This is a genomic window from Streptomyces sp. NPDC046821, from assembly GCF_040645335.1.
Classification (GTDB): Bacteria; Actinomycetota; Actinomycetes; order Streptomycetales; family Streptomycetaceae; genus Streptomyces.
This window is the reverse complement of sequence record NZ_JBEYYB010000004.1, coordinates 398226-455896: the sequence shown is the minus strand read 5'-3', so window position 1 is coordinate 455896 and position 57671 is coordinate 398226. Positions and strand designations below refer to the sequence as shown.

Sequence of the window (57671 nt, the reverse complement as noted above, 5' to 3'; positions counted from 1 at the left end):
GCGAGCTCCACCGAGTTGACCGCGAGTTCACCGTGGAGGGCCGCGACGCCCACGCCGGTCACCAGTTCCACGCCACCGCGGTGGTGGAGTCCCGCGCACACGGCGGCCATCTCGGGGCCGAGCTGCGGCAGGAGCGGCAGCGGCGCCGCCTCGACGACGGTCACGTCGTGGCCCATCCCGGCGCACGACGACGCCGTCTCGGCGCCGATGAAGCCGCCGCCGATCACGACCACGCGCTTCGGGCCCTCGATCAGCGCGGCACGCAGGGAGCGGGCGTCGTCCAGGGTGCGGAGGGTGTGCACGCCCATGAGCGCGGGGCCCGGCAGCCGGCGGGCGCTCGCTCCCGTGGCGATGACGACGCCGTCCGTGGAGACCGTGCGGCCGTCCTCCAGGAGGACGGTGCGACCGCGCGAGTCGAGCCCGCGGGCCCGCACGCCGAACATCCACTCGGCGCCGAGTTCCAGCGTCTCGTCGACATCGGAGAGGGCGAGCTGGTCCTCGCCGGCCTTGCCGGTGAGGAAGTCCTTGGAGAGGGGAGGGCGGTCGTAGGGCCGGTGGGTCTCCTCGCCGACGATGACCAGGCGTCCGTCGAATCCCTGGGCGCGCAGCTCGCGGGCGGCGTACAGGCCGGAGAGCGAGGCGCCCACCACGGTGACAGTCTTCATGCCCGACTCACTCCTCGTTCCGTTGACGGTGCTCATGCGGCGGTACCTTCCTCGGCGGCCGGGTGGACGTGGACCATGCCGTCTTCGACGGTCACCCGGTGGGTCCGTACGGGGCGTCGGGCGGGCAGGCAGGTCGGCTGCCCGTTACGGAGATCGAATGAAGCCTCGTGAAGCGGGCATTCGACCAGACAGCCCTCCAGATAACCCTCGGACAGGGATGCGTCCTGGTGGGTGCAGGTGTCGTCGATGGCGTACAGCTCACCGTCTGCGTTGAAGACGGCGATGGGCGGTGCGGTGTCGATGCGGACGGATCCGCCTTCGGGGAGGTCTTCAATGCGGCAGACGGGAATCACGGGCCCCCCTTGGTCCAGGACTGTCTGACGAAGGACTGTTCGGTAACATGCGTTTCGCATGGCGCACGAGGAAGCGCTATACGCAACAGAATCCGGTCGAGAGCCCATCGCGTCAAGGGCTTCACGAAGAAGCGACCCGACGAAGGGTCGCCAGGTGGTGAGAGTTGAGTGATGACCCGCAAGAAGTCGCAGGCTGAAGCAGGTACGGCAGCGGAAAGACCATCGAAGGGCGCGGCCGGCGCCGTCCAGTCCGTGGACCGCGCGGTGAGCGTTCTGGAGATCCTCGCCCGGCACGGCGAGGCGGGCGTCACGGAGATCGCCGACGAGCTGGACGTCCACAAGTCGACGGCGTTCCGGCTCCTCGGCGTACTGGAGAACCGGGGCCTCGTAGGGCAGGCGAAGGACCGGGGGAAGTACTACCTGGGAGCGGGTGTGCTGCGCCTCGCGGGGGCGGCGGCAGTACGGCTCGACATCTCCCAGGAGGGCGTGCCCGTCTGCCGGGAGCTGGCCGACGAGCTGGGCGAGACGGTCAACATCGCGATCCTCGACGACGACGTCGCCGTGAACATCATGCAGGCGCGCGGCTCCGCGTCCGTGACCGCGCAGAACTGGCTGGGCAGGCGCACTCCGCTGCACGCCACGTCGAGCGGCAAGGTGCTGCTCGCACACCTTCAGCCGACGCTGCGCGAGGGACTGCTCGCCCGGCAGCTGGCCCGTTTCACGCCGCACACGGCGACCGGCGCGGTGGCACTGAGGGCCGAGCTGGAGGCCGTACTGGAGCAGGGGTTCGCGGTGGCCGTCGAGGAGCTGGAAATCGGCCTCGCCGCGGTGGCGGCGCCCGTGTTCGCGCACGACGGAAAGGTCATCGGCGCGATCAGCACGTCGGGCCCCGTCTACCGGCTCACCGAGGAGCACCTTCCGGAGCTGGCCAAGCGCACGGTCGCCGCCTCGAACGAGCTGTCGCGGCGGATGGGATACGGGTTCTAGCCGTAGTTCGCACAGCGCGCTTACTGAACGCGGGGTCAGGGAAACCTGGCCCCGCGTTCTTTGTGTGCCGGTGAGGCTTCGCGGCGGCGGTTCGTTTTGCCAAGCCTTCACCTCAACCCCTTGACGGCGCCTTCATGGCGTTTCCAAGATGTCTCTCATCGCGCAACCCATCGTGCATTGCGCAACAGCGAAGGAGTTTGGTCGTGCCCCATGAGGTCCGCGCCGTCGTCGCCGTGAAGAAGGGTGCACCCGTCGAGGTGCAGACCATCGTCGTCCCCGATCCCGGACCGGGCGAGGTCCTGGTCAAGGTGCAGGCCTGCGGGGTCTGCCACACCGATCTGCACTACCGGGAAGGCGCCATCAACGACGACTTCCCGTTCCTGCTCGGCCACGAGGCGGCCGGCACCGTCGAGGCGGTCGGCGACGGCGTCACCGACCTCACCCCGGGCGACTACGTCGTGCTCGCCTGGCGCGCCCCCTGCGGCAACTGCCGTTCCTGCCGACGCGGTCGCCCCTGGTACTGCTTCGACTCGCGCAACGCGACGCAGCCGATGACACTCCTGGACGGCACCCCGCTCAGCCCCGCGCTCGGCATCGGCGCCTTCGCCGAGAAGACGCTGGTCGCGGCAGGTCAGGCGGTCAAGGTCGACCCGGCGGCCCGCCCCGAGGCAGCCGGCCTGATCGGCTGCGGCGTGATGGCCGGCTACGGCGCGGCCGTGAACACGGGCAACGTCCAGAACGGCGACACGGTCGCCGTCATCGGCTGCGGCGGCGTCGGCAACGCGGCCATCGCGGGCGCCTGCCTCAACGGCGCGCGCCGCGTCATCGCCGTCGACATCGACGACAAGAAGCTCGACCAGGCGGAGAAGTTCGGCGCCACGCACACGGTCAACTCCCGTGGCACGGACCCGATCGAGGCCGTACGCGCCCTCACCGACGGGTTCGGCGTCGACATCGCCATCGACGCGGTCGGCCGCCCGGAGACGTACAAGCAGGCCTTCTACATGCGTGACCACGCGGGCATGTTGGTGCAGGTCGGCGTGCCGGACCCGCAGATGCAGGTGGAGATCCCGCTCATCGACCTGTTCTCGCGCGGCGGTTCCATCAAGTCGTCCTGGTACGGGGACTGCCTGCCGAGCCGGGACTTCCCGGTCCTGATCGACCAGTACCTGTACGGGCTGCTCGACCTGAACGCGTTCGTCACCGAGACGATCTCCCTCGACCAGGTGGAGGAGGCGTTCGCGAAGATGCACCGCGGTGAGGTGCTGCGTTCGGTGGTGGTCCTGTGAGCTCCGGGGTCCGCGCCGAACGTGTCGTCACCTCCGGCACGTTCAGCCTCGACGGCGAGACCTTCGACGTCGACAACAACGTCTGGCTGATCGGCGACGACGCCGAGGTCCTGATCGTCGACGCCGCGCACGACGCGGCCGCGATCACCTCGGCCGTCGCCGGGCGCCGCGTCACCGCGATCGTCTGCACCCACGGGCACGACGACCACATCGGCGCCGCGGCCGAACTGGCCGACGCCACCGGCGCCCCGATCCTCCTGCACCCCGCCGAGCGCGAGCTGTGGGAGACGGTCCACCCGGACCGCAAGCCGGACGCGGAACTGGCCGACGGAATGCTCCTGACCGTCGCCGGCACCGACGTCCGGGTCCTGCACACCCCCGGGCACTCATGGGGCAGTTGCAGCCTCCACGTGCCCTCCCTCGACGCCGTCTTCACGGGCGACACCCTCTTCCACGGCGGCCCGGGCGCGACCGGCCGTTCGTACTCGGACGCCCCCACCATCGTGGCGTCCATCCGCGCCCGGCTGCTCACCCTGCCGGACGGCACGACGGTCCACACCGGCCACGGCCAGGACACGACCATCGCCGCCGAGCGCGCCAACACACCAGCCGCATAAGGCCATTCCATCCCCACCAGCTTGGAGGAGGGGCATGTCCAGCACGCCCGAAAAGCCCGGAACGTCCAGCCCTCGCGTCGTCGTCATCGGCGCCGGAATCGTCGGCTGCTCCCTCGCCGACGAGCTCACCGCGCGCGGCTGGACCGACGTCACCGTCCTCGAACAGGGCCCGCTGCCGGCCCCCGGCGGCTCCACCTCGCACGCACCGGGCCTGGTCTTCCAGACGGGCCCGTCCAAGACCCTCACGGCCTTCGCCCAGTACACGGTGGAGAAGTTCAACTCCCTTGAAGTGGACGGACTTCCCTGCTTCAACCCGGTGGGCGGCCTGGAGCTGGCGACCACCCCCGAACGCTGGGCCGACCTGCACCGCAAGGCCGGTTACGCCGCGTCCTGGGGCGTCCGGGGCGAGCTGGTCGACGCCGCGCGCTGCAAGGAACTGTGGCCCCTCGTCGACGAGTCGGCGGTCCTCGGCGGCTTCCACACCCCCGACGACGGACTCGCCCGCGCGCTGCTCGCCTCCCGCGCCCAGATGGCCCGGGCGCAGGCACGCGGTGCCACCTTCCTCGACCGCCACACGGTCACCGGCATCGAGCAGGAGGACGGCAAGGTCACCGCCGTCGTCACCGACCGCGGCACCTTCCCCGCCGACCACGTCGTGTCCGCGGCCGGCTTCTGGGGCCCGGTCATCGGCCGGATGGCCGGAGTCGACGTACCGCTCCTGCCCCTGGCGCACCAGTACGCGAAGACCAAGCCCATGGCGGAGCTCGAAGGGGTCAACGACCCCCGCACGGAAGCCTCGAAGCCGATCCTCCGCTTCCAGGACCGTGACCTGTACTTCCGTGAGCACACCGACCGCATCGGCATCGGCAGCTACGCCCACAAGCCGCTCCCCGTCGACCCGTTCGCGGTCCTCGACTACGACGCGGCCCGCGCGAACGAGCTGGACATGCCGTCCTCCCTCCCCTTCACCGAGGAGGACTGGGAGCCCAGCTGGGAGGACTGCCGCTGGCTGATCCCCGCCCTGAAGGACACGGAGATCGAGGCGGGCTTCAACGGCGTCTTCTCGTTCACCCCCGACGGGATGCCCGTGCTCGGCGAGTCCCGTGCGCTGCGCGGCTTCTGGCTGGCCGAGGCCGTCTGGGTCACGCACTCCGCGGGCGTCGCGAAGGCCGTCGCCGAGTGGATGGTCGACGGACAGCCGTCCATCGACATCCACGAGTGCGACCTCACCCGCTTCGAAGACGCCCAGCGCTCCCCCGCCTACGTCCGCGAGCGCGGATCGCAGCAGTTCGCCGAGGTCTACGACGTCCTGCACCCGCTCCAGCCTGCGGAGCAGCCGCGTCCCCTGCGCGTCAGCCCGTTCTACGCCCGCCAGCAGGAACTCGGCGCGTACTTCCTGGAGGGCGGCGGCTGGGAGCGTCCGCACTGGTACGAGGCGAACGCGGATCTGCCCACCGGTGACCTGCCCGAGCGCGACGCGTGGTCGGCCGCCTACTGGTCGCCCATCGCGGCGGCCGAGGCGAAGGCCACCCGCGAGAAGGTCGCGCTCTACGACATGACGCCGCTGCGCCGCCTCGAGGTCACGGGCCCCGGCGCCCTGGACTTCCTCCAGCGCATGACGTCGAACAACCTCGCCAAGAAGCCGGGCGCGGTCACGTACACGCTGCTTCTGAACGAGCGCGGCGGAATCCGTTCCGACCTGACCGTCGCCCGTCTCGCGCCGGACCTGTTCCAGATCGGCGCCAACTCGCCCGCCGACCTCGACTGGCTCACGCGGCACGCGCCGGCCGAAGGCGTGCAGATCCGGGACATCACCTCCGGCACCTGCTGCATCGGCGTCTGGGGTCCGCTGGCCCGCGATCTCGTCCAGCCGCTCACCCGGGACGATTTCAGCCACGAGGGCTTCGGCTACTTCCGCGCCAAGCAGACCTACCTCGGCCACGTCCCCGTCACAGCGATGCGCCTGAGCTACGTCGGTGAACTGGGCTGGGAGCTGTACACCACCGCCGACATGGGGCTCCGCCTCTGGGACACGCTGTGGGAGGCGGGCCGCGAGCACGGGGTCATCGCCGCCGGACGCTCGGCGTTCAACAGCCTGCGCCTGGAGAAGGGGTACCGCTCCTGGGGCCACGACATGACCGAGGAGCACGACCCGTACGAGTCGGGCGTCGGTTTCGCGGTGCGCATGGACCGCGGTGACTTCCTCGGCAAGGCGGCGCTGGAAGCGAAGGGGGACCCGGCGCGCAAGCTGACGCCGCTCCTCCTGGACGACCCGGCGTCCGTCGTCCTCGGCAAGGAGCCCGTCCACGTCGACGGCGCCCCGGCCGGCTACGTCACCAGCGCCTCCTACGGCTACACGCTGGGCCGTTGTGTCGCGTACGCGTGGCTGCCGCCGCTGGCCGCCGGGACCGGTGTGCACATCGAGTACTTCGGCGAGAAGGTCCCCGCGACCGTCGCCGAGGAGCCGCTCTTCGACCCGAAGATGACCCGCATCCGCCGCTAGTCACCCGGAGGTTACCGACCATGTCTCCCACCTATGACGTGATCGTGATCGGCCTCGGCGGCATGGGCAGCGCCGCCGCCCACCACCTGTCCGCGCGCGGGGCCCGTGTGCTCGGCCTGGAGAAGTTCGGCCCCGTCCACAGCCACGGCTCCAGCCACGGCGGTTCGCGCATCATCCGGCAGTCCTACTTCGAGGACCCGGCGTACGTGCCGCTGCTGCTGCGCTCGTACGAGCTGTACGCGGACCTTGAGCGGGCCACCGGGCGCGAGGTCACCACGCTGTGCGGCGGGGTGATGCTCGGCCGGCCCGACTCCCGTACCGTCTCGGGCTCCCTGCTGTCGGCCCTGGAGTGGGACCTGCCGCACGAGATGCTCGGCGCCCGCGACATCCGCCGCCGCTTCCCGACGCTCACGCCGAAGGACGACGAGGTGGCGCTCTACGAGGAGCGGGCCGGTCTGGTCCGCCCCGAGCACACGGTCGCCGCCCATCTCCAGCTCGCGACCCGTCAGGAGGCCGACCTCCACTTCGAGGAGCCGATGACGCGCTGGGAGCCGTACAAGGACGGCGTGCGGGTGCACACGGCCGAGAACACGTACACGGCAAGCCAGTTGGTGATCTGCCCCGGCGCGTGGGCGCCGGACCTGCTCACCGATCTGGGGGTGCCGTTCACCATCGAGCGGCAGGTCATGTACTGGTTCCAGCCGACCACGGGGACCGCTCCGTTCCGCTCGGACAACCACCCGGTGTACATCTGGGAGGACGCGGCCGGCGTCCAGACCTACGGCTTCCCGTCCATCGACGGGCCCGACATGGGCGCGAAGGTCGCCTTCTTCCGCAAGGGCGTCGAGTGCACCCCGGACACCATCGACCGGACCGTGCACGACCACGAGGTCAGGGCCATGGCGGACCACCTGGCGGGCCAGATCCCCAGCCTGCCGGGCACCTTCCTCAAGGCCGCGACCTGCATGTACTCGAACACGCCGGACGAGCACTTCGTGATCGCCCGGCACCCGGCCCACCCCGAGAACGTCACCGTGGCCTGCGGGTTCTCCGGCCACGGCTTCAAGTTCGTGCCCGTCGTCGGCGAGATCGTCGCCGACCTCGCGCTCACCGGCACCACCGATCACCCCATCGAGCTCTTCGACCCCAGCCGCCTCGCCGCCGCGCCCGCCTGAGGAGTACGCACGTGACGACGACCCCCGTCTCCCCCAGCCTGATGGCCACTCTGCCCGGCCATTTCTACACCGATCCGGAGATCTTCCGGCAGGAGCAGGAACGCATCTTCGAGCAGATGTGGTTCTGTGCCGTGCGCTCCGCGGACCTCGACAAGCCCGGCGCGTTCCGCACCGTCCAGGTCGGCCGCGAGAGCGTCCTCATCACCCGCTCCCGCACCGGCGAGCTGAGGGCCTTCCTCAACGTCTGCCGCCACCGGGGCGCCCGCCTGTGCACCGAGGAGTCCGGCGAGGTCCGCCGCAACCTCCAGTGCCCGTACCACGCGTGGACCTACGACCTCGACGGCAAGCTCATCGCGGCGCCGAACCTGGTGCAGATGCCGGACGTCGACCGCACCGAGTACGGCCTGGTCAAGGTGGCCCTGCGCGAGTGGCTCGGCTACGCCTGGGTGTCCCTGGCCGACACGCCGCCCTCCTTCGAGGAGACCGTGATCGGCGCCGCCGTCGAGCGGCTCGGCGACACCGCGTCCATCGAGCGCTACGGCACCGAGAAGCTGGCGCTCGGCAAGCGCATCACGTACGACGTGAAGTCCAACTGGAAGCTGATCGTCGAGAACTTCATGGAGTGCTACCACTGCGCGACGATCCACCCCGAACTGACCGACGTGCTACCGGAGTTCGCGGACGGCTACGCGGCCCAGTACTACGTGGGCCACGGCGCCGAGTTCGGTGACGAGGTCAAGGGCTTCACCGTCGACGGCAGCGAGGGCTTCGGCCGGCTGCCCGAGGTCGCCGAGGACCAGGACCGCCGCTACTACGCGATCACCGTGAAGCCGACCGTCTTCATCAACCTCGTGCCCGACCACGTCATCCTGCACCGGATGTTCCCGATGGCCGAGGACCGCACGATCGTCGAGTGCGACTGGCTGTACGCACCCGACGTCATCGAGTCCGGCGCGGACGTCACGAAGTCCGTGGAGCTGTTCCACCGGGTCAACGCCCAGGACTTCGAGGCCTGCGAGCGGACCCAGCCGGCGATGAACTCCCGCGCCTACCGCCGGGGCGGCGTACTCGTGCCGACCGAGCACCACATCGGCATCTTCCACGAATGGCTGACCGAACAACTGGGTGGTAACCGTGCCTGACCTGTACATCGGCGGTGTCTGGACCACCGCCCGGGACGAGCGGACCCGTGAGATCCGGTGCCCCGCGGACGGCTCGCTCGTCGCCGTGGTCGACGAGGCGGGTGCCAAGGACACCGCCGACGCGATCGCGGCCGCCCGGCACGCCTTCGACAAGGGGCCGTGGCCCCGGATGACGGCGGCCGAGCACGGCGACCTGCTGCTTCGGGTGGCCGACCTGCTCGAACGCGACAAGGACGCGCTGGCCCGCGCCGAGTCCCTGGACACCGGCAAGCGGCTCGTCGAGAGCGCGTACGACATCGACGACATCGCGAACTGCTTCCGCTACTTCGGGCGGCTCGCGGCGGCCGACACGGGCCGCGTCGTCGAGACGGGCACCGAGGACACGGACAGCCGGGTCGTGTACGAGCCGGTCGGGGTGTGCGCCCTGATCACGCCGTGGAACTACCCGCTGCTGCAGACCGCCTGGAAGGTCGCCCCCGCGCTCGCGGCCGGCAACACCTTCGTCCTCAAGCCGAGCGAGCTGACCCCGCACACGGCGATCCACCTGATGCGCCTGCTCGAAGAGGCGGGGCTGCCTCCGGGCGTCGCCAACCTGGTGCTCGGCGCGGGCCCGGACGCGGGCGCTCCGCTCGGCGACCACCCGGACGTCGACCTGGTGTCGTTCACCGGTGGCCTGCAGACGGGACGCGGTCTGATGGCCGCCGCGGCGGGCTCGGTGAAGAAGGTGGCGCTCGAACTCGGCGGCAAGAACCCGAACGTCGTGTTCGCCGACGCCGACTTCGAGACGGCCGTCGACATGGCGCTCACCGCGATCTTCCTGCACTCGGGCCAGGTCTGCTCGGCCGGCGCCCGCCTCCTCGTGGAGGACTCGCTGCACGACCGGTTCGTCGACGAGGTCGTGCGGCGGGCCGAACTCATCAGGCTGGGCGGCCCGTTCGACGAGAGCGCGCAGACGGGACCGCTGATCTCGGCGCAGCACCGCGCCAAGGTCGAGGCGTACGTCGCGCGGGGCGTCGAGGAGGGGGCGGTGCTGCGCTGCGGCGGCGCCCGGCCCGACGGGGCGGCGTACGAGAACGGCTTCTACTACCTGCCGACCGTTCTCGACGAGTGCAGCAGCGGCATGTCCGTCGTGCAGGACGAGTCCTTCGGCCCGGTCCTGACCGTCGAGCGGTTCACCACCGAGGACGAGGCGGTCCGGCTCGCGAACGACTCGATCTACGGGCTCGCGGGCGCCGTCTGGACGACCGACGAGGGGAAGGCGGCGCGCGTCGCGGCCGGTCTCCGGCTCGGCACGGTGTGGATCAACGACTACCACCCGTACGTCCCGCAGGCCGAATGGGGCGGCTACAAGCAGTCGGGCTTCGGCCGCGAGCTGGGCCCGGCGGGCCTCGCCGAGTACCGCGAGACCAAGCACATCTGGCGCAACACGCGGCCCGTGCCGCAGGGCTGGTTCGACCAGCCCGAGGCGTCCCCGGCCGAGGGAGACGCATCATGAGCCAGAAGCAGGGCGAGAGCGCGGCGCAGGGCGTCGACGACGCGGAACTCGCGGAGTTCGGCTACAAGCCGGAGCTCAAGCGCACCCTGGGCAGTTTCCACACCTTCGCCGCCGGCATCAGCTACATCTCCATCCTGACCGGCACCTTCCAGCTCTTCTACTTCGGTTTCGCCAGCGGCGGGCCCGCGTACTGGTGGTCCTGGCCGATGGTGTTCTGCGGCCAGTTCATGGTCGCCCTGTGCTTCGCCGAGCTGGCGGCCCGCTATCCCGTCGCGGGGTCGGTCTACAACTGGGCGAAGAAGGTGGGCAACCCGCACGTCGGCTGGCTCGCCGGCTGGATGATGCTGCTGGCCTCGATCGTGTCCATCGCGGCCGTGGCGCTCGCCTACCAGCTCACGCTGCCGCAGATCTCGAAGGCGTTCCAGTTCGTCGGGGACGGCACGGGCCAGTACGACGTCGCGACGAACGCCGTCATCCTGGCCGGCGTACTGATCCTGTTCACGACGCTCGTCAACGCCTTCGGCGTGAAGCTGATGGCGACCATCAACACGGCCGGTGTCTTCCTCGAACTGATCGCGACGGTCGCCCTGATCGTGCTGTTCGCGGTGCACGTCGTACGCGGCCCGCAGGTCGTGACGCACACGGCGGGCACGGGCCACGGCCAGCCCTTCGGCTACATGGGCGCGTTCCTCGTGGCGTCGCTGGCCTCCGCGTACGTCATGTACGGCTTCGACACGGCGGCCTCGCTCGGTGAGGAGTCGCTCGACCCGTGCCGCAACGCGCCGCGCGCCATCATCCGCGCGATCTTCGCCTCGTTCGTCCTCGGCGGTCTGATCCTGCTGCTCGCCCTGATGAGCGTGTCGAGCCTGACCGGCAAGAAGCTGAAGACGGACGGCCTGCAGTACGTCGTCCTCGACGTGCTCGGCCCGACGGCCGGCAAGGCGATGCTGTGGTGCGTCCTGATCGCGGTCACGGTGTGCGCGCTCGCCGTGCACACGGCGGCGATCCGACTCGCCTTCGCGATGTCGCGTGACAACAACCTCCCGGCGTCGTCGGTCCTCGGCCAGGTCAGCCCGCGCTTCAAGACGCCGGTCGCCCCCGCCATCGTCATCGGTGTCCTGGCGCTCGGGATCCTGGTGGTCAACATCCGCCAGCCGCAGATCTTCACCGTGGTCACCAGCATCGGCATCATCATGATCTACCTCGCCTATCTGCTGGTCACCGTGCCGATGCTGATCGCGCGGCTGCGCGGCAAGTGGCAGCCCGCCACCGAGGGCAAGTTCTCGCTCGGCCGCTGGGGACTGCCCGTCAACATCCTCGCCGTGCTGTGGGGCGGCCTGATGACGCTCAACCTGATCTGGCCGCGCTCGGCCGTCTACAACGCCACCGCCCCCTACCACTGGTACCTGCGCTGGGGCGCCGTCCTGTTCATCGGAGTGATCGCGGGCGGCGGCTTCGCCTACTACTGGTTCGTCCAGCGGCACCGCACCGGTGTCCTCGCCGAACACGCGGCCGAGGCCGCCCCGCCCGGAGAGTCCGTCGCCCTGGAGGAGGTCCCCACCCCATGAATCACCCCGTCAACTCTGATGTCTTCGACTACGTCGTCGTCGGCGGCGGCACCGCGGGAAACGTGGTCGCGGCGCGCCTGTCCGAGGACCCGAACGTCACCGTGTGCGTCCTGGAGGCCGGACCGAGCGACGTCGGTGACGACAACGTCCTCCAGCTCGACCGCTGGATGGGCCTGCTGGAATCCGGCTACGACTGGGACTACCCCATCGAACCGCAGGCCAGCGGCAACAGCTTCATGCGGCACGCGCGTGCCAAGGTGCTCGGCGGCTGTTCGTCCCACAACTCGTGCATCGCGTTCTGGGCGCCTGCCGAGGACCTGAACGACTGGGCGGCGGCGGGCTGCAAGGGCTGGGGCGCGGAGGACGTGTTCCCGCTGTACAAGCGGCTGGAGAACAACGACGCGCCGGGCGACCACCACGGCCGCAGCGGCCCGGTGAAGCTGCGCAGCATCAAGGGCGACGACCCGTGCGGCACCGCCCTGCTCGCGGCGTGCGCCGAGGCGGGCATCCCGACGACGCCTTTCAACACGGGCAGCACGGTGATACGCGGAGCCCACTGGTTCCAGATCAACTCCGACGAGAACAACATCCGCCAGTCCTCGTCCGTCGCCTACCTGCACCCGATCATGGGCAAGCGCCAGAACCTGTCGGTGCGGACGGGCATACGGGCCAAGAAGCTCGTGTTCGAGGGCCGGCGCTGCGTGGGTGCCGAGTACATCGACCCCGACCTCATCCACACCCGGACGGTGCGCGCGCGCCGTGAGGTGATCGTCTCCTGCGGGTCCATCGACACCCCGAAGCTCCTCATGCTGTCGGGCATCGGCCCGGCCGCGCATCTGCGCGAGGTCGGCGTGGACGTACTCGTCGACTCCCCCGGCGTCGGCGAGAACCTCCAGGACCACCCCGAGGGCGTGATCATGTGGGAGGCCAAGCAGCCCATGCCCACCACGTCCAACCAGTGGTGGGAGGCCGGCATCTTCTACGACACCGAGCCGGGCCTCGACCGGCCCGACCTGATGTTCCACTACGGCTCCGTGCCCTTCGACATGAACACCACGCGCCACGGCTATCCGACGACGGAGAACGCCTTCTGCCTCACGCCCAACGTGACCCGCGCGAAGTCACGCGGCACCGTCCGGCTGCGCACCCGTGACTACCGGGACAAGCCGATGGTCGACCCGCGGTACTTCACGCACGAGCACGACGCGCGCGTGATGACGTACGGGCTCAAGCTGGCGCGGCGCATCGCCGAGCAGCCAGCGCTCAGCGGCTGGGCGGGCGCCGAGCTGGCTCCGGGACCCGATGTCCGTACCGACGACGAGTTGCTGGACTACATCCACAAGACCCACAACACCGTCTACCACCCGGCCTGCACGGTGAAGATGGGTGCCGACGACGACGTCTCGGCCCCGCTCGACGCGCGGCTGCGCGTGAAGGGGACCGAGGGCCTGCGGGTCTGCGACGGCTCCGTCATGCCGGACCTCGTCACCGTCAACCCGTGCATCACCACGATGATGATCGGCGAGAAGCTGGCCGACATGCTGCGGGCTGACGCGTAGGTCTTGATGAAGGTCTAACTCGGCTGGTTCGCGGGGCGCTTGTACATGCGTGTCGCCGTGATCTCTCCGTGCACGGTCTCCTGGGCCGGGTCCTGCTGCGGCAGGCCCGGCCTCAGGTGTTCCTCGACGCTGATGTACTTCAGCCCGGCACGGAGGTCCGCGTCGTTCCGCAGGCGGATCACCAGCGGGAACTCGGCGAGCGCCGTCGTGTCGAACAGGCCGGTGGTGTACAGGAGTTGGACGCCGAGCGCGTCGGACACGGCCCGCTGGAGTTCGAGCAGATACGTCGCGTTGGCGCGGCCGATCGGGTTGTCGAGGAACAGCGTGCCGGCGTGCCGGTGCTTGTCGCGGCCCCGGTCGTTCGAGCGCAGCGCGGCCATCGTGCAGTACAGGGCGATGGCCGCGGTGAGCAGCTGGCCGCCGGAGAACACGTCGCCCATCTGTCCGACGGGCACCCGCTCGGCGCGCAGCACGGCGTCGGGCTTGAGGATCTCGACGGCGATGCCCTTGGGCTGGAGCGCGGCGGCGACACCGCGCAGCAGCAGGGACATGCCGTCGCGCCGCAGGTCCGAGTTCTTCTTGACGGCGGCGCGGGTCGCCTCGTCGACGACCTCGCCGAGGCGCTCCACGAGAGTCGCCTGGTCGGGCTCCTCGAAGCGGATGCGTACGAACTCCTGGCCCGACCACTCGCCGAGCCCTTCGGGGAGGCGGGACAGGCGCTGGGCGGACCGCAGCGTGGCGAGCGCCGACTCGACGAGGCCGCGCAGCCGGTCCGTGATCGAGTCGCGGTTGCGCTCCAGCTGCTCCAGTTCGTCCGTCAGGACGCGCAGCCGGGGCGCGAACGCGTCGGCCCACTTCCGCGCGTGCTCCGGCAGCGCCGACGCGGGCAGCTCCCGGATCTGCTGCCGCGCGGGGGTGCGCACCTGCTCGTAGCGGGTGGCGTTCGCGTGGCGTACGAGGATGTCGCTCGCGTCGCGCACTGCGGCCTCGGCGGCGGACAGGTCGGCGGCGCAGCCGCGCAGGGAGCGGCGGGTCTCGGCTGCCGCCTGCCGGGCCTCTTCCAACGTGCCGGGGTAGGGCTCGGGCTCGTCCTGGTCGGCGTCCTGCCGGTCGGGGTGGTCGCGGAGCAGGTCCTTGAGGAGCGCGGCGGTCTCCTCGAAGCCGCCGGTCCCGTCCTCGGCGGCGCGGTGGGCGTCGAGGAGTTCGGTGTGGGCGGCGCGGGCCACGCTCAACGCCTCGGTGCGGGCTGCGAGTTCACCCGTGGCGGTGCGCAGGAGGGTCTGGGCGTGCTCGGCGCCGGACGGGACGAGGTCCTCGGGCAGCTCGGTGTGGGCGTCGCCGTCCTCGGGCGCGTGCCGCTCGGCCTCGCCGCGCAGGCGTCCCAGCTGCTCGCTCGCCGTGGAGACGCGGGCCTCCAGGAGCTGGACCAGCTCGTCGGCGCGGGCTGCGGCGGCCTGACGGGAGGGCCCGTCGGAGCCGTCGGTGGACTCCAGGAGCTGGGCGGCGCGGGTGCGGACCTTGTTGCTGAGCCGGTCGAGCTCGGCGAGAGCGGCGCTCTCGTCGCTCTCGGCGCGGGCCTGCTCGGCACGCAGGTCGGCGCCGACACCGACCTTCTCGTACACCTGGGAAGCCGCGCGGTACGCCTCGCGCAGGGCGGGCAGGGACACCTTCGGCGCCTCGGGCTGCGCCGGGTCCTCGGCGGGTACGTCGTCGGGGGCGCCGGCGATCTCGGCGCGTTCGGCGCGCAGGGCGCGGGCGGTGCGGCGGGCGTCGTCGGCGGCGCGCTGGGCGGCCCGGCGGTCCTCGTCGGCGGCGCGGGCGCGGTCCAGGCAGGTCTGGGCGCGGGCCTCGGACTCGACGGCCTCGTCGGCGAGTTCGCGCAGCTTGGCCTGCCAGCCGGCGCGCTCGCGCAGGCGGAACGCGAGCCCTGCGAGGGCGTCGGCGACGCGCCGCGCGCGCTGGGCGGCGTCCTGCCGCTCGTCGCGTACGCGGGTCGCCTCGGTCGCCGTCTCGTCCGCCTCGGCGCGGACGGTGCGGGCCTCGGCGAGTTCGGCCTCGGTCTCGTCGGCGAAGGCGCGTGCTTCCTGTGCCGCCGTGGCGAGTTCGGCGAGGCGTCCGGCGGGGCAGCCGGTGCGCCAGGACCCGATGCGGGCGGCGAGCTCGCGGTCCTTGGCGAGGCGGGCGGCGAGCGCGCGGATCTCCTCGTCGCGCTCCGTCGCGCGCGTGCGCAGCGCCTGCCGCTCCTCGTCGGCGGCGAGCTCGTCGTGCATGGCCGGGTTCGGCGGCACGAGGAAGACGCCACTGTCGGCGCTCTCCTCGTGGGGCGTCGGGGCGAGCAGGGCTGCGGCCGTGCCCACGGCGACGGCGGAACGCGGAAGGAGGGCGGCGGAGCTGAGGGCTTCGCGGGCCCGCGCGTGGGTGTCGGGGTCGGTGATCACGACGCCGTCGACGAGCTCGGGGCGGGCGGCGAGCACGCGGGCGTGGTCGGCGGGGTCGACGGCCTGGGCGAGGTAGCGCCAGCCGGGCAGGGCTGGGATGCCGTGCTCGCCGAGGAACTCGACGGTGGCGAGGACGTCGGGCCCGGGCGGCAGCAGCCCGCCGTCGCCGAGTGCGCCGAGGATGCGGGCGTCGTCGGCGGCGGCCGTGCGCAGGTCGAAGAGCTGGCGTTCGGCGGCGGTGACGCCGTCGTCGAGCAGCGCCTTGAGGTCGTCGGCCGCGCGGTCCAACTCCTCGGCGGTGAAGGGGGTTTCGGTGGCGAGGGTGGTCGTGGTGCGGGCGGTGCTGGTCGCGTCGACGGTAGCGGCGCGGGCAGTGCCGGTCGCGTTGGCCGCCGAGCCGTCGGACGGGGTGGCCGCCGTGCGGGCACCACCGGTTCCGGCGCCCTCGTTTCCGGCGCCCCGGGGTGCGGGCACGCCCGCCGACGCCCCGGCCAGCCCCAGCAGCTCCGCGACGCGCTCCTCGCGGGCGAGGACGTCGGCGGCGCGGTGCTCGGCCGCGTACGCGTTCTCGGCGGCGGTCGCGGCGTCGGCGGCGCGGGCGGCGGTGAGTTCGGCGCGGGATTCGGCGCCCGCCGCCTCGCGGGCGCGCTCGCTTGCGGTGCGGCCGGCCTCGCGGGCGGTGTCCCAGGCCGCGACGGTGGTCTTCTCCGCGTCGCTCGCGGCGAGGGCCGCGCGCGCGGGGTCGGCGTCAGGCGCGGTGTCGTCGAGCCAGCCGGCCCGTACCGCCTCGGCGGTCTCCTGCTCGACCTCGGTGAGGCGCTGGCGCAGGTGGCCGATCTCGCTGCGGGCGCGCTGCGCCTCGGTCGCGGCGACGGTCGCGTCACGGTGCGCGCTCTCGCCGGTCTCCTGGAGCGCGGCGGACCGCTCCTCGCCCTCGTTGGCCTGCTGCTCGGCGGTCTCGGCGGCGCCGTGCAGGGCCCGTACGAGGTCGGCGGCGGCCTTGGCGCGGGCGGCGAGGGCCGGGGCGGCGTCACGCTCGGCCTCGCGGATGGCGACGGCCACGCGCGCGGAGCGGTCGGCGGCCGCGCGGTGACGCAGGACGGCTTCGGCTGCCTGCCAGGCGGCGTGCAAGGTGCGCGCGTCGGCCAGCTCGCGCTTCTGTGCGGCGGCGGCCTTCTCGGCTCCGGCGAGCGCCAACGAGGCGTGCCGGTAGGCGAGTTCGGAGGCGATCAGGGCGCTGCGGGCGCGGGCCTGATCGGCCTCGCCGACGGTGTGGGCGGCGGCGGTGACCTGCTGGGCGAGGTCAGCTGCGCGGGCGCGCTCCTGGGTGGCGCGGGACGTGAGCCTGCGGGCCAGCGTGCGGGTGCGGCGCTCGGCCCCGGCGTGCACGTCACGCGCGCGTGCCCGTGCGTCCGCGGCCTCCACGATGCGCCCGAGGAGGTCGACGGAACCGGCCGTGAACTCGCGCTCGGCGATCAGCTCGGCGCGCCGCCCCAGCTTGTTGCCGAAGCCGCTCACCAGGTCTGCGAGCCCGTCCGTGTCCCGGGTGTCGGTGACGGCACGCAGGAGCAGGTCGGTGAAGTCGGAGTCCTTCTTGACGGCGAAGAGACCGGCGGCCTCGCCCTCGTCCGCGTTCATCTCCCGCTGGTAGCGGAAGAGTTCTGGGTCCAGGCCGAGGTCACCCAGGTGCTCGTTCCACCGGTCGTGGATCTCTTCCCAGTGCACTTCGAGGTGCGGGTACGCCTTGCCGGCGTCGGTGAGGGCGTCGCGGAAGCCCTTCATGGTGCGGCGCCTGCCCTGGGCGCCGGAGACGCCCTCGGCCGAGGCCCGTACGGCGGTGGACTCGGCGACGGGCAGCGAGTCGAGGCTCATGCCGGGGCCCGGACGCAGCGAGTACCAGGCCTCCGCGAACTTGCGCGGGTCGTTCGAGACCTGGCGGCCGCGCCACTCGCTGACCTTGCCGACGACGACGCACTCGCCGGTGAGGGTGTGCTGCCACTCCAGGGCCACGTGCCCGCAGTCGTCGGCGAGCAGGAACTTGCGGAGCACGCCGGAGCTGGCGCCGCCCAGCGTGTTCCGGTGGCCCGGCAGCATCACGGAGAAGATCAGCTTGAGCAGGACGGACTTGCCGCCGCCGTTCTCCAGGAAGAGCACGCCGGCGGGCGCGGGGCGGCGCGGCGGTCCGACGGGCTCGTCCTCGAAGAACTCCGCCTGCATGGGGGCGGGGTCGGGTACGGGCTCGCCGACGCCCCGCAGGTCCAGGACGGTGTCGGCGTAGCGCGCACCGGCGGGCCCGATGGAGTAGAGGCGAATCCGGGACAGCTCGTACATGGCGGCGGACTCTCGTCTTCGTAAGTCGTCGTGAAACGTGGGGGGATGGAACGTGGGGGGATGGGGGGTGCGGCGGGGTGCGGGTCAGGAGTGGAACGGGAGGCCCGCGTCGGCCACGAGCTCGCCGTCGTCCTCGTCAACGGGCGGCAGCAGGCTCGCGGAGCCGTCCGTGACGGGCACGATGCCGAGGTCGGCCAGCTCGCTCAGGGCGGCGGTTCCGGCGAGGTCACGCACCTGGAGCTGGTACCGCGCGGTGGTGCGGTAGGTGCCGCCCGAGTCGTCGCCCGTTCTCTGCAGGAACCCGGAGTCGGTGAGGAACGCGACGGCCTTGCCGATGATGCCGGTGGTGGATCCGGCGAGGCGGCGGGCGTCCTTTGTGGCGCCGGTCGAGCTGCGCCGGGCCCAGATGCGCCAGGCGGCTTCGAGGCCGGGGGCGTCGGACGCCGGGTCGGTGTTCTCGCCCTGTTCCTCGGCGCGCTCCTCCAGGCGGCGGCAGGCCTGGCGGACGAAGGCGTCCACGCCGTTGACCGTGACGCGGCCGATGTAGCCGTCGTCGGCGAGGTCCTCGGGGCGCGGGAACGCCATCGCGGCGACGGCGAGGTGGGCGAGTCCGTGCAGGAAACGGTCGCTGCCGTCGGCGGAGGCGCGGCGCGCGTAGTCGCCCATGCGGACGGCGAACACGGAGTCCTCGGCGGCGGTCACGGCCATTCCCGCGCGCGGGGAGACCTCCAGGACGACGAGGCCGAGCCCGGCGGCGACGGCGTCGGCGAGCCGCGCGAACGGCGGGTCCTCGCGGTAGCGGCGCAGCAGGTCGGCGTACTCCTGGTCGCGGGCGGGCTGGAGCTTGGGCTGGAGCCCGAACGCCACGAGCCGGGCCGCGTCGGCGGCGTCGGCCGGGGTCACAGGCGCGCCGGCCGCCTGCCCCTCGGAGGGCTCCGCCTCGCCCCACGCGGCGTGCTCTGCGGGGTGATCGGTGGTCACGGCTGGTGCTCCTTGCTCAGTGGTACGTCGGTGGGGGCGCCCGGCGGGCGCGGCGCCGCTAAGGCCGCCCGGTGCACTGCGATCGGCACTACGCGGCCTCCGTCCGGTCGGCCGCCATGCCCGCGGCGTCGAGGAGGGCCGTGCCGACGATGAGGTCGGCGCCGCCGAACTCGGGGTCGTCGAGCTCGGTGCCGTCGTCCACGGCGAACAGCAGCTTCTCCTCGCCCTGCCGGTAGGCCGTACCGACCGGCGGGCTGGCCGCGTGGACGGACAACAGGGCGACCAGGTAAGGGAGTTCGGGGTCGCGGCGGCGGGCCTCCGCGAGCAGTCCGGACAGCCGGCGCGGCGCGTCGGAGGGCAGGTCGAGCAGCTCCATGGCGCTCGCGAGCTGCTCCTCGCTGAACCGGCTGTCGTCGGGCGTCGCGATCAGGTCCGGCTCGGGCATCTCGGCGCCGAGGTGCTCCCGCTCCTGAGGCGGCGTCAGGAGCAGGTCGATCAGGTCCCCGACCCGTACGGACACGGGCGTACGCATACCGGTGCCGCGCGCGAAGAACGCGTCGGTGACGCGGCCCGCCTGCTCGACCGGCAGCGGCAGCAGGGGTGTGACGAGCTGCCCGTACAGGTCGAGGCCCGCGCGCGCGGACGGGGTGGCGAACGCCTGCCGGTCCTGCTCGGCGCGGAACAGCGGGCCGGCTTCGAGGAGGCGGGACTGGAGCTGGGTGTGGCGGCGGATGCAGTCCTTGACGATGTCCACGAGCTCGGCGGCGCGCCGCTTGTTCTCGGGGTCCTCGGACTCGTCGCGGGCCTTGCGGATGTTCGTGAGGATCGCGTTCTCGTGGCGGTAGCGGTCGGCCACGTGGTCGAGCGCTTCGGCGATCATGTCCGGGACGGCGTTCAGCCAGTCCACCGCGCGGACGTTCCGCCGGGTCGCGTCCAGGGCCCTGCGCAGGGTCTCGGAGTACTGCACGGTGCGGTAGCGGGCCTGCTCGGCGGCGAGCTGCGCGTCGGCCAGGCGGCCTCGGCTGATCAGCACCTCCAGCTTGACCTCGGCGGCGATCTGGGCGCTGGTGACGTCGGTGTCGAGGGCGCCCACCAGGACGTTGACCGCTTCGTCCGTGGTGCGGAGGTAGACGCTGCCCCCGTAGCCGGGGACCTCCTCGATCAGCTTGAAGTCGTAGTCCCTGCGGACGTACGTGCCGTCGGGGGCGAACGTGCCGTACACCGCGCGGAAGCCGCGGTCGACGCTGCCGACGTTGATCAGGTTCTCCAGGACCCAGCGGGCCACGCGCTCGTGCTCGGCCGCGGGGCGCTGCGGGGCCTGGGCGGCGACGCGCGGGATGAGCCTGGCCACTATCTGCTCGTGGTCGGCGCCCGTGTCGAAGTCCATGTTCAGTGTGACGAGGTCGATGGCGGAGAGGGCCACCTCGGCCATGCCGTACCCGGAGTACTCGCCCGCGAGATTGGCCTTGCGCACGTCGAGGTCGTGCAGCGGGGCGGTGCAGGCGAGCGCGCGGAGGCGGCGCGCGAGCCCTTCGTCGGCGGCCGGGCCCGGTGCGGGCCGCGGCCCCGCGCTGAGCTGGGGCGGAACGAAGTCCGTGCTGGCAGGCGAAGTCACGGAGCACAGACTAGGTGCTAGGTCTGACAACGGTCGAAACGGCGCAGAGCGACCGCGGCCCGCGGGGGCGGTGACGCGAGGTGTGCGGGGGTGCGCCACAGGCGGCCTCGGCGGCCGCGCAGGGGGTTCCGTTGCCGGGCTGTGCGTGAGCCGCGTGCCGTCAGGCGACCGGCAGTTCGCCCCCGGCGACCCGCCGCCCGTACACGTCGGCCAGTTCCTCGCGGGAGTCGTCGAGGTACGCGGCGAGCAGCCGCTCGGCGTCGTCGGCGCGGCCCGCCTCCAGGGCCTGGAGGATGTCGCGGTTGCGGGCGAGGTAGGGCTCGTGGAGGTGGCGCGGGTCGTCCACGACGTGGAACGCGAGGCGCAGTTCGGCGAAGACGCTGCGCATCAGCTCGTCGGTCCGCTCACTGCCCGCGAGCGCCACGAGTTCCTGGTGGAAGTGGATGTTGGCGGTGGAGACGCCCTTCCACTCCCCCGCGTCGGCGGCCCGGTACCCGTCGGCGACGGCCCCGGCTACGCCGTCGAGGTCGTACGGGGGCCGGCCCAGGCCGCGTACGACGGCGCACTGGACGAGGCGCCGGGTGAGGTAGATGTCCTCGACGTCGTCGACGGTGAGTACGCGCACGAAGACGCCCCGGTTGAGCTGGTGCACGAGCAGCCGCTCGTGGGTGAGCAGCCGGAACGCTTCGCGGAGCGTGTTGCGCGAGATGCCCAGCGCCCCGCCGATGCTGTCCTCCGAGAGGCGCGTCCCGGGGTGGAAGAACCCCTCCGCGATCCGGCTCCGGAGAATGTCCGAGACCCGCTCGGCGGTGCTGGTGCGCCCGAGGAGCGCACGGTCGTCGGCCAGGCCGTTCAGTTCACCCACGCGCGAATTCAAGCGCAGATGGGGGAACGGGACAACGCGAGCATCGGGGGATCGTTCCACGATCCTCCGATGGCCTGACCGACTCGCTCGCCATCACGCCGGATCCGGCCGGTCCGCGGTCGTCAGGGACGCGAGCGCCGAGACCACCGCGCTCGACGCCCGCAGGTCGAGGCGGGCGCTGGTGCCCCGGGCGCGGTGGCGCAGCTCGTGCGCCGAGAGGGCGAGGAGCTGGGGCAGCAGATCGGTGCAGCGCCGGGCGACCCAGCCGGTGCCTGCGGTCGCGAGCCACCACAGGCTCGCCGCGCGCGTGGGCGCGGACGTCTCGGGTTCCAGGGACGGCGGGGCGCCCCGCGCGTGCCCCTCGGCCGCGAGCAGCGCGTGGAAACGGACGGCGAGCACTCGGTGTCCACGCTCCCCGGGGTGCAGCCGGTCGGCGCTCCACATGGAACGGTCGGCGACCCACGCTTCCTCGGCCGCGTGCAGATGTACGGCGCCGTGGCGCTCGGACAGAGCGTGGACGACGGAGTTCACCGCCTGCTGACGCCTCGCGAGCGGGTGCGCGAGGAGACCGGGCAGCCCGAGCATGGCACCGGGATCGGGCAGGCAAGCCGTGAGCAGGACGACGCCCTGCTCCGCGAAAGCCGCGTACACACGGTCGAGCCGGGCGGCCACGGCGTGAAGGTCGAAGGTGCACCGCAGAGTGTCGTTGACACCGACCATGACGGAGGCGATGTCGGGCCGCAGGGCGAGGGCTACCGGCAACTGCCGCTCAAGGACATCGCACGTCTGCGCCCCACTGACGGCGAGGTTGTGGAACTCGACGGAACCGCCGTCCGGCGCGAGCCCACCGGCAAGCAACGCGGCCCACCCACGCCAGCCGTCCCCTACGGGGTCACCGACCCCCTCGGTGAGCGAGTCCCCGAGCGCAACGAACCGCAGACGGCGGCTCATACGGCACCCAGCCGGGGGACACGCAGCGGCCCGGCGTCATGCGCCTCAAGAACCCATCCGCCTCCGGGCAACACTCCGCACGCCCGCGTGCAGCCTCGACATCCCCGCGCACGAACCGCAGCCCCCCGCTCATACGGCACCCCGCCCGCCACCCAGAGCGGCGCCCCGAAAGGGCGCTGACGGCCGATCTGCGCGCCGTTCACCACGGTGACCCCAGGCCGCGCGAGCCCCGCGGCAAGCAGCTCGGCGCAACCGCATCCCCCACTCATCCGACACCCCGCCCACTCACCCGCACCGGCCCCGCCTCATGCGCCCTCAAGAACGCATCCACCGCCGCGCCCCACCCGAAGCACTCCGCACGCGCGCGTGCCGCCTCCCGGCGTTGCGCCTCCGGCCGGGCGAGCAGCCCCTCCACCGCGTCGGCGAACGCCTCCCCCGTGTCGCGGGCGACTCCCCCGGCCGGTCCCACGACCTCCGGCAGAGCCGACGACGCGCTGGCGACGACAGGTGTGCCGCAGGCCATCGACTCCAGGGCCGCGAGCCCAAACGTTTCCGCGGGCCCCGGCGCGAGACACACATCAGCCGCCGCCTGCAACGCGGCGAGCCGCCCCCGGTCCGCGACATGTCCGAGAAACGTCACCGGCAACCTCCGCGCGCGTGCCCGTTGTTCGAGCCTCGTGCGCAGCGGCCCGTCCCCGGCGACGACGAGCACCGCCGGCACCCCTCGCCCGCGCAGCACGGCAAGGGCGTCAAGTGCCGTGGTGGGCCGCTTCTCGACCGAGAGCCGTGAGCACAGGACGAGCAGCACCTCCCCCACGCGCGCGTACCGCTCCCGCACGGCGGCGTCCCGCAGGCGCGGGTGGCAGAGCTCCAGGTCGACGCCGAGCGGGGCCCGGACGACATTGCGTGCCCCGATGCGCACGAACTCTCGCTCGGCCCACTCCGTCGTACAGACCACGCGCGAATAGGCGTGCGCGGTACGGGAGTTGAGGGCGTCGGCGGCGCGCAGGGAGAGTCGTCCGGGCAGGCCCCAGGTCCGCAGGACTCCGTCGGCCGTCTCGTGGGACACCATCACGGCGGGCACGCGGGCACGCCGCGCCCACTCGCCGGTCCACCGCAGCGTCGTACGGTCGGACACCTCGATCCGGTCGGGCGCGAGGTCGTCGAGGAGGGCGGCCACGCGCCGCCGGTCCGCGAGGACGCGGTACCCGCCCGTGCCGGGCAGCGGCGTTCCCGGGAGGGTGATGACGCGTCCCTGGACGGTGTCGCGGTCGTCGGCCCGTTCGCCGGGCACGATCAGGACCGGCTCGTGTCCGGCGGTCCGGTAACCGGCGCCCAGCTCGCGCAGGGCGGTGCGCAGTCCGCCGGACGCGGGCGCGACGAAGTTGGCGAGCCGTACGATCCGCAGCGCCCCGCTCATGCCGCCACCGCCGTGCGGGCGTCGATGATCTCCCCGTAGTGGTCGAGGAGTTGGTCGCCCACGGCCGCCCAGGTCCGCCCTTCGACGGCCCGGCGCCCGGCCGCTCCGTAAGCCTGACGTCGTAGCGGGTCCTCGGCGAGCGACCACACGGCGTCGCGTACGGCGGCGGCGTCGCCGGGAGCGACCAGGAGGCCGGTGCGGCCGTGGGCGACGAGGTCGAGCGGGCCGCCGGCGGCGGGCGCGATCACGGGCACGCCGCTGGCCATGGCCTCCTGCACGGTCTGGCAGAACGTCTCGTAGGGGCCGGTGTGCGCGAAGACGTCCAACGAGGCGAAGATCCGGGCGAGTTCGTCGCCGGTGCGGCGGCCGAGGAAGACGGCGCCTGGCAGGGCCTCGCGCAGCCCGGGGGCGCTGGGGCCGTCGCCCACGACGACGAGCCGCACGCGGTCGAGGGCGCACACCCCGGCCAGCAGCTCGACCTGTTTCTCGGGGGCGAGCCGTCCCACGTAGCCGACGATCAGCTCGCCGCCCGGGGCGAGTTCGCGCCGTAGGGCGTCGTCGCGCAGGCCGGGCCGGAAGCGGACGGTGTCGACGCCGCGCGGCCACAGGCGCACCCGGGGTACGCCGTGTCCCTCCAGGTCGCGCACGGCGGCGGTGGACGGGGCGAGCGTGCGGTCGGCGGCGGCGTGGACCCCGCGGATCCGCCGCCATGCGGTGCTCTCGCCGGCCCCCATGTACGTACGCGCGTAGCCGGCGAGGTCGGTCTGGTAGACGGCGACGGCGGGGATTCTCAGGCGTGCGGCGGCGGCCATGCCGCGGGCGCCGAGGACGAACGGGCTGGCCAGATGGACGAGTTGGGCGCCGTGCGCGGCGACGGCGGCGGCCACCCGGCGGCTCGGCAGGGCGACCCTGACCTGCGGGTAACCGGGCAGCGGCATGGAGGGGACGCGGACGACGGGACAGGGGGCGTCGGTGTCGGGGCCCTGCGTGGTGGCGGGGGCGATGACGAGGGGGTCGTGGCCGCGCGCGGCGAGGTGCCGGGCGGTCTGGAGGGCGCAGTGCGCCACACCGTTGATGTCGGGGGGAAAGGACTCGGTGACGATGACGACACGCATACCGGTGTTGTCGCCGGGTGGAGCGTGGGCACGTCAACGTGGATCTTTCCTGGCGAGGAACGTCCCATGAGGATTCGCCCTCGCCACCGACGGCCAGGAGGCGGCCCGCACCCCCGCCGCCGACATCCGGGAGGCGGCCCGCACGCGCGCGCCACCTCCCGTAAAGCCGACGGTCACAAGCCGTCGGCCACAAAGCCGTCCACGACAGCACCGTCGACCACAAAGCCGTCCACCAGAGCACCGTCGGCTACAGAGCCCCCGTCACCGCACCGTCGGCCACCAAGCCATCCGGCGGTCACGAAGCCGTCGGCTGCAAAACCGTCGTCACAGCGCCGTCGCGTCCGGTCCGATCCTGCTGCGCACCGCGCTCTGCACCTCGTCCTCCTCGGCCGGGTCGGCGGCGAGTCTCCGGAGCTGGTCGACGACGCGTGCGTCGCCGGTCTCCGCGTGGCGCGCGGCGATCTCGCGGGTGGATTCCTCGCAGTCCCACAGGCATTCGACGGCGAATCCGGCGGCGAAGGAGGGATCGGTGGCGGCCAGGGCGCGGGCGGCGTGGCCGCGCAGCCGGGACGAGGCGGTCTCGCGGTAGACGTGCCGCAGGACGGGGGCGGCGCAGGCGATGCCGAGCCGTCCGGCCCCGTCGACGAGGGGCCACAGGGTGGGTGCGTCGGCGCCTTCGCCGCGCACGGCTTCGCGTAGGGCGGTGAGGACCAGTTCGGTGTCCTCGGCTCCGCCCCGGCAGGCGAGTACACGCCCGGCCGCGGCTCCCAGGGCGTCGGGCCGGGGGGCCCAGCGCCGCGCCCGCTCCAGGGCGTCGGGCGTCCGCATCCGCTCGAAGGCGTCGAGGGCGGCGTCCACGACCGCGCGCGAGGGGCTTTCCACGGCGGCCTCGATCAGGTCGAGGACGGCGGGATCGTGGGCGTCGGCGAGGTAGCGCAGGGCGGTGCTGCGGGCGCCGTCGTGGCCGGTGAGCGCGGCCGAGACGATCTCGCCCCGGTCGCCTGGCCCGGCGACTGCGGCCAGGCAGCGCGCGGCCGGCACGTACAGGACCGCTCCGCGTTCGAGCCCTTCCTGGGCCCAGTCGAGGACGGCCTGCACGCTCCAGCCGGGCCGGGGCCCGGCGGGCCGCATCTGGCGCTGCCACTGGTCGAAGGAGCCGCGCTCCTGGGCCGCGCGGACACGGGCGCCGACTGCGCCCCGGGAGTCGTCAGCCCACAGCCGCCAGGGTCGCGGCTCGTACGCGTCCCGTACGGCGGCAGCGAGTTCCGCGTCACCCTCGGGCCCTTCGGGGAATCTGGCCAGGATCGGGGCGGCGAGCGCGCGCAGCCCCGCGTCGTCGTCGCGCAGGGCCAGCTCGTCGAGCGCCCAGGCCCAGCTGGTCCCGAACGCGGCGTACCGGCGCAGCAGTTCCAGGGCGTCGTGCCTGCCGTAGGAGGCGAGGTGGCCGAGGACCGCGAGCGCGAGGCCCGTGCGTGACTCGTCCGTGTTGAGGACGTCGTCGGGGTCGAAGAGGTGGCGCTCGATCTCCCCGAGCTCTCCGTGGAGGTCGAGGTAGAGGCGCGCGTAGTAGAGGGAGCGGTTCTCCACCTGCCAGTCGTGGCGGGGATCGCTCGCCACACAGTGGTTGAGAGCCGTGAGCGCTTCGGCGCGCGGCGCCGTCAGCGCGTGCAGCGTGCCGTCGCCGCGGCCCCGCTGCAGCAGGCCGAGCAGCGTACCGCTGGGCGCTATGACCGGATCGAACATGGGAAACAGCCTCACATCAAGCGTCGACGCAACCGGGGAACCGCATTACCTGGCCGCGCGACAACACTGCGGGGCGCCCGCCGTCTTCTGCTTGCTGTAGACCATGTTCCTCTGCCTCTCGCTCTGTGGCCCGAATCGGACCGTTCACGGTCCACGCGGTGTGGCACCATCTGCCCCGCCGTCGCGTACGTGAATCACGTCGTCATGATGACCCAGCGGTTCTTCCCGCCGCGACCACATTTCCCGCTCCCCCGTTCTGCCTGCTCAGAGGCGGTGTTCAGGACGTACCGAAGAGCTCCAGGAGCTCGGCCTTGCCGAACATGCGGGCCGTGTCGACCGCCGACGGGGTCCCCGCGGCCGGGTCGGCGCCGCCGTCGAGGAGCGCCCGGATCACGTCGTTCTCGCCCTTGAAGACGGCGCCCGCGAGCGGGGTCTGGCCGCGGTCGTTGGCGCGGTCGGCGTCGGCGCCCCGCTCCAGGAGCACCCGGACCGCCGCGGCGTGGCCGTGGTAGGCGGCGAGCATCACCAGAGAGTCACCGCGGTCGTTCGTGAGGTTCGCCGGCAGGCCCGCGTCCACGTAGGCGGCGAGCTGGTCGCTCTCGCCCCTGCGTGCGAGGTCGAAGACCTTGGCCGCCAGTTCGACGACCTCGGGGTCGGGGGCTTCGCTCATCGGGACGGACCGCCTTTGTCGTGTACAGGATGTGACGGCCAGGGGGCCGTACGGGTGAATCGACAGCGTACTGCCCGGTTCCGCACATGAGCAGCGGCGGCCGAGGCAAAGATCACGAAGAGTCCCGGCGGCCCTAGGGCACACGCTCAGGCGACTCGCCGAACGCCTGCCGAACGGGTGAAATAAAGATTTTTGCACCCATTTGCACCTTTTATCGTATGGATACATGCTGTGAGCCTGGAAGAACTCATGGTGACTGTCCCCATCGACCAGGAGAACCCTCATGATCCTGTCCATGTCAGGCGTGGTGCTGCTCGGAATCATCGTCTTCCTCTTCTTCCGCAAGGACGGACTCAAGGCATCCCACGGACTGGTCTGCGCCCTCTTCGGCTTCTACCTCGCGGGCACCGCCATCGCCCCGAGCATCAAGGCCGGCGGCGAGAGCCTGGCCAGCCTGCTCGGCGGGATCAAGTTCTGACCTTCTCCACCCTCGTACGCACCTTCAGGAGACAGACGTGGCCCGGCGCCCCCTCCCCCGCATTCTGAGCAACGGCAGCGCCTCCATCGCTCGGAGCAGGGAACTCGCACGAACGGCCGCCGACGGGGCCACCGACGTACTCCATCCCCTGATCACGATCACCCGGGGCCTGCGCCGCCTGGCATCCGCCGGGCGGTGCAAGTGGGCCGAGACCCCCAAGGACCGGCGCGGACAGCTGCTGTTCCTGGTGGCGGCCGTGGTACTGGTCGTGGTGCTGATTCCGTACGGTCCGCTGCTGGCGTTCATCACCCTGATGGCAGCGGCCGCATGGCACGGCCGGGACCGCACCCCGCCGGCGCCGACCGGCCCCGACGAGTCCCAGGTCGAGCGGCTCTCGGCGCTCTACGAAGCGCTCGTCCCCTACTTCTCCGTCCCGGAGGACCCGAGTCCCCTCTTCGCCCACGGCGGCGAGTGGGAGAAGGCCTTCGAGGCTTACGAATTCGACGACACCGGGCGCGTCTCCCGGCTCGTGGTGCGCTACCCGGCGTACTTCACGGACGGCGAGGCGGAGTCCCGCGCCCGGATCGAACAGCTCCTGCACGCCAAGTCGGGCCGCGGCCGCGAGTACCGCTTCGAGTGGGACGAGGAGGGCAACCGCCTCTCGGTCACCGTCCTGCCCCCGCTGCCCACCGACATCGCCGCCCAGCGCTTCGTCACCGCGCCCGGCGAGACCGTCCTCGGCTTCACCGACAAGAGCGGCACCCGGCGGACCCTGCCCGTCACCGACAGCGCCGGACAGCGCGACGTACCGCCCGTCGTCTGGCGTACGGGCGTCCGCTCGACCGAGCCCCACCTTCTCGCCGTCGGCCACCCCGGCGGCGGGACCACCTCGCTCCTGCGGTCGATCGCCCTTCAGGCCCTCCAGCACGGTGACGTGCTCATCGTGGAGGGCAGCGGCACCGGCGAGTTCGCGTGCCTGGCCGGGCGCACCGGTGTCCTCGCCGTCGAGTGCGGGCTCGCGGGCGCGCTGACGAGCCTGGAGTGGGCGGCGCACGAGACGGAACGGCGGCTGATCGCCGCCAACCGTGCCCGCCAGGCCGGCCACCCCGTACCGGACGACACCCGGCGTCCGCTGTGGATCCTGTTCGACCGGCCCAGCGTGCTCGGTCATCTGGCCGCAGCCGACGGGCGCAAGGACCCGCAGACCCTGCTCCAGGTCCCCCTGAGGCACGGGCGCGCGGCCAACGTCACGGTGGTGGTGGCCGACCAGTTCGACGGTCTCGACGCGCTGACCGACCCGGTCTGCCAGCACACACGCGCGCGCGTGGTGCTCGGTCCGGCCACGTACGACCAGATCGAGGACGTCCTCGGCGTCGCACCCCACACGACGCCCACCCCCGACGTCCCCCCGGGGCGCGGTTACGCGCGCCTCGGCACGGGCCCCGTCCACCGCCTCCAGGTCCCGGCCACCCCCGACCCGTACGACGACGCGACGAGCGACGCGCACCGGCAGGCGGTGGTGGCGCTGCTGCCGTCGCGCACGACTCCGGCGGACGACGCGTCCACTCCGGTCGAGGCGACCGAGCACATGGAGACGATCGAGGCCATCGAATCGGTTGAGACCGTGGGCTCGGTACGAACGGCTGTCGCCGAAGGCTAGGAGGTCCTTCAGGCGATGAGCGTCCGCGGCGGTTCCGCCCCGGACGCTCCGCCTTCCCGGACCAGGCGGGCAGCCGCGGCGAGCCGCACCGCCGCCTCGTCGGCGACCGCCCCGGACACGGTGAACGGCAGCCGCACGTACCCCTCGAAAGCCCCGTCCACCCCGAAGCGCGGCCCCGAGGGGACCCGTACGCCGACGCGTTCGCCGACCTCCGCGAGGCGGGAGCCGGAGAGTCCGCCCGCCCGCACCCACAGCGTCAGTCCGCCGACCGGGACGTCGAACTCCCAGTCGGGCAGCTCCCGTTGCAGCGCGGCGACAAGGGCGGCGCTGTTCTCCCGGCCCTGGTCGCGGCGCACCTGGACGGCCTCCTCCCAACCGCCCGTGCTGAGCAGCCAGTTCACGGCCAGCTGTTCCAGGACGGGGGTGCCGAGGTCGGCGTAGGCGCGGGCGGCGACGAGGCTGCGGATCACGTCGGGCGCGGCCCGCACCCAGCCGATGCGCATACCCGCCCAGAAGGCCTTGCTCGCCGAGCCGACGGTGATGACGGTCGAGCCCGCGGGGTCGAAGGCGCAGACGCGGCGGGGCATCTTCAGGTCGCGGTCGAAGTGCAGCTCGGTCATGGTCTCGTCGACGACGAGCACGGTGCCGGCCGAGCGCGCCGCCTCGACGAGCTGACGGCGCTGGTCCTCGTCGGCCAGCGCGCCGGTGGGGTTGTGGAAGTCGGCGACGACGTAGGCGAGCCGGGGCGCGGCGTCCCGCAGGACCTGCCGCCAGCGGTCGATGTCCCAGCCCGTGAGGCCCTCGGCCATGGCGACCGGAACGAGCCGGGCGCCCGCCTCGCGCATGAGCTGGAGGATGTTGGCGTAACTGGGCGACTCGACGGCGATGCGCTCGCCGCGGCCCGCGAACAGGTGGCAGATCGCGTCGATCGCGCCCATCGCGCCTGTGGTCACCATGATCTGCTCGGGCATGGTCGGGACGCCCTGGGCGGTGTACCGCTCGGCGAGCATCTCGCGCAGGGCGGGCAGGCCGGCGGGGTAGTCGCCGTGGGTGTGCGCGTAGGGCGGGAGTTCACCGAGGGCGCCCTGGACGGCGCGGGTCAGCCAGGGTTCGGGGGCGGGCAGGGCCGCGGTGCCGAGGTCGATCATCGAGCCGAGGGCCTCGGGCGGGAGGGGTTCCAGGCCGCGCGCGGGCAGCGGGTTCCCGGCGGGGACGGCGGTCCAGCTGCCCGCTCCCCTGCGTGATTCGAGGAACCCCTCGCCGCGCAGCGCCTCGTAGGCGGCGGCGACGGTCGTCCGGCTGACCTTCAGTGAGACGGCGAGCTCGCGTTCGGCGGGCAGGCGTGCCGCGACCGGGACGCGTCCTTCGAGCACCAGGAGGCGGATGCCGTCGGCGAGAGCGCGGTAGGCGGGCGGACGGCGGCTGCCGGGTCCGGCCGGGCGCGCCTCCTGCTGGGAGGTGAGCAGCCGCGCGAGCTGGGCCGCGCCGACCGCCGATGTCCACTGAGCCATGCCGTCCAGTCCACCTTCCCCGAATTGGCCATGGTTGGCCTGGGTTCCCAAGCCACAGAGTGTCACGCGACAGTCCACAACCACCACAGGGGGCACCACTTGTCCGCGTCGTCCACGCCAACCGGCGTCGGTCTCACCCGTCGGCTTCTCCAGCTCTACGTCGGTCTGGCGCTGTACGGCGTGAGTTCCGCCCTCTTCGTCGAGGCGGGGCTCGGCCTGGAGCCGTGGGGCGTGCTCCATCAGGGTCTCGCCGAGCGGACAGGGATATCGATCGGCGTCGTGTCGATCATCGTCGGCGCCGTGGTGCTGCTCCTGTGGATCCCGATCCGGCAGCGCCCCGGTCTCGGCACCGTGTCGAACGTCTTCGTGGTCGGCCTCGCGATGGACGGGACCCTGGCCCTCGTGCCCGACGTGCACTCGCTCGTGATCCGGATCCCGCTGATGCTGGTGGCGATCGCCCTGAACGGAGCGGCTACGGGCCTCTACATCGCGGCGTCCTTCGGGCCCGGCCCGCGTGACGGCCTGATGACGGGGCTGCACCGGCTCACCGGCCGCTCGATCCGTCTGGTGCGCACGACGCTGGAAGTCGCCGTGGTCGCGACCGGCTTCCTCCTCGGAGGCACTGTCGGCGTCGGCACGGTCCTGTACGCCCTGTCGATCGGCCCGCTGGCGCAGCTGTTCCTGAGGGTGTTCGCCGCCCCCGAGCCGCCCGAGACGCCCGCCGCCATCGCGGACCCGTCACCTGAAGGGACGATACTGCCGCAGTGACCCCGCGCGTACGCCATCCGTATCTCGACCACCCCACGCCACTGGCGTTCGCCCATCGTGGCGGGACCGCCGGCGGCCTGGAGAACACGATGGCGGCGTTCCGGCGCTCCGTGGACCTCGGCTACCGCTACATCGAGACCGATGTGCACGCCACGTCCGACGGGGCGCTCGTGGCGTTCCACGACTCCACGCTCGACCGGGTCACCGACGCGGCGGGCCGGATAGCGGACCTCCCGTGGAGCGATGTGCGCCACGCGCGCGTGGCGGGCCGCGAACCGGTGCCGCTCTTCGAGGAACTCCTGGAGACCTTCCCCGGCGTCCGCTGGAACGTGGACGTGAAGGCCGAGCCCGCCCTGCTCCCGCTCCTCGACCTCATCGGCCGTACGAACGCGTGGGACCGCGTCTGCGTCGGCTCGTTCTCGGAGGCGCGGGTCGCCAGGGCCCAGGCCCTGGCGGGCCCGCGCCTGGCCACGTCGTACGGCACGCGTGGCGTGCTCGGTCTGCGGCTGCGTTCGCTCGGGCTGCCCGCGCCGCTGCGTTCCTCGGCCGTGTGCGCCCAGGTCCCCGTGGCGCAGTCGGGCATCCCCGTGGTCGACCGCCGTTTCCTTCGCGCCGCCCACGCGCGCGGGCTCCAGGTGCACGTCTGGACGGTCAATGACCGAGAACAGATGGGCGAACTCCTCGATCTCGGGGCCGATGGCATCATGACCGATCACATCGAGACGCTGCGTGACGTGTTGAAGGACCGGGGAGCCTGGACCTGAGGCGCGGGCCGCGTCCGGCCACGGGGATCACGGGGACAGCGAGGGGGCGCGGGTGGGCACGGACACCGTGCGGGCGGGTACGACGACCGACGAGGCAGAGCGGCGGCGGGAACAGCGCGGCTGGTACTTCTACGACTGGGCGTGCTCGGTCTACTCGACCAGCGTCCTCACCGTGTTCCTCGGGCCGTACCTGACGGCGGTCGCCAGATCCGCCGCCGACGCGGACGGTTTCGTGCACCCGCTGGGGATCCCGGTCCGCGCGGGCTCCTTCTTCGCGTACACGGTCTCCCTCTCGGTGATCATCGCGATCTTCGTGATGCCGCTCGCCGGGGCGGCGGCGGACCGGACAGGCCGCAAGAAGCCGCTGCTCGCCGCGTGCGCCTATCTGGGGGCCGCGGCGACCGCCGGGATGTTCTTCCTCGACGGCGACCGCTATCTGCTCGGCGGCGCCCTGCTCGTCGTCGCCAACGCCTCGCTCGCCGTGTCGATGGTGCTCTACAACTCCTACCTGCCGCAGATCTCGACCCCGGAGGAACGCGACGCCGTCTCCTCCCGAGGCTGGGCCTTCGGCTACGCGTCCGGCGCCCTCGTCCTCGTGGCGAACCTGGTCCTGTACTCCGGTCACGACTCGTTCGGCGTCAGCAAGTCGACGGCGGTACGGATCTGCCTGGCGTCGGCGGGCGCGTGGTGGGGCGCCTTCACTCTCGTACCGCTACGGCGGCTGCGGGACCGGCGTACGGCTCCCGGCACCGGCGAAACGGCCGCTGTGCCGGGCTGGCGCCAGCTGGCCGCGACGCTGCGCGACATGCGCGCCCGCCCGCTGACGCTCTCCTTCCTGCTGGCCTACCTCGTCTACAACGACGGCATCCAGACGGTCATCTCGCAGGCGTCCGTGTACGGCTCGGAGGAGCTGGGCCTCGACCAGTCGACGCTGATCGTCGCGGTGCTGCTCGTCCAGCTGCTCGCCGTGGCGGGGGCGCTCGCGATGGGGCGCCTCGCCCGGACCTACGGCGCCAGGAACACGATCCTGGGCTCGCTCATCGCCTGGACCGTGACGATCGGGGCCGGATATTTCCTGCCGTCGGGCGCGCCGGTGTGGTTCTTCGCACTCGCGGCCGGGATCGGGCTCGTCCTCGGCGGTACCCAGGCGCTCTCGCGCTCCCTGTTCTCCCATCTCGTACCGGCCGGCAAAGAGGCCGAGTACTACTCGGCGTACGAGATGAGCGACCGGGGTATGAGCTGGCTCGGGCCACTGGTTTTCGGCCTGGCGTACCAGCTGACCGGGAGTTACAGGGCGGCCATCGTGTCCTTGGTGGTGTTCTTCGCGCTCGGGTTCGTCCTGCTTGCCCGGGTTCCGGTGCGGCAGGCGGTGCACGACGCGGGAAATCCGGTACCGACCCGGATTTAGCGCCGAAGGCCAAAGGCCGGTAGTGTACGCGTTTGGCCTGCCAGGCGTACCGTTACTGCACGGCAAGAATGTAAAGCCATGGGTGACATCTGCTTGACAGATGTGACAAACCGGGCGCCGGTGGGTACAACAAGGGGCGGCTACGACGGCGACGCATGACCGGACACGGGAATCTTTACCGCCGACCGGACGTTGACCGGATGACGACGACAGCGACACCTGTCCTGTGGGCGACAAGCCCGGGAGGCACGATTCATGAGTGAGCGAGCTCTTCGCGGCACGCGCCTCGTGGTGACAAGCTACGAGACCGACCGCGGCATCGACCTGGCCCCGCGCCAGGCGGTGGAGTACGCATGTGAAAAGGGACATCGCTTTGAGATGCCCTTCTCGGTGGAAGCGGAAATTCCGCCGGAGTGGGAGTGCAAGGTCTGCGGGGCCCAGGCACTTCTCGTGGACGGTGACGGCCCTGAGGAGAAGAAGGCCAAGCCGGCGCGCACACATTGGGACATGCTGATGGAGCGGCGTACGCGCGAGGAGCTCGAAGAGGTTCTCGAAGAGCGCCTCGCCGTTCTCCGATCGGGTGCCATGAACATCGCGGTGCATCCGCGCGACAGCCGCAAGTCCGCCTGACCCCTCCGGGGAACAGCGGCAGCGCGACTGACAGAGCCGTGGGCCGGGCACACGTTACGTGTGCCCGGCCCACGGCTTTTGCGTACGCGGTCTTTTGAGTACCCGGTCTTTTGCGTACCCGGTCTTTTGCGTACCCGGTCCAGATTTCCGGAGTCAGCCGGCTCGGCCCGAAACCGGCCGAACGCCAGGCGCGACCCCGAAACGCTCAGCGCGCTTCTGCGGGCCGCGCGGGCTCACGGAGTGATCGGCGGTCGCGGACCCGCGTCGGGGCGCTGTGCGGACCCCTCACCGTTCTTGATCACCTCACCCTGGATGACCGTGCCGTCCGGCCGGTGCATCCGGGCCTGCTGGAAGGCGTCACCGAAGGTCCCCGGCGCCGCCGACTGCATCTTCCGCTCGATGGTCCGCTCCGTGTAGCGGCTCACGGCCGTGCGGACGCCCGGCACGAGCAGGGCGAGGCCGGCGACGTCCGAGATCAGGCCGGGGATCATCAGGAGCAGGCCGGCCAGCATCAGCAGGCCGTTCCCCTCGGAGCGCTGGTCGCCGGCCGGGGCCGCGCCGTTCTGCTCCTGTTGCTGTTGCTGTTGCTGCCGCTGGATCGTCTCGGTCAGATTCGTGAAGGCCCGGCGTCCGGCGCGCTTGATCACGACGCCGCCGCCCACGAGCCCGGCGACCAGGAGCAGAAAGACGATGCCACCGCCGGCCGCGCCCGCCACCACGGTCAGCAGCCAGATCTCCAGGACCAACCAGACGGCGATGCCGAGCGGCAGGAACCGGCGGAGCTTGGAACGCGGGGCCGTGGCAGGACGAGAAGGGCGTGGTGAGCCTGTGGTCATGACCCCAGTGTGCCTGGGCCACGGTGCGAGTGGCGTAAGCGGGGGATCAAGATCGCCGTGGGCCCGCGGTCAGGGGCGCGGGCTTTGACTCAGGAGCGCGCTCGCCCAAATTCAGGGGCTCGCGAGCCCGGAAATCAAGGTCGCGCCGGCCCGGAATCAGGAGCGGGCTCGCCCGGCATCAGGGGCGCGCGAGCCCCGCGTCAGGGGCGCTTGCGGCCGATCACGCGGCCGACGCGCTCCCCCACGCCCCACGCGGTGACCCGCCACAGCGCTTCGACGACGATGTCACGGCTCATCTTGGAGTCGCCGAGTTCGCGCTCGACGAAGGTGATGGGCACCTCGACGACGTGACAGCCGGCCTTGACCGCGCGGCGCGCGAGGTCGACCTGGAAGCAGTAGCCCTGCGAGGACACCTCGGCGAGTCCGAGGCCTTCGAGGGTCTCGCGGCGGAAAGCGCGGAAACCGCCGGTGACGTCGCGGATCGGCACGTCGAGCAGCAGCCGCGAGTACGTGCTGCCGCCGCGGGAGAGGAATTCGCGCGACTTGGGCCAGTTGACGACCCGTCCGCCCGGCACCCAGCGCGAGCCGAGCACCAGGTCGGCGCCCTTCAGGGCGGTGAGCAGCCGGGGCAGTTCCTCGGGCTGGTGGGAACCGTCGGCGTCCATCTCCACGAGGACGCCGTAGCCGTGTTCGAGGCCCCAGCGGAAACCGGCGAGATAGGCGGCGCCGAGGCCTTCCTTGCCCTGCCGGTGCAGGACGTGGACCTGGTCGTCGGCGGCGGCGAGTTCGTCGGCGAGTTTGCCGGTGCCGTCGGGGCTGTTGTCGTCGGCGACGAGGACGTGCGCCTCGGGCACGGAGGCGCGCACCCGGGCGACGATCGACTTGATGTTCTCCGCCTCGTTGTAGGTCGGGATGATCACCAGTGCCGTACCGAGCGGACCGAACTGCCGCCCACCGCCGTCGTTCACAGCTTCCCCTTAAGACGTCAGTACGAGGGGACCACCATAGCCATGCCGCTACCCTGCGCCACCAAGGCGCCCTGCATACAGGCGGAATCGGGGCCCGGCGCCCTTCGGGCCGACCTGGGACCCGCTGGCTGCGGGTCTACCGAAAGCCGTTGTCTACTGAGCATCCGGGCCCCACCCGGGTCGCACCTTCCCCCGTGCTCCCGAGGAGCTGGGAGGGACCCCCGTCCGGCCGGAACGTTCCAGCGCCCCATGGCGCGGGTGCTGGGACTGGTTCCCAGTGTGGTGCCCGGTGCGGCACACCACCCCGTGACCCAGCGGCGTTCATCGGCTGCGCGGGAGTTCCCCGGTCGGACGTCCTGTGGTGGACCCGCCGAACCTACCCGCCGACCGCGCCCAGCTGTCAACACCCGTTCTACCTGCGGTGATTGGGGAAAACCGCTGGTCAGCGAGGAGGATCCGCAGGTCGCACGAGCAGCCGCGGGGGCCGCGACACGGGGCTCGCGGCCGTCTACATCACTCGTCCGGCCCTACGTACACGGTCTCGCCGCCGACCACTGTGCGCAGGCAGAGCGGAAGTTGGGCTCCGGGGGTGAGGTCGGGCAGGCCGGGCGTGCCGGAGCGGGGGTCGGTCGACCAGCGCGCGACGCGGTCGTCCGGGGCCTGGACCACGAGTTCCTCGGTCCGCCAGATCGCGTAGTCCGCCGGGGCGCCCGGTACCAGGATGCCCGCGTCGTCCCGGCCGACGGCGCGCCAGCCGCCACGGGTGTGGGCGGTGAAAGCGGCCCGCACGGACACCCGGTGTTCGGGCGTGCGGTGGAACGCGGCGGCACGGACGGTGCCCCAAGGGTCGAGCGGGGTGACGGGGCTGTCGGAGCCGAAGGCCAGCGGGACGCCGGCGCGCAGCAGGGCGGCGAACGGGTTGAGGGCGCGGGCCCGTTCGGCGCCGAGCCGGTCTACGTACATGCCGTCCTCGCCGCCCCACAGGGCGTCGAAGGCGGGCTGCACGGACGCGGTGAGGGCGAATTCGGCGAAGGAGGCGATGGTCTCCGGCGACAGCATCTCGGCGTGTTCGACGCGGTGCCGGGCGGCACGGACGCGGGCGAGGCCGACCTTCTCGACGGCGGCGCGCACGCCGTCCGTCACGGCGGTCACGGCGGCGTCCCCGATGGCGTGGAATCCCGCCTGGAGCCCCGCCTCGGTGCAGGCGACGACGTGGGCGGCGACGGCGTCGGCGTCCAGGTAGGCGGTCCCGGTGTGGCCGGGGGCTGCGTCGGCGTACGGCTCGTGCAGGCAGGCCGTGTGGGAGCCGAGGGCGCCGTCCACGAAGAGGTCACCGGCGGCGCCGAGCGCGCCGAGCTCGCGTGCCCGTTCGACGTCGCGGTCGGCCCAGTAGCCGACGACGCGGGGGCCGGTCTCTTCGGCGGCCAGGCGCAGCAGGCCGGTGAAGTCGTCCTCGGAGGAGATCTCGGGGCCGCCGCACTCGTGCACGGAACCGATCCCGAGGGATGCGGCGTGCCGCAGGGCCGCGCGCTGGGCCTCGGCGCGCTGTTGCGGGGTGACGGCGGCGAAGGCGGCGGCGCGGACGGCGTGGTGGGCCTCGCGGGTCAGCGGTCCGTCGGGACTGAATCCGGGCTGCCGCTCGATGCCGGGCACGAGGTCGAGGAGCGCGGTGGTGACGGCGGCCGAGTGGACGTCGATACGGGAGAGGTAGAGCGGGCGGCCGGCCGTGGCCTCGTCGAGTTCGGCGCGAGTGAGGGCCTGTCCGTCGGGCCAGCGGGCGGCGTCCCAGCCGTGACCGAGGAGGATGCGGTCGGTGGGGCGGGCGGCGGCGTGAGCGCGGACGAGGGTGAGCGCGTCGTCCCGGGTGCGGGCGCCTGAGAGGTCGAGGCCGGTGAGGGTGAGCCCGGTCGACGTGGTGTGGACGTGGGCGTCGGTGAACGCGGGGGTGACGAGGGCGCCCTCCAGGTCGACGACCTCGTCGACCCCGTCGGCGAACGCGTCGGCCGCGCCTTCGGAACCGACCCAGGCGACGTGCCCCCGCTCAACGACCATGGCCGTGGCGAAGGGATCGGCGGGACTGTGAACGTCGCCCCCACGCAGAAGGGTGGTGCGGGCCGCTGACGGGGTGAGGGGCGTACTCATGGGGACAGTTTCCCGCCTCCATGCCCGTGCGGCGCACGCGGGGCCGCAACGGGGCGGGGGTGTGGGGCTGTCCGGGTCGGATGCGAGGGCTTGCCGGTCGGCGGCGCGGGAGGGGCTGGGTGGGATACGGGTACAGTCCCGGCCGGCGGCGGCGCAGGGTCTGGGTGGGATATGGGCGCCGTCGCGGTCGGCGACCTCGGACCAGGTGGGTCGGGTACAGGCCCATCCCGGCCGAAGGCGCCGGACCACCAGAATCTGAACGCCGAAACCGTCCCAGCCGAAGGCGTAGCCCCAGCCAGAACACACTCAAGGCCCCGTCCCAGCCGATAGCCCCCGCCCACCCGACTCGAACGCCAGAACCCACCCCGGCCAGAGGCGCAGCCCAGCGTGCGTCAGACCCGCGGCGGACGCGCCTCGTACGGCGTGGAGAGGACCACCGTCGTGCGTGTGGAGACGCCGGCCAGGGACCGTACTCGCGCCAGCAGGTTCTCCAGGTCGTGCGGGGTTTCCACGCGGACCTTGAGGATGTAGTTCTCGTCGCCGGCGACGCTGTGGCAGGCCTCGATCTCGGGGACGCCCGCGAGGCGCTCCGCGATGTCGTCGGGGGCGCTCGGGTCGAACGGTTTCACCGAGATGAACGCGGTCAGCGACAGCCCGACGGCCTCGGGGTCGACGACCGCGGCATAGCCGCGGATGACGCCACGCTGTTCGAGGCGGCGCACCCTCTGGTGCACCGCTGACGTGGACAGGCCGGTGGCCTTGCCCAGGTCCGTGTAGCTCATCCGCCCGTCCTTGACGAGCAGCTGCACGATCTGTCGGTCGAGCTCCTCCATGCCGCAGAACCTACAGTGCCCGTGATCTCCAGGGATAGCCGAGCGGGCCATGGAGAGCGATTACGCCTACCGCTGGCCGGACACCCCCAACCGGTATGTGACGAAGACCACACCCCTGGAGCCGTGTCCAGACGCGTGCCACGATTACCGCCACGACGGGACGGGAAGTGCTTGCTGTGGTCGAGGCCGCGGTTGCCTTGTCGGCCCACCCGAGGGGGAGAATCCCATGCAGAATCTGAAGCGTCCCGGTCGTCCTGCCCGCGGCAGGCAGCAGCCGGTGATCGAGCCCGAGCCGGAGGGCGTCGAACCGGCTGACGCCGAGTTCGACGACGCGTACGACACCTTCGAGATGTACCGGGTGTTCTGCCCGGACTGCGCGCAGCCGATCGCGCTGCTCGCCGACGAGGACGTACTGCCTGAGCACGCGCTGTGCACCTCGCCGTGGAACCCGTTCGGCCTCACGGTCTGCGCGGGCACCGGGCGCGCGGCGGCCGACGCGCGGCCCGCCGACGACTCGACGGACGCTCAGGAACAGGACACCGCACTCCTGCTGACGCTCCCTCAGGGACTCGACTGGCGGATGCAGCCCTTCTCGCACGTCGGCGGCCCCGGCTCGCGTCCGCTGCTCCGCGTACCCGAGCAGACGCGGCGCGCGGCCGCCTGACGCTACGTCAATTCTAGTAGCTGCCCTGCACCATGGCCCGCAGACTGGCGTGGTGCAGGATCAGTGTGTCGGGGTCGTCAGGAACGGCCACCTCTCCGAAGTACGCCTGCCGGTAGGCGACACGCAGCATCACGATGGCGTGGCGCAGGGCCGCGTACAGCGTGTGGAAGTCCATGTCGCGCGGGGTGTGGCCGGTGAGTTCGGCGTAGCGGCGCTCGATGTTCTCGCGGCGCAGGAAGCCGGGCAGGCCCGCCTGGCCGAAGCTCTCGGTCAGGTCCTGGAAGAAGCGGTGCAGAGACACGGTCCAGCCGAGGTCGACCTCGCGCGGGGCCAGTGACGCCATCTCCCAGTCGAGGACGGCGGCCGGTTCGAAGCCGTCGAAGATGATGTTCCCGATACGGGCGTCTCCCCAGTTGAGTACGGGTTCCCCCTCGTCGGCCGGCCAGAGTTCGGCGAGCCGGTCGAAGGCGCTCTCGATGAGCGGTGACGGCGCCAGACCGTCAACCACCCAGTCGTAGTAGGCCCGTTGGGCATCGACGTGGCGACGCAGGGCACTGCCGCTGCCGGGTGCGGCGAGGAACTGGGCCTCGGCGGCCGGGACTCCGTCATGCAGCCGGGCGAGAAGCCCTACGGTCGACTCCTCCACCCGCGCCCGCTCGCCGTCCGTCGCGGCGTGCAGCCAGTTGCCCTCGTACGTGTAAGGCATGACGTCCGGCGGTACGCGGCCGTCCACGCGCTCCATCACGAAGAACGGCGCGCCCAGCGGCCCCTCATCCTCCTCCAGCCACAGCAGTCGCGGCACCGGAAGCCCACCGCGCTCGGCGGCGAGCCGCATCGTGCGGTACTGCCGCGGCAAGTCGTAGACGGGGAAGATCGTGTACGCCGACGGGTCGGCGGCGAGCCTCAACGCGCAGGCGCGGACCGGGGGTTCGGGGTGTTCGATGTCGAAGAGCAGGGTCTCGCTGGACATGCCGTTGGACTCGGGGACGGTCACGTTGACCGCCTTCGCCCCGGGCAGCCGGGCGTCGAGCCATGAGGTGAGCCGGCGGGCCACCTCCTCGGGATCGCGGGTGCTGGTGCGCGGTCGGGGTGCTGTCGCCATCGCGGGCTCCTTTCAGCCGGATCAGTGGGCCACGGAGTCGAAACCGGTGAAGCCGCTCGGGTCGTGGCGGCCGAAGCTGCCGTGCTCGAAGATGCCGTGGCCGACCTGCCCGTCGAGGGTGAAGCGTGCCGCGTGGTCGATGACGCCGTAGGCCGCGAGCGGGTGCGCTGCCGGGTCGGAGAGGTCGTAGCTGCGGCGGTCGGTCCAGTCGCGGCCGCGCCACACCCCGTGCTGCCAGTCGTCCGCGGGCGGATAGCCGGCGCCGACGGCGAGGGGTGAGGAGGCGAGGATCTCGACGCCGAGTTCCAGCGGCTTGCGGGAGAGCGGGTCGGTGAGGTGGATGACGGCGCTCTCGGGGTGGCGGGTGCCGGGCAGGTAGGTGATGTCGGCCTGGGGCCAGCCGAGTTGGACGTCCGGGCGGCCGTCGCGTACGAGCGTCGCGTCGTTGAGGGTGCGGTAGCCGTCGGCATCCTCCTGGAGGAGCACCATCAGGAAGCGGTCGTCGAAGCGGACCGGTGACCAGATCCAGTGGAAGCCCTCGGTCCGGTGTTCCTCGGCGAGCCGCCCGCCCTCCTCGCCGGGGAGCGGGCGCACACCCCAGCTGCGGTCGCGCGTACCGGTCCAGCCGTCGACGGAGATCTCGCGCCCGCCGATGCGGAGCCGCCCGTCGCAGTGTCCGGCCTGCACGAACCGCTTGCCCTCCAGCGTGAGCCGGCCCCCGCGCCGCTGCGTGTGGTGGGGCTCCCAGAGCGCGGGGAAGTCGGCCGTCCAGTTGATCTCGTACGAGAGTCCGTCGGGGTCGTCCGGGTCGGCCTGGCAGCTGAGGACGAAGTCTTTGAGGGGGCGTTCGACGTGGATGCGGAGCGGTCCGACGGCGAGTTCCATGCGGGTGTCGTCGCTCAGGGCGTCGGAGGCGCGTACGGCGTGGAGGGTGTCGCCGACGCGCAGGGTCGCGTAGGCATCGATGACGCCCAGGTTCGGGTAGACGCCGAGGCCGAGGATGAGCAGGAACTCGCCGGTGGGGTCGACGAGGTGGAAGATGCACCGGTCGTAGGCGTTGCGGTCGCCGGTGGCGACCTGCTTCATGGACAGCGGGACCTGGTGGATCGGGTATTCGTCGAGTGCGACGGGGCGGTCGTCGGCCACGCGCTTCCTCCCTGGGCGTACGGCGGTTGGCGTCGCCCGGAGGGGTGCGGCCCCCGGCGGCGAGAGGAGTTGACGGTACGTCAGATCCGCTGCCGGGGGCCAGACGCGTGCGGGGAACCGGGTACGGCGATGGCCGGGGGTGTCCGATAATCCCCCCTAGAACTCACGCCCGGATGTCCGGGAGGGTGACCCCGTCGATGCCGACGCGTTGGCCTGGGCATGACTGTCACGCAGCCCGGCACCGGCCGTCGCCGCCGCATCCTGGTCCCCGTACCCGCGTCCGTCCCCGTACACGTGCCTGTCCCCGTCCCCGTTCCCGTACGTGCATCCGCAGAATCGGTTCCTCCGCCGCCTCCCCCGGAGCTTCCCGCGCATCTCCAGGACCCGCCGATCTACCGCGCGCTCGTCGGACACTGGGCGGACCGGGGCAGGACCGTGCCGGGGCGCCACGATCCGGAGTGGGCCCGGCTCGTGGCTCCCCCGGCCGCGACCGGCAGGTTCAGCGGCTTTCCGGACCGGCGAGGTGCCGGGCGATGACCATGCGCTGGATCTGATTGGTGCCCTCGACGATCTGGAGCACCTTGGCCTCGCGCATGTAGCGCTCGACCGGGAAGTCGGCCGTGTACCCGTACCCGCCGAGCACCTGGACCGCGTCCGTGGTCACCTTCATCGCCGTGTCCGTGCACATGAGCTTGGCCATGGCGGCCTGCTTGGAGAAGGGCCGGCCCGCGTCGCGCAGCCGCGCCGCCGTCAGATAGAGCGCGCGGCCCGCCTCTATCTGCGTGGCCATGTCGGCGAGCATGAAGCGCAGCCCCTGGAAGTCGGCGATGGGATGCCCGAACTGCTCGCGCCCCTTCGCGTACGCCACCGCCTCGTCCAGCGCCGCCTGCGCCACGCCGATCGCGCAGGCCGCGATGCCGAGGCGGCCCGAGTCCAGGGCGGACAGGGCGATCGCGAAGCCCTGCCCCTCGTCCCCGATGCGGTGCGCGTCGCTCACGCGCACCCCGTCGAAGTGAACCTGGGCGGTGGGCGAACCCTTCATGCCCATCTTCTTCTCGGGCGCCGCCGCGCTCAGCCCCTCGGCGTCACCCGGGACCAGGAACGCGGTGATGCCGCGCGCCCCCTCGCCGCCGCTGCGCGCCAGGACGGTGTAGAAGTCGGCGACACCGCCGTGCGTGATCCAGGCCTTCGTGCCGGTGATCACCCAGTCCCCGCCCGCGTCACGGACGGCCTTGGTGCGCAGGGAGGCGGCGTCGGACCCGGAGGACGGCTCGGACAGGCAGTACGCGCCGAGCAGGCCGCCGCCGAGCATCGCGGGCAGGTGCTCGGCCCGCTGCTCCTTGGTGCCGAAATTGGCCAGGGCGTGGCAGGCCAGGGAGTGGACGCTGACGCCGAGACCCACGGTGAGCCGCGCGGCGGCGAGCTCTTCCAGGACCTGGAGGTAGACCTCGTACGGCTGGTCGCCGCCGCCGAAGTCGGAGTCGTACGGGAGGCCGAGCAGTCCCGACTCGGACAGCAGGGAGAACGTCTCGCGCGGGAAGTGTCCCGCGTCCTCCTCCTCGGCGGCGCTCGGTGCGATCTCGCGCTGCACGATCTCACGTACGAGCGAGAACAGGTCCCGGGCCTCGTCCGTGGGCAGTTGACGGTCCACCGGCTGCGGGGCGCGGTCGGGCATGTCGACGCTCTCCTCCCTGTCGGGCGCTGGGGCGTTCGCGCGCGGGGTGGTGCGGCGTCGCCTGGAATCGAGCCGTCGCCGAGGACGTCCCTCCGGGTCTCGGAGGGTGCTGACCAGCGGCTGCGGCCCGTTGAGTATGCCCGTTCAACGGCGACCCGTCACCAGTTAACGACCGCTTACTCCAAGATACCGAAAAGAGGCCGTCCGGGCCGCCGGGAGCGTGGGAAGGCGATCAGCTCACATGAGGTCGGCCTGCGTGACGAACAGTCGTCCGGCAGTGGCCCCCCTGCTGACCTGACCACCATGCCGCCGGCGCCGGGGCCTGTGGGCGACAGCTTGGTCACCCGAATGTGAGCCCCGGCCCTGAGCGGCTGACCTGGACCCCTGACCCGGTACCCCAGCCCGACGGACCTCTAGCCGATCCGCTCGTACAGCACCCCAAAATCCTTAGCCCACGTCTCCCCGTCCTCCGAGCGCTCCCACGCGCCGGTCAGGGAGTCGCCGCTCGCGTCGAACCGGGCCCGGAAGCGCTGGTGGAACCCGGGGGCGGCGCGCCACATGCGCAGCTCGCCGTCGGTGAGGGAGAGGCCGTAGACGCGGGAGACGCCGCGCCCGTCGGCGTACAGCATCGTGAACCGGTCGGCCGTGTCGTCGTAGCCGGTGATCGTGACCGTGGGGAAGGGATGGTTCTCGCGCCAGGCCTCGGGCATGTCCAGGCCGGATCCGGGGTCGAGGTCGGTGCGCTGGACGAGGAAGCCGCCGTCGTCGGTCCATGTGTGGACGGAGCGGACGGGTCCGATCCGGCCGCCCGGCACGTACTCCAGGAGCGCGTACATGTGCCACTGCCCGACCAGCGGGTCGAGCCGGCGCAGGGCGGGGTGGTTGGTGTTGCTCTGCCGCATCGCTGTCTCCTCCCGGAGGGTCTCTCTCTCCTTCCTACGGCAGACCGGGCGCGGCGGCAGAACTCATCGCGGCAGTCCCGGCATGAGAGTGGCCCCTCCCGGACGTGCCGGAAGGGGCCACCGCGGGTTCGTCAGCGGATGCCGACCGCCTCAAGCGCGCGGCGCTGCTTCGGGGTCGGGTGGGCCGGGAAGTACAGGTAGCAGACGCCTCCGGTGCCGGAGACGACCTTGCCGGTGGCGTTGTACCGCTTGGTGCGGAGCCAGATCTTCTCCCACTCGGCCCGCTTGTAGACGCGGCGCACGGCCGGGTCGTTCGGCGACGCCGGGTCGTTGGCGATCACGTCGCCGTCCGCGGTGAAGCCGATGACCGTCATGAGGTGCCCGGAGGTTCCGTAACCGGCGCCCGTCAGCTCCTCCTTGAGGAACGACTGTGACGTTATGGCCGGGATCCCCGCCGCGATCAGCGTCTCCAGATCACCGAGCGAGCCGAGCCGCGTGACGACGCCCTGGAGGTCCTTGTACGTGGCGGCGTAGGCCGCGTTGAAGGGCCAGTTGCCGCAGCCCTCGTACTGGTAGTCGTACGTGAAGCGGGCCGCGTGGCAGACCTGCGGGTCGGCGTAGGCCGGGTCGACCCAGGCGAGGTCGGCCGCGGTGGGCTTCCGGCCCCAGTACTCGATGATCATCTGCGAGGAGGTGGGGCTGCACCAGGCCTCGCCGCCGTTGTCGTACTCGGGGTACTGGCCCGCGTGGATGTTCTGCGAGTAGCGCGGAACGGTGAGTTCCCGGGCGAGTCCGGGGGTGGAGGCCGGTACGGAGAAGCGGTCCGGGATGTCGGAGCCCATCGCGCCGAGCCGCCAGACGACGGGCGAGGCCTTCTGGCCCGGGGCTCGGTACAGGGTGAGCCGCAGCCGGTAGGAGACCAGGCGCAGGCCCGAGGCCGCGTCGTCGATGGAGAACGTGTCCGTCCAGATGCTGGACTTGTTGTCCGTCTGGCCGTCGACGGAGGTCCGCCGGATGTCCTGGTCGCCCGACGCCCAGCGGCCCATCACGTACCAGGGCGTGGCCGTGCCGTCGGTGTACATGCCCTGGAGTTCGACCTGGATCCAGGTGCCGGCCGGGGTGCGCGCGTTCCAGGAGGCGATGACCTCCGTTGCGGGCACCGACAGGCCGTGCTCCGGCGACGTCCAGCTGCCGTACTCCCAGCTGGCGGTCTTCCCGGTGTGCGGGTCCTTGTAGTCGGTCCGGCCCTCGGGGGTGGCGAGGGTGAGTCCGGGGCGCTCGCCGGCGACCGCGCGGGTGCCGGCCGCGGTTCCGGTGCGCCAGTCCGTGTACGTGGTCCAGGCGTGGTTGTCCACGAGGGGGGTGGCGGCGGCCTGAGCTTCGGGCGCCCCTCCGGAAGCCTGCGTTCCGGTGGCCGCGGCGGCGGGGACCGCCGTCGTGGCGAGGGCCGCCGCGCCGGCGGTGGCAGCGGCGGCGCCGAGCAGTGTCCTGCGGGACAGAGGTTCGGGTCGGGTCATGGACGGGGCTCCCCCAGTCGACGAGATATCCGTACGGGGCGGGTGCGCGTGCGCGACAGTGCGCCAACTATGGCCGCTACCCGCCGACTTCCACCAGCATTTGCGGCACCGACACGGCGACCAACATTGGTGTGCACCACTGGCATGACCTGCGGCGCCGCGCGCGAAACCGGTCGCGGACATCCCTTACCCTGTCGGGCGATGACCTTCCAGCACCTCCCGCTTCCCGAGCTCGCCGAGACGTTGCGCGCGCTGCCGCCCTCCTGCGGCCCGGTCCGGCTCGTCGGCGTCGACGGGCACGCGGGCTCCGGCAAGTCGACGTTCGCCGCGCTGCTCGCCGAGGCGCTCGGGGGCGCGCCCGTGCTGCGCCTCGACGACCTCGCCAGCCACACCGCCCTCTTCGACTGGACACAGCGGCTGCGGCGCCAGGTCATCGACCCGCTCTCGCGCGGCGACGTCGCCGCGTACGAGCCGTACGACTGGAACGTGCGGGAGTACGGGGCGCCGCGCGACCTGGAGCCCGCGCCCGTGGTCCTGATGGAAGGGGTGGGGGCGGGCCGGCGGGCTGTGCGGCCGTTCCTGGCGCGGCTGTTGTGGATGGACACGCCCCGGGAGGTGTCCTGGGGCCGGGGGCGTCTGCGGGACGGACCGGCGCAGAGCGACTTCTGGGACGGCTGGGTCCGCGCGGAGCACGAGCACTTCGCCGATGACCCGTCGAGGCCCTTCGCCGACACATTGGTGCGTCAGTGCCCGGAGGGCTACGAGATGTGCCAGATGCCTCCAGGGGCCCGGCCGTAGGCCTTTTCCATCACTCAGCGTGAGGGGTCGTCGGCAGTGCGCTGACCCCTCCGGCAGTGGTCCCGTCCAATGTCCGGGAGTGCCTCAACTCGGCTTGACCGAGGGGCCGTACAGGACTTACGTTCTCAATGTGCGGCGTTACGACGCCGCCCGCACACACGAAGCCCCCGGTTGTTCCCCCGTGATCGGGGGCTTCGTTCTGCCCTCTCGGGGGTGCGCTGAGCGGCGATTCGCTTACCCTCGGTCACCGTCCGCCTCCTCCCCCGTCCGCGCCGCCGTCCCGGATCAGGGTCCCCGGCGCCCTCGGCCGACGACTCCCGCGCAGGTACGATGCCTTTCGGTGCGGCCTACGGACGGCTCGCTGTCCGCACCGTGACAACTCCCGTCCACAGCACATCGGTTCAGCGACGGAGCCGACGGGCAGCGGCCCGGCGGCGCACCACGGGGGCACGGTTGTGGGGGACGTGATGGACTTCGGCACACAGGGCGCGCCCGGCCCGGCCGACCTCGCCTGGGTGCGGGGGGTGGACGCCTACACGATGGGCGCCTACCCGCAGGCCGAGGAGGAGTTCCGGGCCGCGGTCCGGATGGACCCCGGCATGGCCGACGGCTGGCTCGGGCTGCACGCCTTACGGGTCGACACGACGACGGCGCTGCTGCGGATGTTCCGGCACCGCGACCGGTTCGGGGAGCAGCGCACCCGGCACCGCCGCACCCTCAACTCCTGGTACTGGCTCGGCTGGTGGGTGCAGCCCGTCCTGGAGCGGCCGCGTGACCTGCTGCTCGCGCACGCGTCACACTGGCTCGACGGACGCCATGTCCCGGACCTGGACCAGGCGTTGGCGACGCTCCCGCGCGTGGACGCCGACCCGCAGGTACGGTTCCTGCACGCGTGCCGCGCCTACCTGGTCAAGGACTGGGAGCAGCTGGTCCGGCACACGGACCCGCTGATCGACGACGCCCTCCTCGGCATCGAGGCCGGCCTCTTCGGCGGGATGGCCCGGGTGCGCCTGGAGATGTACGGGCAGGCCGAGCCGCTGCTGTCCGCCGCACTGATGCGCTGCCGCAGCGAGCAGCCCCAGCGCAAGGAGCTGCGCTACTGGCTGGCCCGCGCGCACGAGGGCACCGGACGGTCCGCCGCCGCGCTCCCCCTGTACCGGGCGGTGCACCGGGTCGACCCCGCCTTCATGGACACCTCGGCCCGCCTCGCGGCCATCGCGGAAGGCGACGGTTACGGCGACTTCGGCGACGTCACCGACCTGACACCCCTCTCCTTGAGCGGGCTCGGCCAGGACGTCCTCGACGGTTCGGAGTCGGTGGACCCCTTGTACGAGGGCGACGGCCGGGATCTGAAGGTGAGCGAGCCCGATCTGCCGCCGCCCGGCGCGGTCTCCGCGGACACGGACGCGGTCCGCGAGAAGGCGACGGTGCCGGTCACGTCGAAGCTGCCGGCCGGGCCCGCCGACGCCGCGCTCCTGGAGGAAGCCCTCGCCGAGCTGGAGCGGATGGTCGGACTCGAACCCGTGAAGCGCCAGGTGAAGGCGCTGTCGGCGCAGCTCAACATGGCCCGCCTGCGCACCGGCGAGGGCCTGCCCGTGCAGCCGCCGAAACGGCACTTCGTCTTCTCGGGCCCCTCCGGCACCGGCAAGACCACCGTGGCCCGCATCCTGGGGCGCGTGTTCTACGCCCTCGGGCTGCTCGGCGGCGACCATCTCGTGGAGGCCCAGCGGGCCGACCTCGTCGGCGAGTACCTCGGCCAGACCGCCGTGAAGGCGAACGAGCTGATCGACTCGGCGATCGGCGGCGTCCTGTTCGTCGACGAGGCGTACGCCCTGTCGAACTCGGGCTACGGCAAGGGCGACGCGTACGGCGACGAAGCGCTTCAGGTCCTCCTCAAGCGCGCCGAGGACAACCGCAACCACCTCGTGGTGATCCTCGCGGGCTACCCCGAGGGCATGGACCGCCTCCTCGCGGCGAACCCCGGGCTGTCCTCGCGCTTCACGACGCGGGTCGACTTCCCCTCGTACCGGCCGCTCGAACTCACCGCGATCGGCGAGGTGCTCGCCGCGGAGAACGGGGACGTGTGGGACGAGGAGGCGCTGGACGAGCTGCGCTCGATCAGCGGCCACGTCGTCGACCAGGGCTGGATCGACGAACTCGGCAACGGCCGCTTCCTGCGCACCCTGTACGAGAAGTCGTGCGCCTACCGGGACCTGCGCCTCACGGGCTACCCGTCCACACCGACCCGAGACGACCTGGCGACCCTGCGACTGCCGGACCTGATGCAGGCGTACGGCGAGGTGCTGTCGGGGCGGGGGCCGCACGATCCTTCGGGGATGTGACGGGGGCCGGCGCCCGGCGGGCCGGAATGTGACGGCGTACGCAAAGAGGGCGAGCCGGAATGTGCCCGCACCCGCGAAGGGGACAGACCCGGAATGTGACGGCGTAGGCCAAAGGGGCGGGCCCACATCCGGACCCGCCCCTCCGACTCCTGCCTACGCGTCAGCCCGCCAGCGCCTGCTCCGGCGCAGCCTGGGCGCGCGGTTCCGCCACCTTCGTCGGGGCGACCGGAGCGTCCCGGTGCGCGGGGTCACGGACCTCGCCCACCAGCATCTCCAGTACGTCCTCCAGGGCGACGAGGCCGAGGACGCGGCCCGAGGCGTCGGCGACCTGCGCGAGGTGCGACGCGGCGCGGCGCATCACGGTCAGGGCGTCGTCCAGCGGGAGTTCGGCGCGCAGCGTCGTCATAGGCCGCCAGATCTGCTGCGGCACGGCGCGGGCGTGGTCGCCCGAGTCGATCAGGTCCAGGACGTCCTTCACGTGCAGATAGCCCATGAAGGCGCCGCTGCCCTCGGCGCAGACCGGGAAGCGGGAGAAGCCCGTACGGCCGGTGAGCGCGATGACCTGGTCCGGGGTGACCGACGGGCCGACCGTGATCAGGGACGCCCGGTCGAGGAGCACGTCGGTGACCCGGCGCGAACCCAGCTCCAGCGCGTCCTCCAGGCGTTCCTGTTCCTCGGGTTCGAGCAGGCCCGCCTGGCCCGAGTCCTCGACGAGACGGCCGAGCTGCACGCTCGTGAAGACGGCTTCGACCTCGTCCTTGGGCTCGACCCCGAACAGCTTGAGGACGACCCGGGCGCAGGCGCCGAGGGCGACGGTGACCGGGCGGAACAGCCGGGCGAAGGCGACGAGCCCCGGGCTGAACCAGAGCGCGGTCTTCTCGGGCGCCGCCATCGCGAGGTTCTTGGGAACCATCTCGCCGATGACGAGGTGCAGGAACACCACCACGGCGAGCGCGATCACGTAACCGAGGGGGTGGATCACGCCTTCGGGCAGGTGTATCGCCTGGAAGACGGGCTCGAGGAGGCGGGCGACCGTGGGTTCGGCGACGGCGCCGAGCGTCAAGGAGCAGATGGTGATGCCGAACTGGGCGGCCGCCATCATCTGCGGCAGGCGCTCCAGGCCGTACAGGACCTGGCGGGCGCGCTTGGTGTCCAGGGGCTCGATCTGGCTGCGGCGCACGGAGACGAGGGCGAACTCGGCGCCCACGAAGAAGCCGTTGGCCAGCACGAGCAGGAGGGCGAGGAACAGTTGGAGAGCGCTCATCGGGCGGCCTCCGCCGGCTGGGCGGCGTCGGCGGTGCGCACTATGCGGACGCGCTCGGCGCGGTAGTGGTCGACCTGGCGCACGGAGAGGCGCCAGCCCGGGAGTTCGGCGCGGTCGCCGGGGGCCGGAATCCGGCCGAGCAGATCGGCGACGAGACCGGCGACGGTCTCGTACGGGCCTTCCGGTACCTCGAGACCTATGCGGCGCAGAATGTCGACGCGGCAGCTGCCGTCGGCGTCCCACGCGGGCCGGCCGTCCTCGGACGGGGCTACCGCGAGTTCGGGCAGGTCGAGGCGGTCGTGCTCGTCGCGGACCTCGCCGACGAGCTCCTCGACGATGTCCTCCAGGGTGACGACCCCGGCCGTGCCGCCGTACTCGTCGACGACGACGGCTATGGGCTGTTCGCTGCGCAGCCGCTCCAGGAGGGGCTGCACGGGCAGCGTCTCCGGGACGAGCAGCGGGACCTTGGCGATCCGGCTCACGGGTGTGCGCAGCCGCTGCTCGGCGGGCACCGCGAGGGCGTCCTTGAGGTGGACCATGCCGACGATCTCGTCGATCCGCTCCCGGTAGACGGGGAAGCGGGAGAGGCCGGTGGCGCGGGTGAGGTTCACGACGTCTTCGGCGGTGGCCGAGGACTGGAGGGAGCTGACCTTCACGCGCGGGGTCATGACGTGCTGGGCCGTGAGCTCACCGAGGGACAGGGTGCGGACGAACAGGTCCGCCGTGTCCTGTTCCAGGGTGCCCGCCTGCGCGGAGTGCCGGGCGAGTGACACCAGTTCACCGGGGGTGCGGGCCGAGGCCAGCTCGTCGGCGGGCTCGACACCGAGCGCCCGTACGGCACGGTTGGCCACGGTGTTGAGCAGCGCGATCACGGGCCGGAAGAGGCGCGAGAAGACGTGCTGCGGGCCGGCGACGAACCGGGCGACCTGGAGCGGCTTGGACACCGCCCAGTTCTTCGGCACCAGCTCGCCGATCACCATCTGCACGGCCGAGGCCAGGAGCATTCCGATGACGACGGAGATGCCCCCGACGGCGCCTTCGGGCAGGCCGACGGCGGTCAGGGGTCCCGCGAACAGAGTCGCGAGCGCCGGTTCGGCGAGCATACCGACGACCAGCGAGGTGATGGTGATGCCCAACTGGGTGCCGGAGAGCTGGAAGGACAGCTCCTTGAGGGCGTTCACGACGGTACGGGCCCGTCGGTCGCCGTCGGCCGCTGCCTTCTCGGCGTCCGCGCGCTCCACGGTGACGAGGCCGAACTCGGCCGCCACGAAGAACCCGTTGGCCAGAATCAGCAGGAATGCCGCTCCCAGGAGCAGCAACGGGATGGTCATGCCGCCGCCTCCGCGCACACAACGCGCGAAGGGGTCGCGCTATGTCGGGAGGGGGCGGCGCAGGTACTGCAGGACGAATCGTCCATCGCCGGAGGGAGTCACTCCTCGGGTAGCAGGAAACCCCCGGGCCCTGGCGGGCCCGTAGTCGGGGGCGGGGCGGCGATGTGCGCGCGCCCCGCAACCAGATTAATCAAGACACGGGCAGAAGCGTCAGGGTGTGCGTCCCTGAGTCAGCCCTGAAGTTCCCCTGAGGCCGTGGACCGGGCCTCGGCGAGGGCGCGCAGGGCACGCGCGTCGGTGAGGGCGTGTTCCTTGGCGAGGCCAGGCTGGATGCCCATGACGGCGAGGCTGGTGCCGTCGCTGAGGTTGAGGAACACCCAGGGATCGCCGGGGCGCAGGGTGACCTGGACGATCTCCGCCCAGGCCAGGCGGCGGCTGCGGGCGATGTTCACCACGGTGACACCGGTGTCGTCGGCGTCGATCCGGGGCCGGGCGAGCAGCGCGAGCGCGCCGAACATGACGGCTCCGGTGAACACGAAGCTGAGGCATTCGCTCGTCTTCAGGCCCAGGACGAACGGGACGACCGAGACCGTCACGAACATCACGGCACCGAGCGTGAAGAGAATCGCCCGGGTGCGGGACGGCCGGAAAGTGACGGGCAGCGCGGGGAGTTCGGACATGTCGGACATGATGGCGGCCTCAGAGACGGCAGGCGTGGATGGCCGTGGTGAGGATGGCCCGCGCGCCCAGGTCGTACAGGTCGTCCATGATGCGCTGGGCGTCCTTGGCCGGGACCATCGCGCGGACGGCGACCCAGCCCTCGTTGTGCAGGGGCGACACGGTCGGCGACTCGAGGCCCGGGGTGAGGGCGACGGCCTTCTCCAGGTGCTCGGCGCGGCAGTCGTAGTCCATCATCACGTAGGTCCGGGCGACGAGGACGCCCTGGAGGCGGCGCAGGAACTGCTGGACCTTGGCGTCCTCGCCGTCGGCGCCGGCGCGCCGGATGACGACGGCCTCGGACTTCATGATCGGCTCGCCGAACACCTCGAGGCCCGCGTTGCGCAGCGAGGTGCCGGTCTCGACGACGTCCGCGATGACCTGGGCGACGCCCAGTTCGATGGCGGTCTCGACGGCGCCGTCGAGGTGGACGACGGAGGCGTCGACGCCGGCCTCGGCGAGGTGCTTGCCGACGATGCCCTCGTACGAGGTGGCGATCGTCTTGCCCGCGAGGCCGTCCAGGCCGGTGACGGTGCCCGGCTTGGCGGCGAAGCGGAACGTGGAGCGGGCGAACCCGAGCGGCAGGATGACCTCGGCATTGGCACCGGAGTCGACCAGCAGGTCCTGGCCGGTGATGCCGATGTCGAGCTTGCCCGCCGAGACGTAGATCGCGATGTCCTTGGGGCGGAGGTAGAAGAACTCCACCTCGTTGGCCGGGTCGACCAGGACGAGTTCCTTGGACTCCTTGCGCTGCTGGTATCCGGCCTCATGGAGCATCGCCGACGCAGGTCCGGACAGTGAACCCTTGTTGGGGACGGCGATGCGCAGCATGAGGTCGGATTCCTTTGCGTGAAAGAGTGCGGGGACTGGCAGGGCTGGGGGCGAGCCTCAGAGGTGGGCGTACACGTCGTCCAGGGAGATTCCCCGGGCGACCATCATCACCTGGACGTGGTAGAGCAGCTGCGAGATCTCCTCGGCAGCGGCCTCCTTGCCCTCGTGCTCGGCGGCCATCCAGACTTCGGCGGCCTCCTCGACGACCTTCTTGCCGATGGCATGGACGCCCTTGTCGACCAGTTCGGCGGTGCGGGACGTCGCGGGGTCGCCGGTCTTCGCCTTGAGCTGCAGCTCGGCGAAGAGCTCTTCGAAGGTTTTGTTCGCCATGATGGTCCTTAGCCTACGGGGTTGCGCCCGCCCACTCAGCGCCAGGGTTCGCTGACCGAGCGCAGTGTGGCGGCGGTGGCGACGGCCGCCGTGACGGCCTCGTGGCCCTTGTCCTCGTTCGAGCCCTCGATTCCGGCGCGGTCGAGGGCCTGCTCCTCGGTGTCACAGGTCAGGACGCCGAAGCCGACGGGCACACCGGTCTCGACGGTGACCTGGGTGAGGCCCAGGGTGACGCCCTGGCACACGTACTCGAAGTGCGGGGTGCCGCCGCGGATGACGACGCCGAGGGCGACGATCGCGTCGTAGCCGCGGCCCGCGAGGACCTTGGCGACGACGGGGAGCTCGAAGCTGCCCGGGACCCGCAGGACGGTCGGCTCGTCGATGCCGAGCTCGTGCAGGGCGCGCAGCGCGCCGTTCATGAGGCCGTCCATCACCTTCTCGTGCCACTGGGCCGCGACGACGGCGACGCGCAGGTCCCCGCAGTTGCGTACGGACAGTTCAGGTGCGCCCTTGCCACTCACGTTGCTCCTCGGTGCTGTTCTGTGCTTGTCGGGGTTGTACGGGCTACTGGTTGCCGCAGGTCGTGGGCGCCGGGGCGTCCAGCCAGGGCAGGTCGTGGCCCATCCGGTCGCGCTTGGTGCGCAGGTAGCGGAGGTTGTGCTCGCCCGCCTCGACGGGCATCGGCTCGCGGCCCACGACCTTGAGGCCGTGCCGGACGAGCGCGTCCGTCTTGTCGGGGTTGTTGGTCAGCAGGCGCACGCCGCGCACGCCCAGGTCCTCGAGGATCTGCGCGCCCGCCCCGTAGTCCCGCGAGTCGGCCGGCAGGCCCAGTTCCAGGTTGGCGTCCAGGGTGTCCCGGCCGCGCTCCTGGAGCTCGTAGGCGCGCAGCTTGGAGAGGAGGCCGATGCCGCGTCCCTCGTGGCCGCGGAGGTAGACGACGACGCCGCGCCCCTCTTCGGTGATGCGCCGCATCGCCTCTTCGAGCTGGGGGCCGCAGTCGCAGCGCAGCGAGTGGAAGACGTCGCCGGTGAGGCATTCGGAGTGGACCCGGACGAGGACGTCGTCGCCGTCGCCGATCTCGCCCTGGACGAGGGCGACGTGCTCCACGCCGTCGACCGTGGAGCGGTACCCGTAGGCCGTGAAGTCGCCGTAGGCGGTGGGCAGGTTGACCTCGGCCTCGCGGCGGACGGTCGGCTCGGCGGAGCGGCGGTAGGCGATCAGGTCCTCGATGGAGATGATCGTCAGTCCGTGCTTGCGGGCGAACGGGATCAGCTCGGGCAGGCGCAGCATCGTGCCGTCCTCGCCGGCGATCTCGACGATGGCGCCCGCGGGGCGCAGGCCTGCGAGCCGGGCGAGGTCGACGGCGGCCTCGGTGTGCCCGTTCCTGACGAGGACTCCGCCCTCCTTGGCGCGCAGCGGGAAGATGTGGCCGGGCCGGACGAAGTCGCCGGCCTGGGCGGTGCCGCCCGCGAGGAGCTGGAGCGTGGTGGCGCGGTCGGAGGCGGAGATGCCGGTGGTGACGCCGTGCGCGGGGCCCGCGTCGACGGAGACCGTGAAGGCCGTGCGCATCGACTCGGTGTTGTGCTCGACCATCTGCGGGAGCTCGAGCCGCTCCAGCTCGTCGCTCTCCATGGGCGCGCAGATGAGGCCGCGGCACTCGCTCATCATGAAGGCGACGATCTCGGGGGTCGCCTTCTCGGCGGCGACGACGAGGTCGCCCTCGTTCTCCCGGTCGACGTCGTCGACGACCACGACGGGCCGGCCGGCCGCTATGTCGCGGATGGCCTGCTCGACGGGGTCGAGGACGAGGTCCGAGGTGTCGTCCGCGTCGGCTGCGTGTGTGGTGCTGAACGCGTCGGGTGCCGTGGTCATGCCGGGGCTCCTTCGAGGACGGGCTGCGCGGCCGTGCGGGACCGGAGCCACCAGTCGCGCATCCCCCAGAGGACGAGCGCGCCGTAGATGACATAGACGAAACCGGAGAAGGCGAAGCCGTTGGTGAAGTTCAGCGGTACGCCCACCAGGTCGACGAGCAGCCAGGCGAACCAGAACTCGACCATGCCGCGCGCCTGGGCGTACATCGCGACGACCGTGCCGACGAAGATGTACGCGTCCGGCCAGGGGTCCCATGACAGGGCCGGCAGCACGGTGAACAGGCCGCCGACGGCGAGGGTGCCGAGGGCCGCGGCCGCGACGAGGTAGCCGCGCTCGCGCCAGGTGGCGAACCGGACGGCGAGGGAGCCGTCCTGGGCCTTCTCCTTGCCGCGGTTCCACTGCCACCAGCCCCACGCGGCGACCGCGATGACGACGAGCTGCTTGCCCGCGCTGCCCGAGAGGTGGGCGGTCGCGAAGGCCACGAGGAGGATGGCCCCGGAGGCGAGCTGCGCGGGCCAGGTCCAGATCGAGCGGCGCCAGCCGAGCGCGAGCGCGATCAGGCCGATGGTGTTCCCGATCATGTCGGACCAGACGATGTGCTGGCCGAAGAGCGTGAACGCCTGGGAGTTGAGCCAGTGCAGTCCGTTCACTTGGTGCCCCCCTGGGCGCCGAGCAGCCGCTCGACGTACTTGGCGATGACGTCGACCTCGAGGTTGACCGGGTCGCCGGGCTGCTTGTGGCCGAGCGTGGTCAGGGCGAGGGTGGTGGGAATGAGGCTGATGGTGAAGTAGTCGGGGCCGGCCTCGACGACGGTGAGGCTGACGCCGTCGACGGTGATGGAGCCCTTCTCGACGACGTAGCGCGCGAGGTCCGCGGGGAGGGAGACCTTGACGATCTCCCAGTTCTCGGACGGGGTGCGCTCGACGATCGTGCCCGTGCCGTCGACGTGGCCCTGCACGATGTGTCCGCCGAGGCGCGCGCCGACCGCGGTGGGGCGCTCCAGGTTGACCCGGGAGCCGACCGCGAGGGCGCCGAGGCTGGAGCGCTTGAGGGTCTCCGCCATGACGTCGGCGGTGAACTCGTCGCCCTCGTGCTCGACGACCGTGAGGCACACGCCGTTGACGGCGATGGAGTCGCCGTGCCGGGCCCCTTCGGTGACGACGGGACCACGCAGCCGGAAGCGGGAGGCGTCGCCGAGTTCCTCGACGGCGGTGATCTCGCCCAGCTCTTCGACGATTCCGGTGAACACGTCAGTGCTCCTTCGCTGCAGGGCCCACGGGGGCCACGACGCTAGATCCTGAAGCGGCGAAGGACACGTGCTTGTTCCCGGCACCCGGGAAGTGCACTGCGAAAGTGGGGGCCACCGGGTCCTCCTGCCTCTTCTGGGCACGGACTCCGGGGCACTGTCGTGATACGACGACAGAACGTACGGGTGAGCACACCGAGGACGACGCCGAATGAGAGACCTGTCCCTTGGACAGGCCGAAACAGACGGCAGCGTGCACGAATGCCCGCCCGCCGCGCACTGCCTCCCATCCGGACTTTAACCGTCGGTCCAGGAATTCCACCTGGTCAACCGGCCGCCGAGGCGACCGGGTCGCGGACTATAACCGCCGGTTCGGACTTTCACCGACCCCGGAGTGCGCTGCTTCTGGTACACCGCCAGTGTGCCACGTCGCCGCGCCGACCGAACGAGTGAG

48 protein-coding genes and 1 riboswitch (1 of these 49 only partly in view) are annotated in these 57671 nt (G+C 71.9%); of the genes, 18 read left to right on the top strand and 30 right to left on the bottom strand.

The window, feature by feature from the left end:
• Window positions 1–665, bottom strand: partial view of an FAD-dependent oxidoreductase gene (locus ABZ893_RS10820; RefSeq protein ID WP_361400091.1) — the 5' portion only. The gene continues 577 nt to the left of window position 1, outside the view; only the first 665 of its 1242 coding nucleotides appear in the window; the start codon lies at window positions 663–665; the stop codon falls past the left edge of the window.
• 32 nt (window positions 666–697) lie between these two features.
• Window positions 698–1018, bottom strand: a complete 321-nt coding sequence (locus tag ABZ893_RS10815) for a bifunctional 3-phenylpropionate/cinnamic acid dioxygenase ferredoxin subunit (protein ID WP_361400088.1) — start codon at window positions 1016–1018, stop codon at window positions 698–700.
• A gap of 171 nt (window positions 1019–1189) precedes the next feature.
• On the opposite strand from ABZ893_RS10815, the gene ABZ893_RS10810 reads away from it, so the two are divergent.
• The 9 genes from ABZ893_RS10810 to ABZ893_RS10770 all read left to right on the top strand — a co-directional run bounded on the left by ABZ893_RS10810 (window position 1190) and on the right by ABZ893_RS10770 (window position 13353).
• Window positions 1190–2005 (top strand): IclR family transcriptional regulator, encoded by an 816-nt coding sequence (locus tag ABZ893_RS10810; protein WP_361400085.1) that lies wholly within the window; start codon window positions 1190–1192, stop codon window positions 2003–2005.
• A gap of 203 nt (window positions 2006–2208) precedes the next feature.
• Window positions 2209–3294, top strand: coding sequence for an S-(hydroxymethyl)mycothiol dehydrogenase (locus ABZ893_RS10805; RefSeq protein WP_361400082.1), 1086 nt, complete (start codon window positions 2209–2211; stop codon window positions 3292–3294).
• Window positions 3291–3911, top strand: a complete 621-nt coding sequence (locus ABZ893_RS10800; protein WP_361400079.1) for an MBL fold metallo-hydrolase — start codon at window positions 3291–3293, stop codon at window positions 3909–3911. Before ABZ893_RS10805 ends, ABZ893_RS10800 begins: the two co-directional genes overlap by 4 nt.
• A 34-nt stretch (window positions 3912–3945) precedes the next feature.
• Window positions 3946–6414: an FAD-dependent oxidoreductase gene (locus tag ABZ893_RS10795; protein ID WP_361400076.1), complete on the top strand. Its 2469-nt coding sequence runs from the start codon at window positions 3946–3948 to the stop codon at window positions 6412–6414.
• 20 nt (window positions 6415–6434) lie between these two features.
• Window positions 6435–7589, top strand: a complete 1155-nt coding sequence (gene solA / locus ABZ893_RS10790) for an N-methyl-L-tryptophan oxidase (protein ID WP_361400074.1) — start codon at window positions 6435–6437, stop codon at window positions 7587–7589.
• An 11-nt stretch (window positions 7590–7600) separates the two neighbouring features.
• Complete coding sequence (locus tag ABZ893_RS10785; RefSeq protein ID WP_361400072.1) at window positions 7601–8731, top strand: aromatic ring-hydroxylating dioxygenase subunit alpha; 1131 nt, start codon at window positions 7601–7603, stop codon at window positions 8729–8731.
• Window positions 8724–10226 (top strand): aldehyde dehydrogenase family protein, encoded by a 1503-nt coding sequence (locus ABZ893_RS10780; RefSeq protein ID WP_361400069.1) that lies wholly within the window; start codon window positions 8724–8726, stop codon window positions 10224–10226. The genes ABZ893_RS10785 and ABZ893_RS10780 overlap by 8 nt, the downstream gene beginning before the upstream one ends.
• Entirely contained in the window at window positions 10223–11794 is a 1572-nt protein-coding gene (locus tag ABZ893_RS10775) for an amino acid permease (RefSeq protein WP_361400067.1), read from the top strand. Before ABZ893_RS10780 ends, ABZ893_RS10775 begins: the two co-directional genes overlap by 4 nt.
• Complete coding sequence (locus ABZ893_RS10770) at window positions 11791–13353, top strand: GMC family oxidoreductase N-terminal domain-containing protein (protein ID WP_361400065.1); 1563 nt, start codon at window positions 11791–11793, stop codon at window positions 13351–13353. The genes ABZ893_RS10775 and ABZ893_RS10770 overlap by 4 nt, the downstream gene beginning before the upstream one ends.
• Before the next feature lie 14 nt (window positions 13354–13367).
• Here the strand turns inward: ABZ893_RS10770 and ABZ893_RS10765 are convergent, their stop codons facing one another.
• The 9 genes from ABZ893_RS10765 to ABZ893_RS10725 all read right to left on the bottom strand — a co-directional run bounded on the left by ABZ893_RS10765 (window position 13368) and on the right by ABZ893_RS10725 (window position 27482).
• Window positions 13368–18122 (bottom strand): hypothetical protein, encoded by a 4755-nt coding sequence (locus tag ABZ893_RS10765; RefSeq protein ID WP_361400062.1) that lies wholly within the window; start codon window positions 18120–18122, stop codon window positions 13368–13370.
• Between the two features lie 84 nt (window positions 18123–18206).
• On the bottom strand, window positions 18207–19025 hold the full coding sequence (locus tag ABZ893_RS10760; RefSeq protein ID WP_361400216.1) for a hypothetical protein: 819 nt from the start codon (window positions 19023–19025) through the stop codon (window positions 18207–18209).
• A 166-nt stretch (window positions 19026–19191) separates the two neighbouring features.
• Window positions 19192–20718: a hypothetical protein gene (locus ABZ893_RS10755; protein WP_361400060.1), complete on the bottom strand. Its 1527-nt coding sequence runs from the start codon at window positions 20716–20718 to the stop codon at window positions 19192–19194.
• A gap of 160 nt (window positions 20719–20878) precedes the next feature.
• Window positions 20879–21583, bottom strand: a complete 705-nt coding sequence (locus tag ABZ893_RS10750; RefSeq protein WP_361400057.1) for a GntR family transcriptional regulator — start codon at window positions 21581–21583, stop codon at window positions 20879–20881.
• 93 nt (window positions 21584–21676) lie between these two features.
• Window positions 21677–22534, bottom strand: a complete 858-nt coding sequence (locus ABZ893_RS10745) for an SGNH/GDSL hydrolase family protein (RefSeq protein ID WP_361400055.1) — start codon at window positions 22532–22534, stop codon at window positions 21677–21679.
• A gap of 265 nt (window positions 22535–22799) precedes the next feature.
• Entirely contained in the window at window positions 22800–23954 is a 1155-nt protein-coding gene (locus tag ABZ893_RS10740) for a glycosyltransferase (RefSeq protein ID WP_361400052.1), read from the bottom strand.
• Entirely contained in the window at window positions 23951–25069 is a 1119-nt protein-coding gene (locus ABZ893_RS10735; RefSeq protein WP_361400050.1) for a glycosyltransferase family 1 protein, read from the bottom strand. Before ABZ893_RS10735 ends, ABZ893_RS10740 begins: the two co-directional genes overlap by 4 nt.
• Before the next feature lie 324 nt (window positions 25070–25393).
• Complete coding sequence (locus ABZ893_RS10730) at window positions 25394–26812, bottom strand: HEAT repeat domain-containing protein (RefSeq protein WP_361400047.1); 1419 nt, start codon at window positions 26810–26812, stop codon at window positions 25394–25396.
• Window positions 26813–27089: 277 nt separating this feature from the next.
• Entirely contained in the window at window positions 27090–27482 is a 393-nt protein-coding gene (locus tag ABZ893_RS10725) for an ankyrin repeat domain-containing protein (RefSeq protein ID WP_361400045.1), read from the bottom strand.
• 283 nt (window positions 27483–27765) lie between these two features.
• On the opposite strand from ABZ893_RS10725, the gene ABZ893_RS10720 reads away from it, so the two are divergent.
• Both ABZ893_RS10720 and ABZ893_RS10715 read left to right on the top strand, forming a co-directional pair.
• The gene (locus ABZ893_RS10720; protein WP_361400042.1) at window positions 27766–27960 is read left to right on the top strand and encodes a hypothetical protein; all 195 of its coding nucleotides are present in this window, start codon (window positions 27766–27768) and stop codon (window positions 27958–27960) included.
• A 37-nt stretch (window positions 27961–27997) separates the two neighbouring features.
• On the top strand, window positions 27998–29620 hold the full coding sequence (locus ABZ893_RS10715; protein WP_361400040.1) for a hypothetical protein: 1623 nt from the start codon (window positions 27998–28000) through the stop codon (window positions 29618–29620).
• Between the two features lie 8 nt (window positions 29621–29628).
• On the opposite strand, the gene ABZ893_RS10710 is transcribed toward ABZ893_RS10715, so the two are convergent.
• Complete coding sequence (locus ABZ893_RS10710; protein ID WP_361400038.1) at window positions 29629–31131, bottom strand: PLP-dependent aminotransferase family protein; 1503 nt, start codon at window positions 31129–31131, stop codon at window positions 29629–29631.
• Between the two features lie 99 nt (window positions 31132–31230).
• Here ABZ893_RS10710 and ABZ893_RS10705 point away from each other — a divergent pair, with 99 nt between their 5' ends.
• The 4 genes from ABZ893_RS10705 (at window position 31231) to ABZ893_RS10690 (ending at window position 34701) form a co-directional block, all read left to right on the top strand.
• On the top strand, window positions 31231–31899 hold the full coding sequence (locus tag ABZ893_RS10705; protein ID WP_361400035.1) for a hypothetical protein: 669 nt from the start codon (window positions 31231–31233) through the stop codon (window positions 31897–31899).
• Window positions 31896–32663, top strand: coding sequence for a glycerophosphodiester phosphodiesterase (locus ABZ893_RS10700; RefSeq protein ID WP_361400032.1), 768 nt, complete (start codon window positions 31896–31898; stop codon window positions 32661–32663). The genes ABZ893_RS10705 and ABZ893_RS10700 overlap by 4 nt, the downstream gene beginning before the upstream one ends.
• A gap of 52 nt (window positions 32664–32715) precedes the next feature.
• Window positions 32716–34071 (top strand): MFS transporter, encoded by a 1356-nt coding sequence (locus ABZ893_RS10695; RefSeq protein ID WP_361400029.1) that lies wholly within the window; start codon window positions 32716–32718, stop codon window positions 34069–34071.
• A 255-nt stretch (window positions 34072–34326) separates the two neighbouring features.
• Entirely contained in the window at window positions 34327–34701 is a 375-nt protein-coding gene (locus tag ABZ893_RS10690) for an RNA polymerase-binding protein RbpA (RefSeq protein ID WP_003977404.1), read from the top strand.
• 233 nt (window positions 34702–34934) lie between these two features.
• On the opposite strand, the gene fxsA is transcribed toward ABZ893_RS10690, so the two are convergent.
• The 4 genes from fxsA to ABZ893_RS10670 all read right to left on the bottom strand — a co-directional run bounded on the left by fxsA (window position 34935) and on the right by ABZ893_RS10670 (window position 39480).
• Window positions 34935–35537: an FxsA family membrane protein gene (gene fxsA, locus ABZ893_RS10685; protein WP_361400026.1), complete on the bottom strand. Its 603-nt coding sequence runs from the start codon at window positions 35535–35537 to the stop codon at window positions 34935–34937.
• 200 nt (window positions 35538–35737) lie between these two features.
• The gene (locus ABZ893_RS10680) at window positions 35738–36505 is read right to left on the bottom strand and encodes a polyprenol monophosphomannose synthase (RefSeq protein WP_361400023.1); all 768 of its coding nucleotides are present in this window, start codon (window positions 36503–36505) and stop codon (window positions 35738–35740) included.
• A 513-nt stretch (window positions 36506–37018) separates the two neighbouring features.
• Complete coding sequence (locus ABZ893_RS10675; RefSeq protein ID WP_361400020.1) at window positions 37019–38647, bottom strand: amidohydrolase; 1629 nt, start codon at window positions 38645–38647, stop codon at window positions 37019–37021.
• A 392-nt stretch (window positions 38648–39039) separates the two neighbouring features.
• On the bottom strand, window positions 39040–39480 hold the full coding sequence (locus ABZ893_RS10670) for an Lrp/AsnC family transcriptional regulator (protein WP_100597468.1): 441 nt from the start codon (window positions 39478–39480) through the stop codon (window positions 39040–39042).
• A gap of 226 nt (window positions 39481–39706) precedes the next feature.
• Here ABZ893_RS10670 and ABZ893_RS10665 point away from each other — a divergent pair, with 226 nt between their 5' ends.
• Window positions 39707–40144 carry a hypothetical protein gene (locus ABZ893_RS10665; RefSeq protein ID WP_361400017.1) on the top strand — a complete coding sequence of 146 codons (438 nt, stop codon included), beginning with the start codon at window positions 39707–39709 and terminating at the stop codon, window positions 40142–40144.
• 13 nt (window positions 40145–40157) lie between these two features.
• Here ABZ893_RS10665 and ABZ893_RS10660 read toward each other — a convergent pair whose 3' ends face one another.
• The 5 genes from ABZ893_RS10660 to ABZ893_RS10640 form a co-directional block, all read right to left on the bottom strand.
• Window positions 40158–41246 carry a phosphotransferase family protein gene (locus ABZ893_RS10660; protein WP_361400014.1) on the bottom strand — a complete coding sequence of 363 codons (1089 nt, stop codon included), beginning with the start codon at window positions 41244–41246 and terminating at the stop codon, window positions 40158–40160.
• A gap of 21 nt (window positions 41247–41267) precedes the next feature.
• Window positions 41268–42392 carry a hypothetical protein gene (locus tag ABZ893_RS10655; RefSeq protein WP_361400011.1) on the bottom strand — a complete coding sequence of 375 codons (1125 nt, stop codon included), beginning with the start codon at window positions 42390–42392 and terminating at the stop codon, window positions 41268–41270.
• Between the two features lie 499 nt (window positions 42393–42891).
• Window positions 42892–44067: an acyl-CoA dehydrogenase family protein gene (locus ABZ893_RS10650; RefSeq protein ID WP_361400008.1), complete on the bottom strand. Its 1176-nt coding sequence runs from the start codon at window positions 44065–44067 to the stop codon at window positions 42892–42894.
• A 413-nt stretch (window positions 44068–44480) separates the two neighbouring features.
• On the bottom strand, window positions 44481–44969 hold the full coding sequence (locus ABZ893_RS10645; protein ID WP_361400005.1) for a hypothetical protein: 489 nt from the start codon (window positions 44967–44969) through the stop codon (window positions 44481–44483).
• A gap of 131 nt (window positions 44970–45100) precedes the next feature.
• Window positions 45101–46486 (bottom strand): peptidase C39 family protein, encoded by a 1386-nt coding sequence (locus ABZ893_RS10640; RefSeq protein ID WP_361400002.1) that lies wholly within the window; start codon window positions 46484–46486, stop codon window positions 45101–45103.
• A gap of 201 nt (window positions 46487–46687) precedes the next feature.
• On the opposite strand from ABZ893_RS10640, the gene ABZ893_RS10635 reads away from it, so the two are divergent.
• Both ABZ893_RS10635 and ABZ893_RS10630 read left to right on the top strand, forming a co-directional pair.
• On the top strand, window positions 46688–47284 hold the full coding sequence (locus ABZ893_RS10635; RefSeq protein WP_361400000.1) for a hypothetical protein: 597 nt from the start codon (window positions 46688–46690) through the stop codon (window positions 47282–47284).
• Between the two features lie 467 nt (window positions 47285–47751).
• The gene (locus tag ABZ893_RS10630; RefSeq protein WP_361399997.1) at window positions 47752–49626 is read left to right on the top strand and encodes an AAA family ATPase; all 1875 of its coding nucleotides are present in this window, start codon (window positions 47752–47754) and stop codon (window positions 49624–49626) included.
• A gap of 160 nt (window positions 49627–49786) precedes the next feature.
• Here ABZ893_RS10630 and ABZ893_RS10625 read toward each other — a convergent pair whose 3' ends face one another.
• From ABZ893_RS10625 to ABZ893_RS10585, 9 genes are all read right to left on the bottom strand, one after another.
• Window positions 49787–50890 carry a hemolysin family protein gene (locus ABZ893_RS10625; RefSeq protein WP_361399994.1) on the bottom strand — a complete coding sequence of 368 codons (1104 nt, stop codon included), beginning with the start codon at window positions 50888–50890 and terminating at the stop codon, window positions 49787–49789.
• Window positions 50887–52221: a hemolysin family protein gene (locus tag ABZ893_RS10620; RefSeq protein ID WP_361399991.1), complete on the bottom strand. Its 1335-nt coding sequence runs from the start codon at window positions 52219–52221 to the stop codon at window positions 50887–50889. Before ABZ893_RS10620 ends, ABZ893_RS10625 begins: the two co-directional genes overlap by 4 nt.
• Before the next feature lie 230 nt (window positions 52222–52451).
• Window positions 52452–52901 (bottom strand): PH domain-containing protein, encoded by a 450-nt coding sequence (locus ABZ893_RS10615; RefSeq protein ID WP_361399987.1) that lies wholly within the window; start codon window positions 52899–52901, stop codon window positions 52452–52454.
• Window positions 52902–52920: 19 nt separating this feature from the next.
• Window positions 52921–53769 carry an ATP phosphoribosyltransferase gene (gene hisG / locus ABZ893_RS10610; protein WP_361399983.1) on the bottom strand — a complete coding sequence of 283 codons (849 nt, stop codon included), beginning with the start codon at window positions 53767–53769 and terminating at the stop codon, window positions 52921–52923.
• A gap of 57 nt (window positions 53770–53826) precedes the next feature.
• Window positions 53827–54099 (bottom strand): phosphoribosyl-ATP diphosphatase, encoded by a 273-nt coding sequence (locus ABZ893_RS10605; protein WP_361399980.1) that lies wholly within the window; start codon window positions 54097–54099, stop codon window positions 53827–53829.
• A gap of 35 nt (window positions 54100–54134) precedes the next feature.
• Entirely contained in the window at window positions 54135–54620 is a 486-nt protein-coding gene (gene ribH, locus ABZ893_RS10600; RefSeq protein WP_361399977.1) for a 6,7-dimethyl-8-ribityllumazine synthase, read from the bottom strand.
• A gap of 43 nt (window positions 54621–54663) precedes the next feature.
• Window positions 54664–55971 carry a bifunctional 3,4-dihydroxy-2-butanone-4-phosphate synthase/GTP cyclohydrolase II gene (locus ABZ893_RS10595; protein ID WP_361399974.1) on the bottom strand — a complete coding sequence of 436 codons (1308 nt, stop codon included), beginning with the start codon at window positions 55969–55971 and terminating at the stop codon, window positions 54664–54666.
• Complete coding sequence (locus ABZ893_RS10590; protein ID WP_361400214.1) at window positions 55968–56612, bottom strand: nicotinamide mononucleotide transporter family protein; 645 nt, start codon at window positions 56610–56612, stop codon at window positions 55968–55970. Before ABZ893_RS10590 ends, ABZ893_RS10595 begins: the two co-directional genes overlap by 4 nt.
• A gap of 5 nt (window positions 56613–56617) precedes the next feature.
• Window positions 56618–57220, bottom strand: a complete 603-nt coding sequence (locus tag ABZ893_RS10585) for a riboflavin synthase (RefSeq protein WP_361399971.1) — start codon at window positions 57218–57220, stop codon at window positions 56618–56620.
• Window positions 57221–57489: 269 nt separating this feature from the next.
• Window positions 57490–57619: riboswitch (FMN riboswitch) on the bottom strand.
• Window positions 57620–57671 lie beyond the last annotated feature (52 nt).

Bases quoted from the DNA above. Each gene is read 5' to 3' on its own strand.
- ABZ893_RS10810 (WP_361400085.1), top strand. From the start codon at position 1,190: ATGACCCGCAAGAAGTCGCAGGCTGAAGCAGGTACGGCAGCGGAAAGA.
- ABZ893_RS10795 (WP_361400076.1), top strand. From the start codon at position 3,946: ATGTCCAGCACGCCCGAAAAGCCCGGAACGTCCAGCCCTCGCGTCGTC.
- solA (WP_361400074.1), top strand. From the start codon at position 6,435: ATGTCTCCCACCTATGACGTGATCGTGATCGGCCTCGGCGGCATGGGC.
- ABZ893_RS10775 (WP_361400067.1), top strand. From the start codon at position 10,223: ATGAGCCAGAAGCAGGGCGAGAGCGCGGCGCAGGGCGTCGACGACGCG.
- ABZ893_RS10770 (WP_361400065.1), top strand. From the start codon at position 11,791: ATGAATCACCCCGTCAACTCTGATGTCTTCGACTACGTCGTCGTCGGC.
- ABZ893_RS10765 (WP_361400062.1), bottom strand. From the start codon at position 18,122: ATGTACGAGCTGTCCCGGATTCGCCTCTACTCCATCGGGCCCGCCGGT.
- ABZ893_RS10745 (WP_361400055.1), bottom strand. From the start codon at position 22,534: ATGAGCCGCCGTCTGCGGTTCGTTGCGCTCGGGGACTCGCTCACCGAG.
- ABZ893_RS10740 (WP_361400052.1), bottom strand. From the start codon at position 23,954: ATGAGCGGGGCGCTGCGGATCGTACGGCTCGCCAACTTCGTCGCGCCC.
- ABZ893_RS10735 (WP_361400050.1), bottom strand. From the start codon at position 25,069: ATGCGTGTCGTCATCGTCACCGAGTCCTTTCCCCCCGACATCAACGGT.
- ABZ893_RS10730 (WP_361400047.1), bottom strand. From the start codon at position 26,812: ATGTTCGATCCGGTCATAGCGCCCAGCGGTACGCTGCTCGGCCTGCTG.
- ABZ893_RS10725 (WP_361400045.1), bottom strand. From the start codon at position 27,482: ATGAGCGAAGCCCCCGACCCCGAGGTCGTCGAACTGGCGGCCAAGGTC.
- ABZ893_RS10720 (WP_361400042.1), top strand. From the start codon at position 27,766: ATGATCCTGTCCATGTCAGGCGTGGTGCTGCTCGGAATCATCGTCTTC.
- ABZ893_RS10710 (WP_361400038.1), bottom strand. From the start codon at position 31,131: ATGGCTCAGTGGACATCGGCGGTCGGCGCGGCCCAGCTCGCGCGGCTG.
- ABZ893_RS10690 (WP_003977404.1), top strand. From the start codon at position 34,327: ATGAGTGAGCGAGCTCTTCGCGGCACGCGCCTCGTGGTGACAAGCTAC.
- fxsA (WP_361400026.1), bottom strand. From the start codon at position 35,537: ATGACCACAGGCTCACCACGCCCTTCTCGTCCTGCCACGGCCCCGCGT.
- ABZ893_RS10675 (WP_361400020.1), bottom strand. From the start codon at position 38,647: ATGAGTACGCCCCTCACCCCGTCAGCGGCCCGCACCACCCTTCTGCGT.
- ABZ893_RS10670 (WP_100597468.1), bottom strand. From the start codon at position 39,480: ATGGAGGAGCTCGACCGACAGATCGTGCAGCTGCTCGTCAAGGACGGG.
- ABZ893_RS10665 (WP_361400017.1), top strand. From the start codon at position 39,707: ATGCAGAATCTGAAGCGTCCCGGTCGTCCTGCCCGCGGCAGGCAGCAG.
- ABZ893_RS10660 (WP_361400014.1), bottom strand. From the start codon at position 41,246: ATGGCGACAGCACCCCGACCGCGCACCAGCACCCGCGATCCCGAGGAG.
- ABZ893_RS10650 (WP_361400008.1), bottom strand. From the start codon at position 44,067: ATGCCCGACCGCGCCCCGCAGCCGGTGGACCGTCAACTGCCCACGGAC.
- ABZ893_RS10645 (WP_361400005.1), bottom strand. From the start codon at position 44,969: ATGCGGCAGAGCAACACCAACCACCCCGCCCTGCGCCGGCTCGACCCG.
- ABZ893_RS10640 (WP_361400002.1), bottom strand. From the start codon at position 46,486: ATGACCCGACCCGAACCTCTGTCCCGCAGGACACTGCTCGGCGCCGCC.
- ABZ893_RS10635 (WP_361400000.1), top strand. From the start codon at position 46,688: ATGACCTTCCAGCACCTCCCGCTTCCCGAGCTCGCCGAGACGTTGCGC.
- ABZ893_RS10630 (WP_361399997.1), top strand. From the start codon at position 47,752: ATGGACTTCGGCACACAGGGCGCGCCCGGCCCGGCCGACCTCGCCTGG.
- ABZ893_RS10625 (WP_361399994.1), bottom strand. From the start codon at position 50,890: ATGAGCGCTCTCCAACTGTTCCTCGCCCTCCTGCTCGTGCTGGCCAAC.
- ABZ893_RS10620 (WP_361399991.1), bottom strand. From the start codon at position 52,221: ATGACCATCCCGTTGCTGCTCCTGGGAGCGGCATTCCTGCTGATTCTG.
- ABZ893_RS10615 (WP_361399987.1), bottom strand. From the start codon at position 52,901: ATGTCCGAACTCCCCGCGCTGCCCGTCACTTTCCGGCCGTCCCGCACC.
- hisG (WP_361399983.1), bottom strand. From the start codon at position 53,769: ATGCTGCGCATCGCCGTCCCCAACAAGGGTTCACTGTCCGGACCTGCG.
- ABZ893_RS10605 (WP_361399980.1), bottom strand. From the start codon at position 54,099: ATGGCGAACAAAACCTTCGAAGAGCTCTTCGCCGAGCTGCAGCTCAAG.
- ABZ893_RS10595 (WP_361399974.1), bottom strand. From the start codon at position 55,971: ATGACCACGGCACCCGACGCGTTCAGCACCACACACGCAGCCGACGCG.